This window comes from Stenotrophomonas sp. YJH_SMC_138, assembly GCF_059369855.1.
Map to the genome: position 1 here is coordinate 108192 of NZ_JCAFTB010000002.1, position 56716 is coordinate 164907.

The window sequence follows — 56716 nt, forward strand, 5'->3', positions numbered from 1 at the left end:
ATCGCGCGCGATGTGGTCGATGCCCAGGCGGGTCTCGACGTGGCGGCGGCCATTGCCGAGCAGCACGCCGTTGGCGGTCAGCCGGGCGTTGTCGCCTTCCAGGCGCACGTTCAGTTCGTGGCGGCTGAGCGCGGCGCCCAGTTCCAGGTCCACGCGGTGGTACTGCGCGTCGCGGGCCAGCACCGCGTCGGTACGCAGGAAGCTGGTCTGGCGGGCGCTGCCGGCCTGCACGCGGGCGTGCTTGAGTACGCCATCGCGGGCGACGTGGGCATGCAGCACGGTGTTGTCCAGGTGGGCGGAGTCACCCACGCTGAAGCGGTGCTCGACCACGCCCAGGCTGGCGCCGGCGCGCAGTTCGATCAGGTGGCGATGGTGCCAGGCCAGGTCGGCTTCGCCGGCGACGCTGGCGAATACCAGCTGCAGCGGCGTTTCGACCTGCACGCCTTCATCCACGCGCAGCACGACGCCTTCATCGGCCAGTGCGGCGTTGAGCCGGGCGAAGATCTCTTCGCTGCGCTCGTAGCGACGGCCAAGGAAACGCACGGCGTCTTCGCCAGCGGCCAGCGCGGCCGACAGCGGCTGCAGCTGCACGCCGGACGGCAGGGCCTGCACATCGCTCAGCGTGGCATCCAGGCGGCCGTTGACGAACACCAGGCGCGGCGCCGGGATGTCGTCCAGCAGCGCGGCGTCCAGCGCCGGGCCCTGCAGCGGCGCTGCAGCGAACGCACGGCGTTCCAGCTGGCGCAGCGAGGTGTACTTCCAGGCTTCATTGCGGGCGGCGGGCAGGCCGTCGCGCAGGGCCGCATCCAGCACTTCGCGGCGCGCATCGCTGCCACAGAAGGCCTGGGCCATGGAGTCAAGCAGGGCGCTCATCAGACCGCCGCCTCGGGCACGACCCGGTCCTTCAGGAAATCGTAGCCGTGCGCTTCCAGCTCCAGCGCCAGCTCGGGGCCGCCGCTCTTGACGATGCGACCATCGGCCAGCACGTGCACCACGTCCGGCTTGATGTAGTCCAGCAGGCGCTGGTAGTGGGTGATGACCAGGAACGAACGGTCGGCGCCGCGCAGTGCGTTGACGCCGTCGGCCACGCTCTTCAGCGCGTCGATGTCCAGGCCCGAGTCGGTCTCGTCCAGGATCGCCAGCTTCGGTTCCAGCACGGCCAGCTGGAAGATCTCGTTGCGCTTCTTCTCGCCGCCGGAGAAGCCTTCGTTGACGCCACGGTGCAGCAGTTCGTCCTTCAGGTGCAGCACGGCCAGCTTCTGCCGCACCAGCTTGAGGAACTGCATGGAATCGAGTTCTTCTTCGCCGCGCGCCTTGCGCTGGGCGTTCAGTGCCGCGCGCAGGAAGTAGGTGTTGTTCACGCCCGGGATTTCCACCGGGTACTGGAACGCCAGGAACAGGCCCGCGGCGGCACGTGCTTCCGGGTCCTGCTCCAGCAGGTCGACGCCGTCGAACTGCACGCTGCCTTCGGTCACTTCGTAGCCGTCGCGGCCGGCCAGGACGTTGCCCAGGGTGGACTTGCCGGCGCCGTTCGGGCCCATGATGGCGTGCACCTGGCCGGGCTTCACATCCAGCGACAGGCCCTTGAGGATTTCCTTGTCGCCGATGCGGGCGTGGAGGTTTTCGATCTTCAGCATGGTGGGGGTTTCCGTGGGGCGGGCCAGGGCCCGCCGGTAAAGAGAATGCGTTTGCGAGGGGCAGGGGCGGGCGGTCAGCCCACCGAACCTTCCAGCGAGACTTCCAGCAGCTTCTTGGCTTCCACCGCGAACTCCATCGGCAGTTCGCGGAACACCTGCTTGCAGAAGCCGTCGACGATCATCGACACCGCGTCTTCCTGGCTGATGCCACGGGCGCGGCAGTAGAACAGCTGGTCATCGGAGATCTTGGAGGTGGTGGCCTCGTGCTCGACGGTGGCGCCCGGGTTCTTCACCTCGATGTAGGGGAAGGTGTGGGCGCCGCACTGCTTGCCGATCAGCAGCGAATCGCACTGGGTGTAGTTGCGCGCGCCATCAGCATTGCGGTCCACGCGCACCAGGCCGCGGTAGGTGTTCTGACCGCGGCCGGCGCTGATGCCCTTGCTGACGATCTTGCTCTTGGTGCGCTTGCCGACATGGATCATCTTGGTGCCGGTGTCGGCCTGCTGGCGGTGATGGGTCAGCGCGACGGAGTGGAATTCACCGACCGAATCGTCACCCAGCAGCACGCACGAGGGGTACTTCCAGGTGATCGCCGAGCCGGTCTCGACCTGGGTCCAGGTGACCTTGCTGCGCGCGCCACGGCATTCGGCACGCTTGGTCACGAAGTTGTAGATGCCACCGACGCCGTTCTCGTCGCCCGGGTACCAGTTCTGCACCGTGGAGTACTTGATCTCCGCATCTTCCAGCGCGACCAGCTCGACCACCGCGGCGTGCAGCTGGTTCTCATCGCGCATCGGCGCGGTGCAGCCTTCCAGGTAGGAAACATAGGCCTTGTCCTCGCACACGATCAGGGTGCGCTCGAACTGGCCGGTGTGGCCGGCGTTGATGCGGAAATAGGTGCTCAGTTCCATCGGGCAGCGCACGCCCTTGGGAATGAACACGAAGCTGCCGTCGGAGAACACCGCCGAGTTGAGCGCGGCGAAGTAGTTGTCACCGACCGGCACCACGGTGCCCAGGTACTGGCGCACCAGCGCCGGGTGTTCCTTGATGGCCTCGGACATCGAGCAGAAGATCACGCCCTTCTCGGCCAGTTCCTTGCGGAAGGTGGTGCCCACGGATACCGAGTCGAACACCGCATCCACCGCCACGCCGGCCAGCTTGGCGCGCTCGTGCAGCGGCACGCCCAGCTTGTCGTAGGTGTCGAGCAGTTCCTTCGGCACATCATCCAGCGAGGCGTACTTCGGGCCCTTCGGCGCGGAGTAGTAGCTGAGCGCCTGCAGGTCGATCGGCGCGATCTCCAGCTTGGCCCAGTCCGGCATCGGCAGGGTCAGGAAGTGGCGGTAGGCATCCAGGCGCCACTGCGTCATCCACTCCGGCTCGTCCTTCTTGGCCGACAGGGCACGGATGGTGTCCTCGTCCAGGCCCGGCGGCAGGGAGTCCGACTCGATCTCGGTGATGAAGCCGGCCGAATACTTGCGGCCGAGCTGCTCGTGGATCTCGCGGTTGGGGGTGTCGCCGTGGGCGACGTTTTCGATGGTTTCGGTGGCCATGGGGGGCTGCCTACGGATCAGGAGACGACGTCGACAGCGATGGTGCGGCGCTGTTCGTCATCGGCAAGGGGGAGAGGGGGCAGGATCTGCGCGAGGGTGACATCGCGCAGGGCCTCGGAGACCACGTCGTTGATCAGCCGCCAGCTGCTGCGCGCGCCGCACTTGGGCGCCATGCCGCACTGGTGGTGGTCGTGGCTGCATTCGGTCAGGGCCAGTGGCCCTTCCATCGCTTCGACCACTTCGAACAGCGAGATCTCGATGGCCGGGCGGGTCAGGCGGTAGCCGCCACGGACGCCACGCAGGCCTTCGACCAGGCCGGCCTGGGCCAGTGGCTTGAGCACCTTGCTGACGGTGGGCGGCTCCAGACCGGTGAATTCGGCCAGCTCGGTGGCACTGAGCACTTCGCCCGGACGGGCGGCGAGCACGGTCAGCACGACGGTGGCGTAATCGGTGAGTTTGGTGACGCGCAACATGGGGATGCGAGTGGCTCTTAAAGCGGACTGAAATTGTACGCTTTTATTCGCCACCATCCAAGCCGGGCATTCAGCCGGCGCTTGGGCCAGGCCGGGAGGACACACCGCGGCCGTTGCCGGGGCGCAATGCTGCGCCAACGGGGTGATTTTCGCAATCACCCGGAATGGGCGAGAATCCCCATTCCATTCGCTGCAAACAGCCCGCGCCGATGCCGAAGAAGATCCAAGCCCGCAAGTCCGCCATCCATGGCAACGGCGTGTTCGCCGTGGCCCCGATCAAGCAGGGCGAGCGCGTGATCCAGTACAAGGGCCTGCTGCGCAGCCACGGTGATGTCGATGCCGATGACAGCGGCGACGTCGAAAGTGGCCATACCTTCCTGTTCACCCTCAACGATGACTGGGTGATCGACGCCAACTACAAGGGCAACGACGCGCGCTGGATAAACCACAGCTGCGACCCGAACTGCGAGGCGGTGATCGAGGAGGACGAGGACGGCGACAGCCGGGGCGACAAGGTGTTCATCGAGGCACTGCGTGATATCAAGGCCGGCGAGGAGCTGACCTACAACTACGGCATCACCCTGGCCGAGCGCCACACCGCCAAGCTGAAGAAGATCTGGGAGTGCCGTTGCGGCTCGCCCAAGTGCACCGGCACGATGCTGCAGCCCAAGCGCTGATCGGTACCGGGTAGTGCCGGCCGCTGGCCGGCAAGGCGCAATCCAGGTGCCGGCCAGCGGCCGGCACCACCCGGCGGCTCTCCACCTGCCGTGCACGACAGGGTCACCGCCGCGCAAGGGCCGTTCTTCCATTCTGTGGGCTCCCCCAACCGGAGTGCCTCCATGGCAGAGCGATTGAAGGGCAAGCAGATTGCCATCCTTGCCACCCACGGCTTCGAACAGTCTGAACTGATCGAACCCAAGCGTTTGCTGGAAGCGGAAGGGGCGCGCGTCAGCGTGGTCTCGCCCGCAAAGGAAGCGACGATCAAGGGCTGGAAGGAGAAGAACTGGGGCGACGCCGTCGCGGTGGATATCCCGTTGGATGAGGCCGATCCTGCACGCTTCGATGCGGTGGTTCTGCCCGGCGGGGTCATCAATCCGGACACACTGCGCACCGATGATGCCGTACTGGCCTTCATCCGTTCAGTGGATGAAGCCGGCAAGCCCGTGGCGGCGATCTGCCATGGCCCGTGGCTGCTGATCAACAGCGGCCTGGCCGATGGCCGCGAGCTGACCTCCTGGCCTTCCCTGCAGCAGGATCTGGCGAACGCGGGTGCGACATGGCGCGATGCCGAGGTGGTGGTCGACGGCAACGTCATCACCAGCCGCAAGCCGGATGACATTCCGGCTTTCAGCGAGGCGGTGGTAAAAGCGCTTGCCGCCTGATGCGCTACCGGTAGTGCCGGCCGCTGGCCGGCAGATGCAGTGACGTGCTGCCGGCCAGCGGTCGGCACCACCTCATTTGCCCAGCAGGCCTGCCGGTACCAGGTTGCCCAGGTTCTGGTTGAAAGTGACCACCAGCTTGCCGTTCTTCACCTGTGCCGACTGCACCTGCAGGGCGCCGAGCACCCCGGCCACGGCCGGGTCCAGCTTGTAGATCGGTTCGCGCTGGGCGTAGTCGCTCAGCCACGCATTGAGCAGGCCACGGGTGCGCGAGTCGAGGCGGCCGCCCTGGTTGGCCGGGGTGAAGTCATCCACGCTCGGCTGCTGCAGGTGAAAGCCCTGGGTCTGCGCGTCGTAGCGCAGGCCGCTGCTGAGCTTCACCGTGCCCAGTCGGGCCGGGTTGCCGCCGGCGGTGGCCAGCGCGACGTCCATGCCCAGGTTCAACCGTTCGCCGGCCGGAAGGCTCAGCTGCGGATGGCTCATGGTCAGGGCGATCAGGCCGCCGAGGGCGTCCTGGGTGCGCGGGAAGCTGCCATCGAGGTACTGCTGCACGTCGCTGGCGCCCACCGACAGTTCGCGGCCGGAAATGGAGGGAGCCGCCTGTGCACCGATCGCAGCGGCGATCAGCACGGTGGAGGCCGCGAGGCGGGTCATCAGGGAACGCAGGCGCATGTCGGTGACCGGTGGGAAGCAGATGGATGGATCAAAGAGTAGCCGCGCAGGCTGAATCGCGCGTGCATGCCGCTGCAACGGTTCAGTCCAGCGTTGGACGCAGCTGTGCCGACTGGATCTGCCAGGCGCTGCCGTCGCTGCTGGGCTGCACGCGGTACCAGCCGCCGAAGCGGAACGTGCCATTGGCGGTGACCGCACGGATCTGCACAGGGACTTCAAGCAGCCGCGGTGGCTGCCGGTCATCTCGGGCGATCGGGGTATCGCTGTGCAGGCGCAGCGTGCGCAGGTCCTGCAGCTGCCGCAGCGCGGCGTCGTCTGCATGCCGCGGGTCGCCGGGTGGGATCGTCCAGGCAGCATCGCTGGCGGCGCGGTCGCGGTTGAGCAGTGCGGCGACGTAGCGGTTGAGCATCGTCGACGGCGGCTCTGCGCCGTCGTCGACGGCGGACAGCAGCGTCATATCGCTCGCCTGCAATGCTGCGGGACCGGGACCGGGACCGGGGCCGGTACCGGTGTCCGCTGCTGCGGCGACGGGAGCGGACGCTGCCGTGATGTGATCATTCGTCTGTGCCGCCGGGCGTGAACAACCCAGCAGCACCAGTGGTGCGATCAGGAACAGGATCCTGCGCATGCCCGCCTCCTCCCCGAGGCAACCTGGAGGGCGGCAGTGTATCGGTTGCGCCGCTATCAGCGGGAGGAGGGCAGCTGCTCCAGCGCGTCCAGCGCCGGCAGGACCTGGCCGGCGATGGCGGCCAGTGCGTGGCCGTCGGTCTCGGCGTGGCGCTGTACGATGTCGCGCAGCAGCTGGGTGGCGATCACCAGGGTCGCGCGCTCGTCGCCACTGATGCCGGCGGTACGCGGGGCCGCTTCCAGCAGGCGCATCAGGTCGCGGCCGGCGCGGTGTTCCAGTTCGATGGTGCAGCGCCCGGTGCACTGCAGCCCGTCCTTTTCGATCGGGGTTACCGAGATCCGGTAGCGGGTGGAGGGGCTGGCCATGAGGGTGTGCTCGCCGTAGCTGTGGAGGATGTGCCCACCATAGGCAAGGCCACGGCTGGCGGCGACGGCCGGCGCTGCACGCAGTGTTCCACCCGGTACGTTCCGCGCCCTTTGCGGAGCACCGGCAGCCAATGCTGGCGGGCCTGTACGGGGATTGCCGGGGCCGCGGCAACGCTGTGTTGCGGGGTGTGGTGCGGACAAAAAAAAAACGGGACGGCCAGAGCCGTCCCGTCGGAATCCGCGTTGGGGCGCGCCCTTACAGCGCGGCGTCCTTCAGCTTCTTCAGCGGACGCACCTTCAGCTTGGTGGTGGCCGGCTTGGCAGCGAACCACTGCTCTTCCTTGGTGAACGGGTTGATGCCCTTGCGCTTCGGCTTGGCCGGCACATTGACGGTGGTGATCTTCAGCAGGCCCGGCAGGGTGAACGAGCCAGCGCCCTTCTTGTGCACCGAGGAGGCGACGGCGCTTTCCAGCGAGGCCAGCACAGCGCGGACGTCCTTGGCGATGACGCCGGAGGCTTCAGCGATGTGTGCAACCAGGCCGGACTTGGTCAGCACTTCCTTGATCGGCTTCGGAGCGGCCGGCTTGGCGGCTGCCTTCGTCGCGACTTTCTTCACTGCCTTCTTCGGGGCAGCCTTCTTAGCGGTCTTTGCCATGGTTTCCTGTTCCGTGAACGGTTGGTTGTGTGGTCGGCGCCGAACCCCGTCGGCAAGCGCAATGTAGGGCAACTCTCGGGCGCCGCCAATAGCCCGAAGCGCGGAAAGTGCATGTTTTTTCATATCCAGGCCGATTCAGTACATGGCCGGCGGTGGGGGACGGGGGCGCTGCAGCGTGCGCGATGGCTGCTGCCTGCCCGTTGCTGGAATGTGCGAAACCACTGAAAACAAGGGAAAAGTCCACGTCGGTCTGGCGAAGAAGTGACCAGCTGTCCGATGTCCGGCGGACGTGCGGCATGCGGCGGAGCGACGCAGGGCTAACGCGTCCCGTGCGAGAGTGGCCGTTCATCACCGCCACGCAGGAGCAGCACATGGGAATCTCGCGACACGCCACCGCGCACTGGGAAGGCGATCTGAAGTCGGGCAAGGGACAGCTGAGCACGCCGCAGAGCGGGCTGCTGGACAAGACCCGCTACGGTTTCAACAGCCGCTTCGGCGACGAGAAGGGCACCAATCCGGAGGAGCTGATCGCCGCCGCGCACGCCGGCTGTTTCACCATGGCGCTGTCGGCCAAGCTTGGTGAGGCCGGCTTCACCCCGACCTCGCTGGACACCGAGGCCAAGGTCGATCTGTCCCTGGAGGGCGGCCCGCAGCTGTCGCAGATCCGGCTGAAGGTGAAGGCCGTGGTGCCGGGCATCGACGCCGCACAGTTCCGTGCCATTGCCGATGACGCCAAGCAGAACTGCCCGGTGTCCAAGGCGCTGAGCGCGGTGCCGATCAGCCTGGAAGCCGAACTGGGCTGAGCCACGGTAGTGCCGGCCGCGGGCCGGCAACCGCATGATGCCGGGGTCCATGTAGCAGCCGGCCAGCGTTATGGCGGCCTTCCTGGTCCCCACCCTCCGGGCCGTCGCGTCCGACGTTGGCAGCGGCTCCTGCCGCTGCCTTCGGCTCTACCACCCGCCAGCGCGATCACCAATCAAGGGTGCCGGTAATCACCGTCTGCACCTGCCCGCCCGACCAGACCTCGCCGTCTTCATCGACGCGCAGGGTCAGGCGCGCGTCATGGCCGACTTCGCGGCCCTGGCTGACTTCGAACGGTGCACGGCCTCGGGGCAGCGCATCGCGCAGGTCCAGCCACGCGGCCAGCACGGCATTAGCCGCGCCGGAGGCGGCGTCCTCGAAGCGGCGGCCATTGCCGACGAAGGCACGTACTGCAAGATCGAAGCCTTCGCCGCCATCGCTGAAGGCGTAGGCAAACACGCCCATGCTGTCGGTGGATTCGGCCAGAGCCGCGACCGCGTCCCAGTCCGGGCGCAGTGCGCGCAGTGCCGCTTCATCGGCCACCTGCACCACCCACCAGCTGCGCCCGCCCTGCATGCGCGCCGGCGGCAGCGAGCCCAGCGGCCAATCCTTCAGCGCCGCCTGCAGGCGCGGGTCGGTGGCCTCGGCGATCTCCGCCAGCTGCGCGCGCGGGGTGCGGATGGCAATGCGCTGCTGCGCGCCCTCGCCGCTCACGCGCAGCGGCAGCGCACCGGCGATGCCGTCCTGCACGAGCACGCCGTCGACTGGCGCGGCCAGGCCCGCCTGCAGCACCGCATGCGCGGTGCCGACGCTGGGATGGCCGGCGAACGGGACCTCCTTCTGCGGGCTGAACATGCGCAGCCGGTAGCTGGCGCCTGCGACCTGCGGCGGGAACACGAAGGTGGTCTCGGGCAGGCGCGTCCAGCGCGCAATGGCCTGCATGCTGGCATCGTCCAGGCCTTCGGCATCAAGCACCACGGCCAGCGGATTGCCGGCACCGGCGCGCGGGGAGAACACATCCAGCTGCAGGAAACGGCGGGTGGACATCAGGCAGGACTCCAGTAAACAGGCGGCATAGCGTAGCGCGGGGCACAAAAAAGGGGACGGAGGGAATTAAGTCGCTTGTGCCCCAAGTGCCATAAGCGACTTAATTCCCTCCGTCCCCTTTTTTCGTGCGCTACCAGCGAAGGTGGCCGTCGATGACCGGCTGCACCTGGCCGCCGATCCAGACCGTGCCCTGCGCATCCACCTCGACGTGTACGCGGCCATCGCGGCCGACTTCGCGGCCCTGGCTGGCCACGTAATGGCCCTCGCGGCCGGGCAGGGCGTTGCGCTGCCGCAGCCAGGCAGCGATCAGGGCATTGGCGCTGCCGGTGACCGGATCTTCCGGCACGCTGGCCGCATCGGCGGGGCAGAATGCGCGCACCACACGGGTGTGGTCGGTACCGGCTTCGTCGGCGAATACGGCCACGCCGGTGGCCTCGGTGGCAAGGCTCCAGTCGCGCAGGGCGGCCATGTCCGGCGCCAGGCCGCGCACAGCGGCGGCATCGCGCAGCGGCAGCAGCCACCAGCGCGCGCCGTTGTCCCAGAGTTCGGGCACGTGCCCGTTGGCGGCGAGGGCCAGCAGTGTTTCGGGTGCCGCATCTGCGCCAGTCGCCAGTTGCCGCGCCGGTGGGCTGGCCAGCTGGATCTGGAGTGCTTCGGCCGGGCCGCTCACCCGCACGGGCAGCACCCCCGCCGCGCACTGCTGCAGCAGGGCGCCGTCGCGAGGCTGGGCCAGGCCGCAGCTCACCGCCGCCCAGGCCGCGCCGACGCTCGGGTGGCCGGCGAAGGCCAGCTCACGGGTCGGGGTGAAGATGCGGATGTGGTAGTCGGCGCCGGGCGCGCTGGGGCGCAGGAAGAACACCGTCTCGGACAGGTTCAGCCAGGCGGCCAGGGCCTGCATCTGCTCGCCGGAGAGCGCATCGGCGTCCAGGAGGGCACCCAGTGGATTCCCGGTTCCGGGGCGGGAGGCGAAGACATCGAGCTGCAGGTAACGGAGGAGGGCCATCTACGGGGATATTGCGCTTAGAATCAAAGGTTCCGCCCCCAAGGGCGGCTTCCCCACATTCTACATAGCCAATCCATGTCAGCTTCCCCCCTTGTCGATCGTTGGATCGTACTGAAGTTCGGCGGCACTTCGGTGTCGCGTCGTCACCGCTGGGACACGATCGGGAAGCTGGCGAAAAAACGCGCGGAAGAGACCGGCTCGCGCGTGCTGGTGGTGGTGTCGGCGCTGTCCGGGGTCACCAACGAACTGACCGCGATCGCCGATGGCGCGCCGGACAGCCGTGATCGCGTGGCCGCGCTGGTCGAACGCCATGAAGGCTTCCTGGCCGAACTGGGCCTGGGCCGCGAAGTACTGGCCGAGCGCCTGGCGGCACTGCAGGGCCTGCTCGACGACCCGCGTGCGGCCACCCGTCCGCTGCAGTGGCAGGCCGAAGTGCTGGGCCAGGGCGAACTGTTGTCGTCCACGCTGGGCGCGGCCTACCTGCACGCCTCGGGACTGGACATGGGCTGGATGGATGCCCGCCAGTGGCTGGACGCGATGCCGCCGCAGCCGAACCAGAGCGACTGGTCACAGCGCCTGTCGGTGAACTGCCAGTGGCGTGCCGACGCGGAGTGGATGCAGCGCTTCCGCGCGCAGCCGACCCGCCTGCTGATCACCCAGGGTTTCATCTCGCGGCATGCCGATGGCGGTACCGCCATCCTCGGCCGTGGTGGCTCGGATACCTCGGCGGCGTACTTCGGCGCGCTGCTCGGCGCCAGCCGCGTGGAAATCTGGACCGATGTGCCGGGCATGTTCAGTGCCAACCCGAAGGATGTGCCGGACGCGCGCCTGCTGACCCGCCTGGACTACTACGAGGCGCAGGAAATCGCCACCACTGGTGCCAAGGTGCTGCATCCGCGCTCGATCAAGCCGTGCCGCGATGCAGGCGTGCCGATGGCCATCCTCGATACCGAGCGTCCGGAACTGCCGGGCACCAGCATTGACGGCAGTGCTGCACCGGTACCAGGCGTCAAGGCGATCAGCCGCCGCAACGGCATCGTGCTGGTGTCGATGGAAGGCATCGGCATGTGGCAGCAGGTCGGCTTCCTGGCCGATGTGTTCAACCTGTTCAAGAAGCATGGCCTGTCGGTGGACCTGATCGGTTCGGCCGAGACCAACGTCACCGTGTCGCTGGACCCGTCCGAGAACCTGGTCAACACCGATGTGCTGGCCGCGCTGTCGGCCGACCTGTCGCAGATCTGCAAGGTGAAGGTGATCGTGCCGTGCGCGGCGATCACCCTGGTCGGCCGTGGCATGCGTTCTCTGCTGCACAAGCTGTCGGACGTGTGGGCCACCTTCGGCCGCGAGCGCGTGCACATGATTTCGCAGTCGTCCAACGACCTGAACCTGACCTTCGTCATCGACGAGGCCGATGCCGATGGCCTGCTGCCGATCCTGCATGCCGAGCTGATCGACAGCGGTGCGATGCCGGTGGAAGAAACCGAAGTGTTCGGCCCGCGCTGGCGCGAGATTGCCGGCACCGTGCGCCCGCGCGGCACGCCGTGGTGGCGCGGCCAGCGTGCGCACCTGCTGCAGCTGGCCGATGCCGGTACGCCGCGCTATGTCTACCACCTGCCGACGGTGCGCGCCCGCGCCCGCGCGCTGGCCGCGATCAAGCCGATCGACCAGCGTTACTACGCGATCAAGGCCAACAGCCACCCGGCCATCCTGCAGCTGCTGGAAGCCGAGGGCTTCGGGCTGGAGTGCGTCTCGTACGGCGAGCTGAAGCATGTGTTCCAGCACCTGCCGGAGCTGTCGCCGCGGCGCGTGCTGTTCACTCCCAGCTTCTGCCCGCGCAGCGAGTACGAGGCGGCGTTCGCCCTTGGCGTGACCGTCACCGTCGACAACGTCGAAGCGCTGCAACGCTGGCCGGACCTGTTCCGCAACCGCGAGCTGTGGCTGCGCGTCGACCTGGGGCGTGGCGAAGGCCACCATGCCAAGGTCCGCACCGGCGGCAAGGAGTCCAAGTTCGGCCTGCCGATCGCCCGCGTGGACGAGTTCGTGCGCGCGGCCTCCGAGCTGGGCAGCCGCGTGGTCGGCCTGCATGCGCACCTGGGCAGTGGCGTGGAAACCGCGCAGCACTGGCGCCTGATGTGCGATGAGCTGGCCGGCTTCGCCCGCCGCATCGGCAGCGTGCACACCATCGACATCGGTGGCGGCCTGCCGATTCCGTACAGCGACGAAGACGAGCCGTTCGACCTGGACGCCTGGGCCGAGGGCCTGGCCGAGGTCAAGGCGCTGCACCCGGCATTCCGCCTGGCGATCGAGCCGGGCCGCTACCTGGTGGCCGAATCGGGCGTGCTGCTGACCCATGCCACCCAGGTGGTGGAAAAGGACGGCGTGCGCCGCGTGGGCCTGGATGCCGGCATGAACACGCTGATGCGCCCGGCCCTGTACGACGCCTGGCACGACATCGAGAACCTCAGCCGCCAGGGTGGTTATGCCGAAGCGGCGTTCGATGTGGTCGGCCCGATCTGCGAATCCAGCGATGTGTTCGGCAAGCGCCGCAAGCTGCCGGTGTCAACTGCGCCGGACGACGTGATGCTGATCGCCGACGCCGGCGCGTACGGCTATGTGATGGCCAACACCTACAACCAGCGGATGCTGCCGCGCGAAGACGTGATCGAATGACCACCGCGCGCGCCCTGCACCCGCCCACCGACACGCCCCGCGCCATCGCGCGGGCCCGTGCCTGACCGGATACACCATGACTGCTTTCGACAAACACCAGGTTTCCCGCTTCCGCTTCGTCCGCTGCGAATTCGCCGCGGATACCGGCGTGGCCAGGCTGGTCTACGCCTTTGATGACGGCCCGGAGATGGTGGAAACCATCACCGTGCCCGGCGCCCCGTTCGTGCTGGACGAAGCGCGTAGCGCCGCCGTGCAGCGCGCGCTGCAGCTGCTGCACCTGATCGCCGGTGTCAGCTACTACAAGGCCGGCGTACCGGATACGGTCAGCATCGACAGCTACAGCATCGATGCCGATACCGCCGCGCTGGTGGAGACCATTTACCTCAACGGCCTGGGCGAATTCGCCTACCGCAACGGCCTGAACCTGCGCGGCCGCTTCCGGTTGCCGGTGCAGGGCGAGGCCGTGCAGGCGCCGGCGCTGGGCCTGCAGCCGCATGCGCTGGTGGCCATCGGCGGCGGCAAGGATTCGCTGGTCAGCATCGAAGCGCTGCGCCGTGCCGGCGTGGACGAGACCGTGACCTGGATCGGTGGCTCGCAGCTGATCCGTGCGTGCGCCGAGCGCACTGGCCTGCCGACCTTGAACCTGGGCCGCACGCTGGCACCGGAACTGTTCGAGTTGAACCGCCAGGGCGCCTGGAACGGCCATATCCCGGTGACGGTGGTGAACTCGGCGATCATGGTGCTGGCCGCGTTGCTGCACGGCGTGGACCAGGTCGTGTTCTCCAACGAGCGCTCGGCCAGCTACGGCAGCCAGATTCCAGGCACCGGCGAAGTGAACCACCAGTGGTCCAAGGGGTGGGCCTGCGAGCAGGCCTTCGGTAGCCATGTGCAGAAGTACGTGGCGGCGGACCTGCAGTACTACTCGCTGCTGCGCCCGATGTCCGAGCTGGCGGTGGCCCGCCAGTTCGCCAAGAGTGACTTCTACGACGCGCATTTCTCCAGTTGCAACCGCAACTTCCACATCCTCGGCGAGCGCCCGGTGAACCGCTGGTGCGGCGTCTGCCCGAAATGCCATTTCGTGTTCCTGGCGCTGGCCCCGTTCATGCCCAAGACGCGCCTGGTGCGCATCTTCGGCCGCAACCTGCTGGACGATGCCGAGCAGGCCGGTGGCTTCGATGCGCTGCTGGAATTCCAGGACCACAAGCCGTTCGAGTGCGTGGGCGAAGGCCGCGAATCGCGTGCGGCGATGGCGACCCTGGCACAGCGCCCGGAGTGGAAGGAAGACGTGCTGGTGAAGCGCTTCTGCAACGAGATCCAGCCGCAGCTGGATGCCGCCGAACTGGAACTGGCACCGCTGCTGCAGCTGCAGGGCGAGCACCGTGTTCCAGCTGCGCTGTGGGAACGGGTGCGTGAAGATTTCGAAGCTTGAAGGAAAGCGCGTCGCGCTGTGGGGCTGGGGCCGTGAGGGCCGCGCCGCGTTTGCGGTGCTGCGCGCGCGCCTGCCCACGCTGGCATTGAGCCTGTTCTGCCCGGTGTCCGAGGTCGAGGCGGCGCGTGCGGAAACGGAGGGCGCGCTGGACGTGCGTGGCGAGCCTTCCGCTGAAGCGCTGGCCGCGTTCGACGTGGTGATCAAATCGCCCGGCATCAGCCCGTACCAGCCGATCGCGCTGGCGGCTGCAGGGCAGGGCACCAGCTTCATCGGTGGCACCGCGCTGTGGTTCGCCGAACACGCGGCCGACGATGGCATCGTGCACGACACCGTGTGCGTGACCGGTACCAAGGGCAAGAGCACCACCACCGCGCTGGTTGCGCACCTGCTGCGTGCCGCCGGCCATCGCACCGGCCTGGTCGGCAACATCGGCCTGCCGCTGCTGGAAGTGCTGGATCCCCAGCCCGCGCCCGAGTACTGGGCGGTGGAACTGTCCAGCTACCAGACCGGTGAGGTGGCACGCAGTGGCGCCCGCCCGCAGGTGGCGGTGGTGCTTAACCTGTTCCCGGAACACCTGGACTGGCACGGCAGCGAACAGCGTTACATCGAAGACAAGCTGCGGCTGGTGACTGAAGCCGCACCGCGCATCGCTGTGCTCAACGCCGCCGATCCGCACCTGGCCGCGCTGTCGCTGCCCGACAGCGAAGTGGTCTGGTTCAACCAGCCGCAGGGCTGGCACATGCGCGGCGACATCGTGCATCGCGGTGAGCAGGCCGTGTTTGATACCTGCAACACGCCGCTGCCAGGCCGCCACAACCGCGGCAACCTGTGCGCGGTGCTGGCCGCGCTGGAAGCGCTGGGGCTGGATGCCGTAGCGCTGGCACCGGCGGTGCAGGACTTCCGTCCGCTGCCGAACCGCCTGCAGCGCATCGGCGTGGCCGATGGCCTGACCTACGTCAACGATTCGATCAGCACCACGCCGCATGCCAGCCTGGCCGCGCTGGAGTGCTTCGCCGGGCAGCGCATCGCGCTGCTGGTGGGGGGGCATGACCGTGGCCTGGACTGGACCGATTTCATGCAGCACATGGCGCACGATGTGCCGCCGGTGGAGATCGTGACCATGGGCAGCAACGGCCCGCGCATCCACGCGATGCTGCAGCCGTTGGCCGACGCCGGTCGCTTCGGCCTGCATGCGGCGGGCGATCTCGCCGAGGCGATGGCCTTGGCGCGCGCCGCGCTGGGCGAACAGGGCGGGGTGGTGCTGCTGTCGCCGGGTGCACCGAGCTTTGGTGCGTACCGCGACTACGTGGCGCGTGGCCGTCATTTCGCCGCGCTGGCCGGGTTCGATCCGGACAGCATCAGCGCGATTCCGGGGTTGGGCATCGGGTAAGGGGTCGGATCCTTTTCCGCAGGAAAGGGCTCTGACCCCATCGTGCATTTATCATGCAGGCATCCCCGGACGGACCCGGATGCCCGCATGTGCACCTTCATCACCGTGTTCCTGCCCACGTCATTGCCGCACGACGCGGCCGCCGCGGCCTTCACCCGTAGCGGCCGGCGCCTGTTCGCGCAGGCATCACCGAGCCTGCAGGCGGCGGTGGGCCCGGATTGGCAGCCGTGGCTGAGTGCCGCGTACTGCGATTGCGGCACCGCGCTGGCCTCGACGAGTGTGCAGCCGGAATGGAAGGGCGATGCCGAACGTTGGCGGAAGAAGGGCTGGAGTGAGGCCAGGATCGCTCGCGCGCTGTCCGAGCAGTTGGCGCGGCATGAACAGGATCAGCAGGTGTGCCGCGATAGAGCTCTTGCCGACGCCGGCCAATGGCTGCAGCGCATTGATGCCCTGCTGGGTGTGGGTGCGGCGCGTATCGGACTTCTGGTGCGTGTTTACGACGGCTCGGTGGGGGCCCGGCAGCCGAAGCCGCCGGAACATCATTGGTCGCGGGATCAGCTCGCCGCGGCGGATCTGTTGGCGTTCGCGCCCGGCACGTTGCACTGGATCGAACGCGGGTGAGAGCGCCATCCACGCATGGCGTGGATCTACTGTAGAGTCGAGCCCATGCTCGGCTGGGTTTCAATCCTCGTCCTGGTCGATGAACGCGTAATCGCGACCAATCATTTGTTGCAGGTAGGCGTCGAAGCTGGGCGCGATCACCGCGTAGCTGTCCGGATCGTGCAGGTAGCGCACCACCTGGCCGACCGTGCCGCCCGACCCCGGGTCGAAATCCAGGTACAGCATCGACGTGCCGCCGTTGTTCATGCAGTGCGAGAAGCACAGGCGGCGGTTCATCGGCAGATCGGCGTCGATGCCCTCACCCAGGATCTCCGGTTCGTCATCCAGCCACTCTTCGTAGATCGAACGGATGCTGTCGTCCCACTGCTGCTGGTCTTCGAAGATCTGTGCGACCGAGCGCAGGTAGTACGGATAGTCGCCGACATCGGAGCCGAGCATCAGCACGCACACCTCGCCGCCTGGATACTCGCGGAAATGGGTGCCATCCACGCGCGACAACAGTTCCATCAGGCTGTCAGGGACCTGTGGCCACTGCGCCCGCAGGCGCTGTAGGTCTTCGACAGTGGCACCCTGTACCCGCGCCCATTGCGGAGCATCCTCGGCGGGCAAGCGCGGAATCAGGCCAGACAGAAAGCGATCAACAAGGGTCATCGGAAGATGCCAAGAGCAGGGCAGGCACAGCCGGCTTCGCGCATCGAGGCCGGCCGTGCGGCGCGGCGTGTCAGCGTACCACCTGGAAATCGATGATGTCGTAGACCGATGAGCCGTACTTGCCATGCGATTCCAGGGAGATCGCGATGCCGAGGTCCTCGATGAAGGCACGAACACTGCGATCGCCGTCGACCTTGCACTCCAGCCGGATCGCATCGCCAGAAAGCGAGGCTGATACATCGCGTGCCGGGAAGCGTTCTCCGATCACGCAGGACAGCGTGGTGGCGAGTGGCTTGGAAGTGCTGCGTTCCGGATAGAAGACCATCGTCGTCTCTGCGCGGAACCGGCTGCCGGGTGTCCACGCTGCGGGAAGATCCTGCTTCAGCGACCGGGTCTGCAGGGTCATCGCAGCGTCGCGCATGGATGCCAGCTGGAAGAGATTTGCCTTTGACAGCCGATGCATGGTGAACGAGGTGTAGTCCTCGGTGATCTTCAACAGGCCGTTGTCGGCCACCATCGTAATGGTGGTCGGAGTAGTGGAGGGGGCCCTTCCCTTGATCCGGTAGCGGTAGGTCAGCGATGTGAACCGGGGGGCCAGCAACGGGTTGTCCACGCCATCAACAACAGCCTTGATAACCGGCACATCTTCCAGTCGCCGGCCGGCCGCCTGCGGCTGCGGGCGATCGGCAGCGGGTACGTCGGGGCGGAGCTGGGCCATGACATCGGCATCTACCGCCCCTTGCAGCGAACATCCCACCATGGTCCTGCCGCCGCTGGATTCCACCATCAGCACCCGTTCCAGAAGCATGCGTCCGGAGGCAATGCCGCCACGATTGGAAGTGGGCAGCCACTGATCGCCTGCGCGGACCTCGCTACGGGCATGCATTCCGCGATCGCCCTGCAGGCGCTCGGCATGTTCGATCAAGGGCGACAGCTGCTTGACAACCGTGTCCAGTGGCGCATCGAAGGTGAACCCCCAGCTCATATAACGACCCAGGACGCCCAGGTCCGACGTGTTGTCGAAGTAGGTGGCGACCGGCAGGCCGCCGATGCGGGGTCCGCCACGGAGCTGGACCTCGTTGGTGGTCTCGGAACGATCCTTGGTCTCGATCCAGTTGATCGTGCCTGTCCCACCCAACGATGCGTGCGCGGCCCATGCATCTGCGTGCGTGTGCAGGCTGGAGAAGAAGCTGGCGTCGCAGCGGCTGAACGCGGTGAAAGTCTCGTCCAGCGGACTGGCGCTCAGCTGGGCAGCAGGCAGCAGAAGGGCAAGCGAGGCAAGCGAAGTGGAACCCAGGTTTTTCACGAAACGGGACATCCTTGTTGGGGAAGGGGGGGGGGCACACAGCTGGACACTAGCTATCGGCCTGTTCGTCTGGATCTGAAGTGGGGGCTGCATTGCGTGCTTCGGCTTCACGCCGGCCCCGTACACTCCGGGTTCCCTCTCGGTGGAGCAGGCGCATGAATCGTTGGCGATGCGGTGTGGCGGTGATCCTGGGGCTGGCGGCGATGCCGGCGTGGGCGGCGATGAAGACCCAGCCGGTGGGATGGAAACACCAGGGCACGACCTTCAGTGGCGTGCTGGTCTATGACGACGGCGACAACGACAAGCGCCCGGGTCTGGTGATGGTGCCGAACTGGAAGGGCGTGAACGAATCGGCGGTCGAAAAGGCCAAGCAGCTGGCCGGCGATGATTACGTGGTGCTGGTGGCCGATGTCTACGGAAAGGGCGTGCGGCCGAAGACCGATGCCGAGGCCGGGCCGGTGGCAACCAAGCTGCGCAATGACAGGCCGCTGCTGCGCGCACGTGCGCTGGAGGCGGTGAACGTGCTCAGGGCGCAGGCGGGCAAGGTGCCGCTCGATGCCGGCCGGATCGGCGCGGTGGGCTTCTGTTTCGGCGGCACCACGGTGCTGGAACTGGCCCGTGCCGGTGCGCCGCTGGCCGGTGTGGTCAGCCTGCACGGTGGGTTGGGTTCACCGCTGTCGGCGCAGGCTGGTGGCGGCCATCCGTCGGTGCTGGTGCTCAACGGCGCAGACGACAGGAGCGTGACTGCCGAGGACATCGCTGGCTTCCAGAAGGAAATGGACGCGGCCAAGGTCGATTGGGAGTTCACCAACTACAGCGGTGCGGTGCACTGCTTCGCCGAGCGCGATGCCAACAGTCCGCCGGGGTGCCAGTACAACGAGCGGGCGGCGAAGCGCGCGTGGAAGGCGCTGGATGAGTTCTTCGAGGAACGCTTCGAGAAACGTTGATTCGTGCAGTGGTAGTGCCGGCCGCTGGCCGGCAACCTCATGATGCTGCGGATGTCATCGGGAATGCCGGCCAGCGGCCGGCACTACCGATGCTTCAGTGCCGACCAACGGTCGGCACCCACCGGAATGCCGGTTTGGTGGGTGCCGACCGTTGGTCGGCACACCTCAGCCGGTCAATGCGAGCGCTGCACCGCGTAGCGGGCCAGGCCGCGCAGGGCGGCCACGGCATCGTTGTCGCCCAGGCCGTCGAGCGCGCGCTCGGCGGCTTCGGCATATTCCTCTGCACGCGCGCGGCTGTACTCCAGGCCGCCGGTGGCACGGATCGCGGCCAGCACTTCCGGCATCGCCGAGGCGTCACCGTCCTGCACGATGGTGCGCAGGCGCTCGCGGGTGATGTCGTCGGAGTGGGCCATCGCGTGGATCAGCGGCAGCGTGGCCTTGCCCTCGGCGAGGTCGTCGCCCAGGTTCTTGCCCAGCTCCTCGGCGTTGGCCGAGTAGTCCAGCACGTCGTCGGCGATCTGGAACGCGTAGCCCAGGTGCATGCCGTAGTCGAACAGGGCCTGCTGGGTCGCTTCATCCACGCCGCTGGCCAGCGCGCCCAGGCGGGTGCCGGCGGCGAACAGCACCGCGGTCTTGCGCTCGATCACGCGCAGGTAGGCGGCTTCGTCGGTGTCCGGGTTGTGTACGTGCAGCAGCTGCAGCACTTCACCCTCGGCGATGCGGTTGGTGGCGTCGGCCAGGATCTGCATCACCGGCATGCGCTCCAGCTCGACCATCAGCTGGAAGCTGCGCGAGTACAGGAAGTCGCCGACCAGCACGCTGGGCGCGTTGCCCCACAGTGCGTTGGCGGTGCTGCGGCCACGGCGCAGGCTGGATTCGTCCACCACGTCGTCGTGCAGCAGGGTGGAGGTGTGGATGAACTCGATGATCGCCGCCAGCTGGTGGTGCTCCGGGCCGGCCTGGCCGACCGCATGGCCGGCCAGCATCACCAGCATCGGGCGCAGGCGTTTGCCGCCGGCGGAAATGATGTGGTCAGCGATCTGGTTGATCAGCACGACGTCCGAGGACAGCCGGCGCCGGATCAGGGCGTCGACGGCGGCCATGTCGGCCGCGGCAAGCGACTGGATCTGGGGCAGGCCCAGGGCGGGACGGGTGTCTTCGGTGATGGTCATGCGATCAGGCTTTCAGGCTCACCACCGATTATAGGCGCTGGCCGTGAATTCGGGCGCAAACCGGCCCGAGCGGCAATTCCAGCCCGGCCTGCGCGGCCCTCCGCGTGAATACGTATGCAGGTTGCGCCATGCCTGGGAGCCCGCCGCTAAGCTTGCCGGATCAGGATTTCGGCCCGCTGCCGGCGGGTCCCGCATGCCCGGAGGGGGGCTGTCGATGTCGCACTATCCATGGTGGCGCGGAGCCGTCATCTACCAGATCTACCCGCGCAGTTACCTCGATGCCAACGGCGATGGCGTGGGCGATCTGCCCGGCATCATCCAGCGCCTGGACCACATTGCCGCGCTGGGCGTGGATGCGATCTGGATCTCGCCGTTCTTCAGGTCGCCGATGGCCGACTTCGGCTACGACATCGCCGATTACCGCGATGTCGACCCGCTGTTCGGCAGCCTGGACGACTTTGACCGCCTGTTGGCCAAGGCCCACGGCCTGGGCCTGAAGGTGATGATCGACCAGGTGCTGAGCCACACTTCGATCGAGCATGCGTGGTTCCGTGAGAGCCGCCAGGACCGCAGCAATCCGAAGGCCGACTGGTACGTCTGGGCCGACCCGCGCGAGGATGGCACCCCGCCCAACAACTGGCTGTCGCTGTTCGGCGGCTGCGCCTGGCAGTGGGAGCCGCGCCGTGAGCAGTACTACCTGCACAACTTCCTGGTCGACCAGCCGGACCTGAATTTCCATCACCCGGACGTGCAGCAGGCGACCCTGGACAACGTGCGCTTCTGGCTCGACCGCGGCGTGGATGGCTTCCGCCTGGATGCGATCAACTTCTGCTTCCACGACGCACAGTTGCGTGACAACCCGGCCAAGCCCGCCGACAAGCGGGTGGGGCGCGGCTTCAGCCCGGACAACCCGTACGCCTACCAGTACCACTACTACAACAACACGCAGCCGGAGAACCTGCCGTTCCTGGAGCGCCTGCGCGCGCTGCTGGACGAATACCCGGGGGCGGTCAGCCTGGGCGAGATTTCTTCGGAAGACTCGCTGGCCACCACGGCCGAGTACACCCGCGATGGCCGCCTGCACATGGGCTACAGCTTCGAGCTGCTGGTGGACGACTACAGTGCGGCCTACATCCGCGATACGGTCTCGCGCCTGGAAGCAGCGATGACCGAAGGCTGGCCGTGCTGGGCGGTGTCCAACCACGATGTGGAGCGCGCGGTCAGCCGCTGGGGCGGCCACCCCGCCGACCCGCGCCTGGCGCGGATGCTGGTGGCGATGCTGTGCTCGCTGCGCGGTTCGGTCTGCCTGTACCAGGGCGAGGAGCTGGGCCTGGCCGAGGCCGAGGTGCCGTTCGAGGCCCTGCAGGACCCCTATGGCATCACCTTCTGGCCGAATTTCAAGGGCCGTGACGGCTGCCGTACCCCGCTGCCGTGGACCGATGCATCGCTGGCCGGCTTCACCACCGGCCAGCCCTGGCTGCCGATCCCGGCCGAACACCGGGCCGCGGCGGTCGCCGTGCAGGAGCGCGACCCGCATTCGGTGCTGGCGGCGTTCCGCGCGTTTCTGGCCTGGCGGCATACCCAGCCGGCCCTCCTGCATGGCAGCATCAGATTTCTTGAAAGCGCCGAGCCCGTGCTGCTGTTCGAGCGTATGCTTGCAGATGAAACCCTCCTGCTGGCCTTCAACCTGTCGGCCGAAGCGGTGAGCCATCCGCTGCCGCCGGGCAACTGGCAGCAGGTGGTGGTACCGGGCCCGGATGCGGGCACGGTGCAGGGCAATGAACTCCAGCTGCCGCCACGCGCGGTGTATTGCGCCCGACGCAGCTGACCGTTTTCTCCGGTGGCGGTACTTGCGGGGACGGGGCCGAAGCGCCCCGTCCCTTTTTTGTGGCTGGGCCTTGCCGACCAGCGGCCGGCATCCGCGCAAAGGAAAACCCGCTGCCTGCGCAGCGGGTTTCCGGTCCTGCTCCCTGTTTCCTGTTGCCGGCCAGCGGCCGGCACTACCGGGTCCGGGCTGCCGGGCAGGGCCCGGCGCTGCCTCAGAACTTGTAGTTCACGCCCAGCATGTAGGTGCGGCCCCATTCGATGTACTCCAGCGGGCGGTCCTTGCTGCCGGCGTAGGTGCGGTACGGCTCGTTGGTCAGGTTGCTGCCCTGCAGCAGCAGGGTCAGGCCACGCAGGGCGCTGCTGTCGCTGAAGGTGTAGCTGACCTGCGCATCGGTCACGTTTTCGCCGACGACATAGCGCAGGCTGCGGTTGCCGTTGAAGTTGCCGATCTCACCGATGAAGTCCGACCGGCGGCGCTGGCTGACGCGTGCTTCAAAACCGCTGCGCTCGTAATAGGCAGTGAAGTTGTACACGCGCTTGGACAGGCCCGGCAGGCTGATCGGGTCACTGCCCACGCTGGAGGCGCTCTCCGGATCCAGGATGGTGATGTCGCTCTTGTTGAAGGTCGCGCTGGCCTGCAGGCCGAAGCCACGCAGGCTGTCGGTCAGCATGTCCAGCGGGAACGATGCGGTCAGTTCCAGGCCCTTCAACGTGCCGCCCTTGCCGTTCTGCGGCGCGGAGAAGGTGCCGGTGGTCAGCACCGGCGCGGTCATGCCCGGCGGCGGCACGTAGCTGCCCAGCAGCGCGGTGAAGTCGTAGTTGTCCACCGATTGGGTATAGACGTAGCTCTTCAGGTCCTTGTAGAAGATCGCGGCAGCCACGTAGGCCTTCTCGCCGAAGTACTTCTCATAGGACAGGTCCAGCGCGGTGGCGCGCCACGGATCCAGCAGCGGATTGCCACCACTGCCGCCCGGCCGGCCGGTGCCGGTATCCACGCCGAACTCCAGGCCGGCGCGCATCTGGTCCACGCGCGGGCGCGCGACCTGCTTGGCGGCGGCGAAGCGCAGCGTCTGCTGGTGGGGGAACATGAAGGCCAGGTTCAAGCTCGGCAGCCAGTCGTTGTAAGTGCGGCCGTTCGAATACGGCTGCACGTTGTTGCCGGCTGACTGCGAGCTGTCCCAGTAGCGCGAATCCGAGCTCTGGTCGGTGTGCTGCATCTGCACGCCGATGTTGCCGCGCACGCCCACTTCACCGATGTCGGTGTTGATGTTCAGGCGCGCCCAGGCGGTGGTGATCTTCTCTTCGACCGTCCACGACTTGGGGATCAGGTAGTCCAGGTTGTCGACCGGGTTGAAGGTCATGTAACGACCCACAGCGGCCGGTACGTTCCAGGCCGGGATGGTGCCGAGGCCGGCGAAGCCCAGGTCCACCGGACGGTACTGCAGGTCCGAGGCGATGTTGGCATCGCCCTGTGCGCCGAGCAGGATGTTGCCTTCGGACTGGGTCTTCACCTTGCGGCGGTCGGCATAGTTCACGCCGATGTCGATATCCGGTGCCCACGAGGCGATGGCATCAGGGAGGGCGATGGTGGCAGCCAGCTTGCCGCCCTTCAGGCGGTCTTCCACCTGCGGCACCTTGCCGTAGCCGGAGCCGTAGATCGTGTTGGTCAGGAACAGCGCATCGGGGTTGGAGTAGTTCAGCTCCGGGGTGATCTGCGAGAAGCCGTCCTGGCGGATCGACACGCCGACCGTATCCAGTTGCGGCATCGGGGTCAGCTGCAGGTTGTTTTCCAGGTTCAGCTCGTCGCGCGTGGCCTTGGAGTAGTTCAGGTCGGCGACCAGCTTGACGCCGCCGAAGTTGAACTCGTTGTTCCAGCCGAACGCATCGATCTTGTCCTTGCGCTTGTTGTACATGCCGCGCACCAGCGGATACACGCCGCTGGCGGTGCCGCCGGTGAACGAGCCGTTGGCGTTGACCTGCGGGTTGCTGACCAGCAGGCCCGGGGTGTAGTTGCCGTTGTAGTTGCTGAGGTTCAGCTCGAACTGGTTGGCGGTGTCGATCTGCTCGGCTTCGGTGTGGAAGGCATCGAAGGTGCTGGTCCAGCTGTTGTTCGGGCGGAACTGGATCGTGGCCATCACGCCGTCGCGCTTGTTGTTGCCGGTGCGGCGCAGCGCCTTGATGCCATCGGAGAAGTAGGTGCCGGCGCCCACGCCCGGGCGGTCGCCCTTGTCGGTGTGCTCGGTGGTCCACGGCTCGTACAGGCCGACCTGGTTCTCCTGGATCGGCATGTCGCTGTGCGCATAGCCGATGGCGATGCCCAGGGTCTTGTCCAGGAACTGGTCGATGTAGCTGGCGCTGAAGCGGTTGCCGTACGGATCGGTGTTGGCGGCGCGGCCCAGCGAGCTCTTCTGGTAGCGGCCACTGACCGCGATCACGCGCTCGCCGAAGCTGAGCGGGCGCGCGGTCTGCATGTCGATGGTGCCTGACAGGCCCTGGCCGACCAGCGCCGCGTCCGGGGTCTTGTACACCGTCACGCCGTTGACCAGCTCGGACGGGTACTGGTCGAACTCGACGCCGCGGTTGTCGCCGGTGCTGACCACTTCGCGACCATTGAGCAGGGTGGTGGCGAAGTCCGGCGACAGGCCGCGCACGCTGATCACCTGCGCACGCCCGGCCACGCGCTGGGCGGCCAGGCCGGGCAGGCGCGAGATGGATTCGGCGATGCTGACGTCGGGCAGCTTGCCGATGTCTTCAGCGGAGATTGCCTCGACCACCGAGGTGGCGTCCTGCTTGACCGCGATCGCGCTCTCGATGCCGCGGCGGATGCCGGTGACCTGCACCGTATCCAGGTTGGTGGCGGCGGTGCCGGCCGGCGTGGTGGTGTTCTGCGTGGACTGTGCCGACGCCAGCGTCGGCGCCAGGACAACGGCCAGCGCGATGCTCAGCGCGCTGCGCTTGTGGTTCAACATTTTCCCCTCCCAGGCAATGTTGCAGATCGATTTGTGAGCGTTCCGGCGGGGCCGTGAACGTGCGACGCGGTGGCCGCTGTCGTCGCCGCTATGGTAGGCAGCGCGTTCTTCGCGGGAATCACCCTGCATACGTATTCAATGGCGTCTGCAGGGTTGTAATCGCTTTCAGGTGCCTTGTTCGGTAGAGCCGGGCCCATGCTCGGCTGCGTTTCGGTGCTACGCACCGCCGCCCGAGCATGGGCTCGGGCGCTACGGGAGCGCAGGTAGGAAAACGTTCAGTGGATGGGCGTGAAGCGAATGGCCTGCCCACCGCCCGGTGCCAGCACCAGCGTCAGTGCATCGGCACTGGTCACCTCGCGGGTTTCGCGTGCGAACGCGAACGGGTTGCTGCGGAAATCAGCGCCTTCACCATCGCGGTAGATCTCGGCGCGATAGCGCAGGCCTGGCTCCAGGAAGCCCAGCGGTACCGGCAGCACGCGGCCGTGTTCGTCGGTGATGCTGCCGAGGAACCAGTCGCGGCTGTTGCGGTCGCGGCGCACGATCGTCACGTAGTCACCCACTTCGCCATCGAGCACGCGGCTCTGCTCCCAGTCCACCGCCACGTCCTCGATGAAACGGAACGCCTCGCGATGCTGCAGGTAGTGTTCGGGCAGGTCCGCGGCCATCTGGATCGGGCTGTACAGCACCACGTACAGGGCAAGCTGGCGGGCCAGCGTGCTGGGAATGGCCTGGCCGTGGCGGCCCTTCAGGCTGAGGATGCCGGGGGTGTAATCCATCGGCCCGGCCAGCATGCGGGTGAACACCAGGTTGACCTCGTGCTCGGGCGGGTTCGGTGGCTGGCCCCAGGCGTTGTACTCCATGCCGCGCGCGCCTTCGCGTGAGATCCAGTTGGGATAGGTGCGGCGCAGGCCGGTATCCTTTATCGGCTCATGCGGGTTGACCGACAGGTGCCGGCGCGCGGCTTCCTGCACCACCTTCAGGTGGTGGCGGGCCATGAACTGCCCGTCGTGCCACTCGCGCCACAGTGGGCCCCCGGCCGGATTGCGGCGGTCGACCTGGCCGTCGTCGCAGACGTAGCCGGTCTTGAACTGGTCCACGCCCAGCCGTGCATACAGGTCCAGCGCGGCACCCAGCTGGTCCTCGTAGTGCTCGATGGCGCAGCCGGTTTCATGATGGCCGATCAGGTGCACGCCCTTCTTCAGGCCATACGCCGTCAGCGCTTCAATGTCGAAATCAGGCGTGGCGCGGGTGAAATCGAAGTCGTAGCCATTGCCCACCCACATGCCATCCCAGCCCGGGTTCCAGCCTTCCACCAGCACGCCGCGGAAGCCGTGCGCGGCCGCGAAGTCGATCACCTTCCTGGTCTTGGCGGTGGTGGCCGCGTGCTTCGGTCCGGTTGCCCAGCTCTCGTTGTCCAGGTGCATCGACCACCACACGCCCAGGTACTTGGCCGGCTTCACCCAGCTCACATCGCCCAGCGCGTTGGGTTCATTGAGGTTGAGGATCAGGTCCGATTCGACCAGGCCACCGGCACGATCGGCGATCTGCAGCGTGCGCCACGGCGTGGCGAAGGGCAGGGTGCGGCGTACCTTCCAGCCTTCGGCCGAGGGCGACAGCTGCGCGCGCAGGCGCTGCCCCTCGGTGCGCCGCAGCCACATGCCGGCATAGTCCACCAGCGCTGCCTCGTGGATCGCCAGATGCAGGCCATCGCGGCTGCGCAGGGTCATCGGCGTATGCACCAGCGGCACTTCGCGCAGCGGCGTGCGCTGATACAGGTATTCGTAGTGGATCGGTTCGCCGGCGGGAATCCACCAGGCGGTTGATTCGGGCGCGATGGCGAACTCGGTCAGTTCGTCATCGATGATGGCTTCGCGCAGGTTCGGTTGTTCAGGGAACACATAGCGGAAGCCAAGGCCATCATCGTAGACGCGGAACACCACATCCAGCCGCCGCTTGCGGCCGGTGGTTTCAGCCAGCTGCACGGTCAGCTCGTTGAAGTGGTCGCGGGTGAGCCGGCGCTCGCCCCACGGCTGCTCCCAGGTGTCGTCGACGCTGCGCCGCTGCTGGCCCAGCAGGGCGAAATCGCGGTCCAGGCGACCGTCGCGCAGGGCAAAGCCAAGCTTCGAATCCTCCACCACGGTGTCGCCCAGGCGCTCGACACGGTAGCGGGCGGTGCCGCCGTCCAGCAGCAGACTGACCTTCAATACCTTGCCCGGCGATTGGACGCTGGCCACCTGTGGCGCGGCCTGTACCAGCGTGGCCCACCCGATCAGGGCCAGGCCGAGCATGTGCGCGAACACCGCGCGTACAGCAGTGGATGACATCGGCAATTCCCCTCCCAAGGCGCCGTTGGCAGACCCGGACCATAAGCCAGCGCGGCGGGCGCGCCACCGCGCGATGCCATGAATACGTATGCAACTGGACGCAGCCGACAGCCCCGCGTCTACCATGGGGCCCAGGCACCTTGAGGGAGGGGCCGCGCCCGCCCGCCGGCAACGACGGTGCGGACCTACAACGCGTGCAGAGAGGGAGGGAGGCCGACGGGCGCAAGCCGGTCCGCCGCTTCGATGCTGAAAATCATTTGCCTGACCGCTGCCCTGGGGGCAGCGCTGGGATCGACCGCGCAGGCGGCCGACCTGCAATTCGACGGTCGCCATGCGCGCGCCGAAGCCGCTGCCAAGGGCAGCTTCGTGCTGCATGCGCCGAAGGGCGCAGTGCAGATCGCAGCCGCACCGATGCGCAGCCAGACCGGCAGCGTGATGTTCGATGCCCTGTTCGCGCTCGCCCAGCAGGAGATGTCCCAGGACCGCGTGGACGCGATCCGCGATCCGGCGTTCGACGAGGGCCGGCCGGTCCCGTGCGAGTGCTTCCAGACCGGTGCACGCTGGCCCTATGTGTGGACCCGTGATGTCAGCTTCGCCGCCGACCTGGCGCTGGCGCGGCTGGACCCGCAGCGCACCCGGCAGTCGCTGCAGTTCAAGCTGTCGGCAGCCCGTGACGGGCGTACGCCCGGCCTGTTCGTGGCGCAGGACACCGGTTCCGGCGGCAGCTGGCCGATCAGCAGTGATCGCGTGGTGTGGTTCCTGGCGGCACGCCATCTGCTGGAGGACCGAGCGTTTGCCGATCAGGTCTGGCAGGCGCTGCAGGGCACGCTGGCGCAGGACCGCGCGATGGTGTTCGACGCGCAGATGGGCCTGTACCGCGGCGAGACCTCCTTCCTGGACTGGCGCGAGCAGACCTATCCGGGCTGGACCCGCGAGGACGTGCGCTTCATCGGTGATTCCTACGCATTGTCCACCAACGTGCTGCACTACCAGGCACTGCGCCTGGCCGAACGCCTGGCCGGGCAGCACGGCGATGCCCGCGCGGCCGACTACAAGGCATGGGCCGATGCGTTGGCGCAGCAGATCGACGCACGCTTCTGGCGCGAGGATATCGGCCAGTACATGAGCTACATCGGCGAGGCCGCGCACCCGGTGCCGTACGCCAAGGTCGATCTGCTTGGCCTGTCGCTGGGCATCCTGGCCGAAGTGCTGCCACCCGAGCGGGCGCGCCGTGCATTGGCCGCCTATCCGATGGGGCCGGCCGGCAGCCCGGTGGTGTGGCCGCAGGAGGCGCAGCAGCCGATCTACCACAACCGCGCGATCTGGCCGTTCGTCAGTGCCTATTCGCTGCGCGCGGCGCGCCAGCTGGACGATGCACCGCGCATCGCCGCCGAGATCCGCTCGCTGATGCAGGGCGCCGCGCTGGCCGGTTCCAACATGGAGAACTACGAGCTGGTCAGCCAGGCGGTGCATGTTGACGAGGGCGTGCTGAGCGGCCCGGTGGTCAACTCCGAACGCCAGCTGTGGTCGGTGGCCGGCTATCTGTCGATGGTGGTCGAGGGCGTGTTCGGCGTGCAGGACGATGGCCGCGTGCAGCCCAAGCTGCCGGCCGTGCTGGTGCCCGAACTGTTCGGCAATCAGCGCCGCATCTCCCTGGAGGCCGATGGCAGGCGTTATGTGCTGGAGCGACCGAAGCAGGTGGGTGATGGCCTGCTGGTGGCGGGCAAGGTGAAGACCCGTGGCGCCACCACCACCGTGCAGCTGGTGCCCGCCGCAGCGGCGCCACGCAGCACGGCGACGACGGCCGCCGCAGATGCGCGCGCACCGGCCACGCCGGCCGCACCGCAGGTGCAACGCAAGGGCAGGGGCTGGAATGTCGTGGTCGCTGCAGGCCAGGTGCTGTGGCAGGACGGCCGGGCGCTCGCCGCCAGCAATGGCCTGGCACGCATCGGTGCCGATGGCCTGCAGCATTGCCTCAGCCTGACCCGGCGCGACGGTGCAATTGAATCGCTGCACAGCCCGATGGTCTGCGTCGGTCCGCAGCAGCGACTGAAGGGTACGCAGCGCTGGCAGTTCACCTCCGCCAGGGCCGGGCAGGTGCGCCTGCGCCTGCAGTACCGCAATCCGAACGGGCCGATCAACACCGGCGTCACCGCTGCGGTGAAACAGCTGGTGCTGCAGTGCCCGGGCCAGCCGTTGCAGCGGCACACCGTCACCCTGCCGCACAGCGTGGCCATGCAGGACTCGACCTCGGCGACATTCACGGTGCCCAAGGGCCGATGCACGGTCACGCTTGAAGAAGGCTTCAACATGAGCGCGCTGCAGCACTTCGCGCACTACACCGGGGGCAAGGGCGGGCACGATGGCGTGCTCAACCAGGCCCAGGTGCAGGCGCTGATGGTGGCGCCGGTGGCCGCGGCAGAGGGCGCACGATGAATCGTTCCGCCAAGCCGCAGCTGTCGTTCTGGCAGATCTGGAACATGTGTTTCGGCTTCCTGGGCATCCAGTTCGGCTTCGCCCTGCAGAACGCCAATGCCAGCCGCATCTTCGAGACGCTGGGCGCGGACATCGACGCGGTGCCCGGGCTGTGGATCGCCGCGCCGCTGACCGGCCTGCTGGTGCAGCCGGTGATCGGTTACCTGTCCGACCGCACCTGGACGCGCTGGGGGCGCCGCCGTCCCTATTTCATGATCGGAGCGGTGCTGACCACGCTGGCGCTGCTGGTGATGCCGAACTCGCCGACGTTGTGGATCGCGGCGGGCACGTTGTGGGTGCTGGATGCTTCGATCAACGTATCAATGGAGCCGTTCCGCGCCTTCGTCGGCGACCAGCTGGCACCGCGCCAGCGCCCGACCGGCTACGCCATGCAGAGCTTCTTCATCGGCGTGGGCGCCATCGTCGCCAGCTTCCTGCCGTTCATCCTGGCCCACTTCGGCGTCGCCAATACCGCGCCCGCCGGTGAAGTGCCGGACACGGTGCGCTATGCGTTCTACTTCGGTGCGGCGGTGCTGCTGGCGGCGATCACCTGGACCGTGGTCAGCACCCGCGAATACTCACCGGCGGAGCTGGCCGGTTTCGATGACGCCGAACCTCCGGCACATCACGCAGCGGCGCCGATCAGCGGCCCGGCGCCCTGGGTGCAGGTGGCTGCATGGCTGGGGCTGGGCGTACTGCTGGCGCTGCTGATCACCTGGCGGCAGGGCGACCGGATGCTGTACGTGCTGGCCGGCCTGTGTGCCGGCTATGGCCTGCTGCTGGCGCTCGCGCGTACGCTGCCGGCCACGCACATGCTGGCCGCCATCGTCGGCGACCTGCGCGCGATGCCGGTCACCATGCGTCGCCTGGCGTGGGTACAGTTCTTCTCGTGGTTCGCGCTGTTTGCGATGTGGATCTACACCACCGCCGCGGTGGCTGGCGCCCATTTCGGTTCGACTGAACCAGAGTCGGCGGCCTACAACGAGGGCGCCAACTGGGTGGGCGTGCTGTTTGGCGCCTACAACGGGTTCGCCGCGTTGGCGGCGGTGCTGATTCCACTCATGGTGCGCGCGATCGGCCTGCGCTGGAGCCATCTGGTCAACCTGTGGCTGGGCGGTGCCGGCCTGGTCTCGCTGATGTTCATCCGCGATCCGCACTGGTTGCTGCTGTCGATGGTCGGCGTCGGTTTCGCCTGGGCGTCCATCCTCTCGCTGCCGTATGCACTGCTGTCCGACAGCGTGCCGGCATCGAAGATGGGCGTGTACATGGGCATCTTCAATTTCTTCATCGTGATCCCGCAGCTGGTGGCGGCCAGTGCACTCGGCTTCGCCCTGCGCACGTTGCTGGGCGGCCAGCCGATGCATGTGCTGGTGCTGGGCGGCTGCAGCCTGTTCATTGCCGGCCTGTGCGTGTTGTGGGTTCCGTCCCGTCCGGAGGTGGTGTGATGCGTGCTGCGTTGTCTGTTGCTGTTTCCTTGATGCTGCTGGCCGGCCATGCGGCGGCCGCGCCGCGCCCGGACTATGTGGGCACCACCGAACCGTTCGCCAGCGATGCGGTGTACTTCGTGGTCACCGACCGCTTCGTCAACGGTGATCCGTCCAACGATCACCGTGACCAGGGCGGCGTGCACCGCACCTTCGATATTCCGGTGCCATGCCCGGACAAGGTGGACGGCAACATCGGCTATCTCGGCGGCGACTTCCGCGGCGTGCTCGACAATGCGCAGTACATCCGCAACCTCGGCTTCGGCGCGGTGTGGATCACGCCCATCGTCGACAATCCGGACGAGGCCTTCACCGGCAGCAAGCCGATCAGCTGCACCAGCACGCTGACCGACCGCGGCAAGACCGGCTACCACGGGTACTGGGGCATCAACTTCTACAAGCTCGATGAGCACCTGCCCAGCAAAGACCTGGATTTCGCCGGGCTGACCAAGGGCCTGCACGGTGCCGGCTTGAAGGTGGTGCTGGACATCGTAGGCAACCACGGTTCGCCGGCCTGGACCATGCCGACACGGCAGCCGCAGTTCGGGCAGATCTTCGACAAGGACGGAAAACTGATCGCCGACCACCAGAACCTGCCGCCGCAGGAACTGGATCCGAAGCACAACCCGCTGCACGCGTTCTACAACAGCATTGGACCGGTCGACAGCAAGGACGGCTCGATCTTCGATGGCAACCTTGCCGAGCTGTCCGACTTCAACCAGGACAATCCGGCGGTGATGGACTACCTGGTCGGTGCTTACCTGCAATGGGCCGCTCAGGGCGTGGATGCGCTGCGCATCGACACCATCGGCTGGTTGCCGCACCCGTGGTGGCATGCCTTCGTCAAGCGTATCCGCGCCGAGCACCCGGGCATGTTCATGTTCGGCGAAGCGTTCGATTACGATGCCGCGCGCATTGCAGAGCACACCTGGCCGGCCAACGCAAACGTCAGCGTGCTCGACTTCCCGTTGCGCGGTGCACTGGAGCAGACCTTCGGCACCGCCGGCAAGGGTTTCGAGACCCTGGCCGAGCCGCTGCATCTGAGCGGTGGGCCGTATGCCAACCCGTATGAGCTGATGAGCTTCTACGACAACCACGACATGCCACGACTGCAGGCCAGCGACAGTGGCTTCATCGATGCACACAACTGGCTGTTCACCGCGCGCGGCATTCCGGTGGTCTATTACGGCTCGGAGACGGGCTTCATGCGTGGCCGTGCCGAGCATGCCGGCAATCGCGCTTACTTCGGCCAGCCGCGTGTGGATGCTGCGCCGAAGAGTCCGATCTTCGCGCCGCTGCAGCGTATCGCCCGGCTGCGCGCAGCCACTCCGGCGCTGCAGCGCGGCCTGCAGGTGAACGAGCGCCTGCAGGGTGATGAGGCGGTGTTCTTCCGCGTGCTGCAGCATGGCGAGGTGGCGCAGACCGCGCTGGTGCTGCTGAACAAGGGCGACAGTGCGAAGACCTTCACCGTGGCGCGGTACGTCCAGGCGGGCCGCTGGCGTGATGCGCTGGACGGCGGTTCGTTGCAGGTGGATGCTTCCCTGAAGGCCGAAGTGCCGGCGCACGGGGTGAAGGTGTACGTGCTCGATGCCACCGTGCAGCACCCGGCGCTGCAGGCCGAGCTGGACAAAGCGATGGCCGACCAGCGGGCGCGGGACGTGCGGCTGGGGCGGTAGTGCCGGCCGCTGGCCGGCAACCCATGAATCCATGGCACCTTCAGATGCCGGCCAGCGGCCGGCACTACCGGGGTGACCATATCCGGCACAATAGGCCCCCCTCACGCCCCGCCGTATCGCCATGACCGACCTCGCCCCGCAGACCCCGATCGAAACCCTGCTGAAGGCGGCGATGGACGGGTCGGTGCCGATCCGCGCCTTCATGGAGGCCTTCGTCGCCTCCGAGGTGGTACTGCTGACCGGCAGCCTGGTGACCCCCGATGGCAGCGGCTTCGACCCGCTGCTGTTCGACAAGCAGGGCACCCTGCACGTGGCCGTGTTCACCGATCCGTCGCGGGTGGGCATCTACAGCCAGCAGGCCGAACACCAGATCCGCTGGCAGATGCTGGACGTGCTGCGCCGGGTGCCGGGTGGCTACGGCGTGGTGATCAACCCGGGCACTTCGCTGGGCTTCGAGATCTCGCCCAGCGGCGTCGGCGAGATCCTGAAGGACTTCGCCCAGGGTTGATTGTCATGTAGAGCCAAGCCCATGCTCGGCTGCCGTTCGCGCAATGCCGGATCAGTCGAGCACGGCTCGATACTACAGAGAGCTTCCCTTCGGGCACCGTACGTGATCCCCTTTGGACAACATCGGGATCGAGGCTCTCTCCATGGAATTCAGCGAATCACCCGCCGACGCACCGGCACGATCACGCCATTCCCGCTCCGCACTGGTCTTCCTGTTCGCGGCCATCGTCGCCGCACTGGTGTCCATGCCTGTTCTGCGTGCGGTGGGCATGGTGCTGTGGCCGGTGTTCGCCATTGCCTGGCTGATCAACCTGGGGGCCGCCTGGCATCTGGGCCAGTGGGCGCGCCAGCAGGGCCGTCCGGCGTGGGCATTCGGGTTGCCGGCGGTGCTTGGCACCGTCGCCTCGATCGTGGTCTTCGTGCTGCTGGCGCTGCTGGGGCCGAAGGCCCCGGTGCGCTGAACCTTCGCGGTTGTCGTGGACGGTGTGCGGGGCAGGGCTCGGCACTACAGCAAGGCCAAGCCAAGCCCGCACGCGTCGCGCGGAGCACCGGCACATCGGCCGGCGCCCCGTTGCTTCACATCGTCACCTTGCGCCGGTTGTCATCGCTCACCCGGTCGATCAGCTTGTTGTAGGGATCGAAGCCTGCCTCGTCCGGCTTTTCATCCACCGTCACCGTGATCTTCGGCGCGGCGCTGGTGATGTGGTGGCGCTGCAGGTACAGCACCTTCTGGTCGCGTTCCTTGCCCGACGGCCCGGTGGCGAACACGCCGATCTCGACCCAGTCATCCATCTTCGCGTCGCTCTCCCTGCCCTTGCCATCGGCGTACTGCTTGGCGGCATGCAGGTCCAGGGTCACGTCGTAGCGGCCGTCAGCACGTTTGCGGGCGCTGGCGGCCATCACCCGGTTGTCGTAGAAGCTGATTTTCTCGAACAGGTCGGTGACCAGCTGCTGGCGGTCGGCCGGGGTCTCGGCGCGGATGTAGCCCAGCAGCTCGCGTGAGGTGGTGTACGGCGGCTGCTGGTAGCCCTTGTCCTGCAGGAAGCGCTTCAACGCACGGTTCAGCGCCTGCTCGCCGATTTCCTCGCGCAGGCGGTAGAACACCAGCGAACCCTTCTGGTAGTGGATGTACTGCTGGTTTTCCACGCGTTCCAGCGGCTGTTCCTCGATGGCTTCGCCACCGCGGCCGGACAGGTAGCCGTCCAGTTCGCGCTTGAGGAACTGGCGCATGTGCTGGCGGCCGTATTCCTGCTCCATCACCATCAAGGCCGAGTACTGCGACAGCGATTCGGACAGCACGGTCGCGCCCTGCACGTTGGCGCCGATCACCTGGTGCGCCCACCACTGGTGCGCGATCTCGTGCGCGGTCACGTAGAACACGTAGTCCACCTTGTCCGGGTCGCGCAGGTCGGCGATGAAACCGATGGCCTCGGAATAGGGGATGGTGTTGGCGAAGGACTGCGCGAAGCGGGCATAGCCCGGGAATTCGATGATGCGTACCTGGCGGTGCTGGTACGGGGTGAAGTTCGCCTCGTAATAGGCCAGCGACTTCTGCACCGCCTCGATCATCCGGTCCACGTTGTAGCCGTGCGCCGGGTCGAAGTAGACCTCGATCGGGATGTCCTTGTACTTCGCCTTGCGCACCTCCCAGCGTGCCGATAGATAGGCATAGAAGTTCAGCATCGGCCGGTCCATGGCGTAGCTGAAGCAGCGCCGGCCGTTGACCGTGGTCTCGCGCTGCAGGTAGCCCGGGGCCAGCGCCACCTGGTCTGGTGCGGTGCAGACCGTGGTGCGGAAGTCGAGCCAGTCGGCATCGTTGGCAATGTACGTGTTGGCGCGCGCCGCTTCGTCCTCCAGCCTGGGCATGCGCCGCGGCTCACCCAGGCCGCGCTTGCGCCGCTCGTTGCGGTCGCTGATCTCGGCGCCCTCGTTGTAGCCGAACGAGGGCAGCACGCGGCTGTTGAAGAAGGTGCCGTTGTCCACGATGTTGCTCGGCGCCAGCCCGGCGGTGATGCCGTTGGGTTTCTGCACCACCCGGAAATGCACGCTGCGGGTTTCGCCCGGCTGCAGCGGCTTCTGCAGGCGGTAGATGCGGTAGCCGAGATCGGCATCGTGCAACGACAGCGTCTGCCCACCCAGGTCGACGTCGACCAGCTGCTTGTCATCGCCCATCGAGACATGCACGTCCTGGATCGGCGTGGCATGGGTATTGCGCACCGTCCAGTTCGCATCGATCACCATCGACTGCGATTCCGGGAACAGGTCCACGCGGTTGTCCACCGCCACGATGCGCGGCTGCGGCAGGGTGCGGTACTTCGACAGCTCGCGCTCGTAGCGGGCCTGCAGGTCCAGCTGCTGGTCGGGCGAGATGAACTCGTTGCGGATATTGGTGCTCCAGTACAGCCAGCTGCCCACGCCGGCGAAGGCCAATGCCGCAAGTCCGGCGAAGACGCCGGTCGGGCCGCGCAGGCGGCGGCCGGCCAGGGCCAGGCGCTGGCGCAGGCCCTGGCTGACACCGCGCACCCAGAGCGCCGATGCCAGGCACATCAGGGTCAGCAGGAACAGCGCCCAGTAGCCCTGGAACGCCAGCTGCCCCGGCAGGAAGTGGCCGTAGCCGTTCATGTCCGAATAGGGAGCGTTGGGCCAGCCACCGAAGGTGTACAGGTTCTGCGTGTAGTCCAGCATGCCGAGCACGCCCTGGCCGATCATCACCACGATCAGCAGCGCGTAACCGACGAACTTGTTGTTGGTGAGCACCTGCAGCACCAGTGCCAGGCCCCCCATCAGGATGTAGATCACCGAATCCAGCGCCAGGCTGCGCAGGTACAGCAGCGGCTCCAGGTGGGTGTAGCCCTTGACCAGCTGCACGCCCATCGCCGCCAGTGCACCGGCGGCCTGGAAGCAGATGATCACTGCCAGCAGTGCGGTGAACTTGGCCAGCAGCGGTACCCAGTTCGGCACCGGCATGGCATCGGTCACTTCGTTGATGCGCGCGCTGCGTTCCTTCCACACCAGCTCACCGGCGAAGAACAGCACGATGATCACCAGCAGCCAGCTGAAGGCCCCCTGCAGGCCCATGATCATCTGCGAGGTGACCGGCCAGATCGAGGTGCCGTACAGGGTCTGCCGGAACAGCGCGTTGGGCAGGAAATTGGCCAGGCCCAGCACCAGCAGCACGATGAACGGCACGCTGCGCAGGACGCCGCGCGTGTCGAAGCGCACCTGGCGCAGGAACTGTTGCCACGCGGTGGTCGCGCTGAATGCCGGTACCACGCGCGGCAACGGGTTGCGGTTGGGCCGGAGGGCGGCGGCGTCGGCAACCGGCTGCGCCTGCCGGCGGCCCCAGCGACGACGGCCGCTGCCGCTGCGCTCGGTGCGGAACAGGGCGAACGTGGCGGCGAACAGCAGCGCCGTCACGCCCAGCCACAGGGCACGGTTGGCCAGCAGGTAGCCCGCCAGGCCGGGAACGCCGCTGTTGTGCTCGGCGGTGGACCAGTAGCGGATCGTGCGTGACAGGGCGCGCATGCCCAAAGGCTCGCTGAGCACCGCCAGCCAAGTGTTGTCGATGTCGCGCAGCACCGCCGCGCTGGCGCCGAACAGGACCAGGTAGGCCACCAGCCCGATGTAGACCCACAGGATCGAACGCGTGACCGCTGCCAGCAATGACAGCAGCGCGGTGGTGAACAACAGGTTGGGAATGACGATGACCGCAAAACTCCAGGCATAGCCCTGCCAGCTGATCGGCCCCATGCGCTCGGCGTCCACCCAGGGCATGAACGGTGCCAGCCAGAGCCCGAAAGCGACCAGCAGGTAGAACAGCAGGCCGGTAGCCAGGGCGGCGGCGATGCGGCCGGCCAGGTAATCGCGGCGTTTCACCGGGCTGGCGAAGATCAGCTCGGCGGTGCCCAGTTCGAAGTCACGCAGCAGCGCATTGCTGACGAACAGGGCGGTGACCAGCATGCCGAGCAGGGTGAAGATGCCCAGCATCTGCGCGATCACGGTGGGCGCGTTGCTGTGCACGTTGCCGCTGCCACCACCGATCTGTACGGCGTCGCTGGACGCAGCGGCGAAGGCGAGCAGGGCGAACAGCCCGGCCAGCAGCCACAGCAGCGGGGAACGCAGCTGCTCGCGCAGCTCGAAACGGAAGAAATCGAGGATCATGGCGTGCTCCGCTCAGGCTGCCGCGCGAGCACGGGCCTGCAGGCGCAGGCGCTGGAAGTACACGTCTTCGAGGTCGGGAGCCACGGCCGCAAAGCCGTCGCCGGGGTCGTTGGCGCTGTGCACATGGATCACCGGGCGGCCACCGACCAGACGGGTCGACAGCACCACGTAGCGCGCTTCATGGTCGGCCAGCTCCGAAGGATCGACCTGCTTGCGCCAGACCTGGTGCTGCAGGGCGTCGATCGCTTCGCTGGGGCGGCCGGTCAGCAGCACCTGGCCCTTGTTCATGATCGCCATCGTCGGGCACAGGTCGGTCACGTCCTCGACGATGTGGGTGGACAGGATCACCGCTACGTTCTCGCCGATCGCCGCCAGCAGGTTGAGGAAGCGGTTGCGTTCCTCCGGGTCGAGGCCGGCGGTGGGCTCGTCGACGATCACCAGCCGCGGGTCGCCCAGCAGCGCCTGGGCAATGCCGAAGCGCTGGCGCATGCCGCCGGAGTAGGTGCCCAGCTTGCGCTTGCGGGCATCCCACAGGTTCACCTGCTGCAGCAGCCCATCGACCACCTCGCGGCGCTGCGCGCGTTGGGTCAGGCCCTTGAGCACTGCGAAATGCTCCAGCAGGTCCAGCGCGCTGACTTTCGGGTACACGCCGAAATCCTGCGGCAGGTAGCCCAGCCGACGGCGCACGGCGTCCTTGTCGCGCAGCACGTCGATCGGCGCCTCGCCCGGAATGCTGAGCGTCACCGTGCCGCTGTCGGCCTCCTGCAGGGTGGACAGCGTGCGCATCAGCGAGGACTTGCCGGCGCCGTTCGGGCCGAGCAGGCCGAACATGCCCCGCGGGATGTCCAGGGTGACGTTGTTGAGGGCATGCACGCCGTTGGCGTACGTCTTGGACAGCGAATCGATCTTCAGCATGCGACGTACACCTTTCCCTGGGCAATGTCTGCGCGTTATCCGCGCAACCGCCTCCGTGCGCATCCGCCGTTGGTCATGGGGGGAGAATCCCGCCGTCGTGCGTTGGCCAGCGCGCCGGCCCAGCGGCGCCTTACCCGCGCAGGGATGATTCGCGCACCACCAGCTTCACCGGGATGCTCTGGCTGTCCACCGGCTGCCGGCCGATCAGCGCCAGCAGGCGCTCGACCAGCAGCTGGCCGGCCTGCTTGGTGTCCTGCTGCACCGTGGTCAGCGCGGGGGACACCGAAGCGGCTAGCGGGATGTCGTCGAAGCCGGTCACCGCCACGTCCTGCGGCACCCGCAGCCCGGCCTCGCGTAGGGCGCGCATCGCACCGATGGCGATCAGGTCGCTGGCCGCGCAGATCGCATCGATCGGCTCGCCGCGCGCCAACAGGGCCTGGCAGGCTTCCTGGCCGGAGGCTTCAGTGGTGATCGCATCGTGCTGCAGCGCCGGTTCGGCGGCCAGGCCGTGGTCCTGCAGGGCCGCGACGTGGCCGCGGTAGCGCTCCTGGAATTCGGGGTAGTGGCTGGAGGCATGGCCGAGGAAGGCGATGCGGCGGCAGCCCTGCTGCAGCAGGTGGGTGGTGATGTCATGCCCGCCCTGGAAGTTGTCGCTGCCGATCGAGACACCGGGCTGGCCGGGCAGGGCGGCGCCCCAGCGCACGAAGTGCGTGCCCTGTTCGACCAGCCGCTGCAGGCGGTCGCGCGATTCGTGATAGTCGCCGTAGCCGAGCAGGATGATGCCGTCGGCCTTGTTGCTGTCCTCGTAATCGGCCTGCCAGTCGGTGGACAGCTGCTGGAACGAGACCAGCAGGTCCTGCCCGTGCAGGGCGCAGGCGCGGGTGATCGAGCCCAGCATCGAGTGGAAGAACGGGTTGATCAGCGAGTCGTCGTTGGTCGGGTCCTCGAAGAACAGCAGGGCCAGCGTGCCGGCGTTGCGCAGGCGCAGGCTGGAGGCGTTCTTGTCGACCTTGTAGTTCAGCTCGCGGGCGATGCGCAGGATGCGCTCGCGGGTCTCGGCGTTGACCATCGGGCTGCCACGCAGGGCCCGCGACACGGTCGGCTGGGAGACCCCGGCCAGGTGGGCGATGTCCAGGGAGGTGGCTTTGCCTTTGATCGTCATGTGTGGGCGGAGCGGGCAGGTGGGAGGTGCCCGGGCATGATGCCATGCGCAGACGCGAATGCCCCTCTTAACGTCGGCCTGGGCACAGGTAAGTCATTGCCGGACAAGGAAATCAGCGTGATCCTTCGTTGCGGTCGGGGTCTCCTGACCGGGCGGAAGGCGGCGGCAATGGTAAGATGCGTCGTTCTCGCATTCCCCCAAATTTCACCAGGGGCGGCTCAGCGTACTGCACCCCGCCCGGGGCTGTGCTATCACTGGCGGTCTGCCCCTGGACAACGGACGAAGGTACCTATGGCGCGCGGCATCAACAAAGTCATCCTGGTCGGCAATCTCGGCAACGACCCGGACGTGAAGTACACCCAGGGCGGCATGGCGATCACCCGCATCAGCCTGGCCACCACCAGCGTCCGCAAGGACAAGGATGGCAACCAGCAGGAGCGCACCGAATGGCACCGCGTGGTGTTCTTCGGCAAGCTCGGCGAGATCGCCGGCGAGTACCTGCGCAAGGGCAGCTCGGTCTACGTCGAAGGCAGCCTGCGCTACGACAAGTACACCGGCCAGGACGGCGTGGAGAAGTACTCCACCGACATCATCGCCGATGAAATGCAGATGCTGGGCGGCCGCGGTGAAGGCGGTGGCGGTGGTGGTGGCAACTACGGCGGCGATCGTCCGCAGCGCCAGCAGGCGCCGCGCCAGGAGTATGGCGGTGGCGGCGGTGGCCAGCGTGGCGGCCAGGGCGGTGGCTATGGCAACCAGGGCGGCAACCAGGGCGGGGGTTACGGCAACCAGGGCGGCAACCAGCGCCCGCAGCCGCAGCAGGCGCCGCCGATGGACGACTTCGCTGACGACGATATTCCGTTCTAAGCGTATCTTCCGTTTATCCCGACAAGGGCTCCTGGCACGCGTGCCCGGGGCCCTTCTCGTTACAGGCGACGTGGCAGGATCCCATTGCCCGGCGGCAGGATGCGGACGTTCGTCGACCTCGTCACCGATTGCCGAACATTCCCTGGTCCAGCAGGCAGTCAATGAACGCACCCAGCAGGGCGGGGCGATGCCGCCTGTTCGGGTAGTAGAGAAAAAGCCCGGGCCGCGAGACCGACCAATCCGCCAGTACCCGCACCAGCAGTCCCTGTGCCAACAGTTCGCCCACACCATCCTGTTCGAAGTGATAGGCGATTCCAAGGCCGGCCAGGGCCGACGCAATCCCGATGTCAGCGTGATTGGTGACGACAGGACCGTCCACGGCGACCTCGAGGTGGCGACCTCGCTTCTTGAACTCCCATCGGTACTGCCTGCCATCGCTCTGCAGCCGCCAGTTGATGCAGGCGTGATCCTGCAGTTCCGCCGGAGTTCGCGGTGTTCCGCGGCGTGCCAGGTAATCCGGTGACGCCACGGCCACCATGTTCAGGTCCGGGGTGAGGCGGATGGCCACCATGTCCTTCTCGAGCTGACCACCCACGCGGATGCCCGCATCAAACCGGCCACTGACGATGTCGCTGAGCGCGTCGTCGACCACGATGTCGACAACGACATCAGGGTAGGCCTGGTGGAAGCGGGCAAGCCGCGGGGCAATCAGTGTTCTCGCGGCGATGCCCAGCGTATTGATTCGCAGGGTCCCGTTGATCCGTCCGCTGGCTTCGCTGGTTTCAGCGACCGCGACGGCCAACTCCTGGAACAGCGGCGCGATGCGCGCGTACAGTCGCCCGCCGCTTGCCGAGGGCGCCACGCTTCGTGTCGTGCGATTGAGAAGGCGGGTGCCGAGACGGCCTTCCAGTTGGCGGATGGTCTGGCTCAGGGCCGAGGGCGATACCCCCAGATGTTCCGCCGCCCGCGCGAAGCTCTGACGTTCCACTACCGCCACGAAGGCCTTCAGTTCAGCGAACTCGGATCCGCGCATTATGTGAGATTCTTGACATAACCCATTCGGATTATAGGGCATTCACTTAACCGACCTGCGTGCACATCCTGAGCGCCTGACCACTGCAGGAGCCAGGAATGAATGCGTTGACCCTCCCAGAACCCATTGCCGCGTACTTCGCGGCCGAACATGACCCTGAACTGCTGGCGCGTTGTTTTGCCGCCCAGGCTGTGCTGAAGGACGACGGGCACACCCTCGTCGGCGTCGACGCCATCAAAGCCTTCCTGGCCGAGGCATCGGCCAAATACAGCGCCACCAGCGTGCCGAGCGCCATCGAACGGCAGGAGAAACACCACGTTGTCCGTGCCATCGTGAGCGGCAACTTCCCCGGCAGTCCGATTCTGCTGAGCTACCGTTTCGAACTGGAACGGGGCCTGATCGCATCGCTGGAGATCACGGCATGAGCCTCGATCTTCAACTCGGTGGCCTGCGGGCCGTGGTGACCGGCGGCACGGCCGGTGTGGGGGCGGCCGTGGTCAGGACCCTCGCCGAGGCCGGGGCCAGGGTAATGACGTCGGCGCGCAGCCTGCCGGCACGCCCGGTGGAAGGAGTCGCCTACGTAGCCGCCGATCTGTCGACGGCCGAGGGCACCGGCATTTTCGCCCACGCCGTGCTGCAGGCATGGGGCGGCGCAGACATCCTGGTCAATGTGCTGGGGGGATCAAAGACACCAGCCGGTGGCTTCGCAGCGATCAGTGATGCGCACTGGCTTGCCGAGCTGAACCTGAATCTGATGCCGGCGGTCCGCCTGGATCGTGCCTTGCTGCCATCCATGCTCGCGCAGAGCGCTGGCGTGATCATCCACGTCAGTTCGATCCAGCGCATGCTGCCTCTGCCGGAGTCCACCACCGCCTACGCCGCCGCCAAAGCGGCACTCACGACCTACAGCAAGTCGCTTTCACGAGAGGTCACCCCCAAGGGCGTGCGGGTGCTGAGCGTAGCGCCGGGCTGGATCGAGACAGAAGCATCCAGGGAATTTGCAGAACGGATCGCTGCGGAAGCGGGAACCGACTATGAAGGAGGCAAGAAGGTGGTCATGGACTGGCTCGGCGGGATCCCGGTGGGACGGCCCGCGGCACCGCAGGAGGTGGCCGATCTGATTGTGTTCCTGGCGTCTCCCCGGTCGGCGTCGATTGCCGGAACGGAGTATCGGATCGACGGCGGCACGGTTTCGACCCTGTAGCCAACAGGCGTCGTCCTGCTCCCACCGCCAGAAGGAAAGCCCCGCTCACGCGGGGCTTTTGTTTTCCAGGTCGGTTGCGGAGTTGTGCCTCGCAGCATTGATTTTCGTGCACTGCGACTTGCAAACACACAAATTCCTCCCCTATGGTGCAATCGATTGCATTGCAGTGAATCCTCAGTGTTTGATGTCGGTTGGGAGGCCGGCAGGTGGATGTCCATCCATTCGATCAGACCGGCTCCGGCGACGGGCCTCACGCGGCGCGATGCGTTGCGCATGGCGGTTGCTGGAGGCGTAGCGCTGGGTACTGCGGGAGCGTTGCCTGCATTCGCCGCCACCGCAGCGCTCAAGGGCAACCTGAAGCACTCCGTGGCGCGTTGGACCTTCCCGCAGCTGTCGGTCGCCCAGCTCTGCACGACGGTGAAAGACATCGGCTTCGCCGCCATCGACCTGGTCGGCCCGGAAGACTGGCCCACGCTGAAGGCGAACGGCGTCTACAGCTCGATGTGCAATGGCGCGGAGCTGGGCCTGACCAAGGGCTTTGCCGGCCGCGAATTCCACGACCCGCTGGTGGAGCGCTACACGCGGCACATCGACCTGGTCGCCGATGCCGGTTACCGCAACCTCATCTGCTTCTCCGGCAATCGCAATGGCATGGACCCCCATGACGGCATGGCCAATGCCGAAGCCGGCCTCAAGCGCATCCTCGGGCATGCCGAGAAGCGCGGCGTGGTGCTGGTGATGGAGCTGCTGAACTCCAGGGTCGATCACCACGACTACCTGTGCGATCACTCCGCCTGGGGCGTGGAGCTGTGCCAGCGGCTCGGCTCGGACAATTTCGGCCTGCTCTACGACATCTACCACATGCAGATCATGGAGGGCGACATCATCGCCACCATCGGCAAGCATCACGCCTGCTTCAAGCATTACCACACTGCAGGCGTGCCGGGCCGGAACGAGATTGGAGACCAGCAGGAGCTCCACTATCCGGCCATCTGTCGCGCGATCCGCGACACCGGTTTCAAGGGGTATCTGGCGCAGGAATTCACGCCTGCAGCGCCCGATCCCGTTGCCTCATTGCGCGAGGCGATCCGCCTCTGCGACGTCTGAAACGATATCCACCCAGGTGAGAGACCATGGCAGATAATCACTACGACGCCATTGTTGTTGGCTCGGGAATCAGTGGCGGTTGGGCAGCGAAGGAGCTGACCGAGAAGGGCCTGAAGGTCCTGATGCTGGAACGCGGGCGCAACATCGAGCACGTCAAGGACTACGTCAATGCGATGAAGGAAGCGTGGGACTTCCCGCATCGCAACCGGCCGACGCAGGCGATGAAGGCCGCCTTCCCGGTGCTGATGCGCGACTACGGCCTGGCCGAGAACCTGGAAGGAATGTGGGCCAACGAGCAGGACTCACCCTACATCGAAACCAAGCGCTTCGACTGGTTCCGTGGCTACCACGTAGGCGGGCGCTCGCTGATGTGGGGCCGGCAGAGCTATCGGTTTTCCGACCTGGACTTCGAAGCGAACCTCAAGGATGGCATCGCCACCGACTGGCCGATCCGCTATGCCGACATCGCGCCGTGGTACGACCATGTAGAGAAGTTCGCCGGCATCGCCGGCACGCGCGAAGGACTGGACGTGCTGCCGGACGGCGAGTTCCTGCCGCCGATCCCGTTGAACATCGTCGAGAAGGACGTGGCCGCGCGGATCAAGAAGGCCTTTGGCGGAACGCGGCACATGATCCACTCGCGCACCGCCAACATCACCCAGCCGATGCCCGAGCAGGGGCGCGTGAACTGCCAGTACCGCAACAAGTGCATCCTGGGCTGTCCCTTCGGTGCCTATTTCTCGACCCAGGCGGCGACGCTGCCAGCGGCGACGAAGACCGGCAACCTGACCTTGCGGCCGTTCTCGATCGTCAAGGAAGTGCTCTACGACAAGGATCGCAAGCGTGCGCGCGGCGTGGAGGTGATCGATGCCGAGACCGGGCAGACCTACCAGTACACCGCCAAGGTCATCTTCCTCAATGCATCGTCGTTCAATTCGACCTGGCTGCTGATGAACTCGGCGACCGATGTGTGGGAGGGGGGACTGGGTTCTTCGTCGGGCGAGCTGGGGCACAACGTGATGGACCATCATTTCGGTGCGGGCGCCTCGGGCCGGGTCGAGGGCTACGAAGACAAGTACTACTTCGGCCGCCGTCCGTGCGGTTTCTACATTCCGCGCTTCCGCAACGTCGCGGCCGACAAGCGCGGCTACCTGCGCGGGTTCGGTTACCAGGGCGGTGCCAGCCGCACCGGCTGGTCGCGCGAGATCGCCGAGCTGAACATCGGTGCCGACCTGAAGGAGGCGCTGACCGTACCGGGCGACTGGCGCATCGGCATGACCGGGTTCGGTGAAATGCTGCCGCACCACGACAATACGATCCGCCTGGACCACGACCGCAAGGACAAATGGGGGCTGCCGGTGCTGGCGATGGACGTGTCCATGCGCGCCAACGAACTGGCGATGCGCAAGGACATGGCCGCCGATGCTGCCGAGATGCTGGAGGCGGCTGGCGTCAAGGACGTGAAGATGCACGACCACGACTATGCCCCGGGCAAGGGCATCCACGAGATGGGGACCGCACGCATGGGACGTGACCGGAAGAGCTCGGTATTGAACGCGCACAACCAGGTCTGGGATGCGCCCAACGTCTATGTGACCGACGGTGCCTGCATGACCTCCAGCGCCTGCGTGAATCCTTCGCTGACCTATATGGCGCTGACCGCGCGCGCGGCCGACCACGCGGTACGCGAACTGAAAGCGGGGAACCTCTGATGGATCGCCGCGAACTGTTGAAGATGATCGTTGCCGCCACCGGCGCGGCCATGGTCGGCCTGCCTGCGCTCGCGCAGGGAAACGCCGCCGCGGCACCGGTGAAGGCCCTGTTCTCCGATGCCGACATCGGCACGCTGGACGAGATCGCCGAGACCATCCTGCCGCGGACCCGGACGCCAGGGGCGAAGGATGCCGGCGCTGGCCTGTTCATGGCGACCTTCGTCAGCGATTGCTACACCGCCCGGCAGCAGGCAACGTTCCGGGCAGGCCTGGTCGATATCGACAAGCGCGCCGGCGGCCGGTTTGTGGCGCTTGCGCCGGAAGCCCGCACCCAGTTGCTGCGAACGCTGGACGCCGAAGCCAAGGCGCGCTCTGCCGACGTGACCGAGACCGGTACGCCTGAAGAGGGCGAGGCGATGCCGCATTACTTCACGATGATCAAGCAGCTGGCCATCTTCGGCTTCTTCACCTCCAAGGTCGGGGCGACCGGCGTGCTGCAGTACGTCGCGGTGCCCGGCCGCTACGACGGCGACCTCGCCTATGTCCCCGGTACGCCCGCGTGGGGGACCAGCTGATGGACACCACCCTGATGATCCGCCCTGCGTTGATCACTGTGGGCCTGCTGGCCGCTGCATCTGCATTCGCGCAGGACAGTGCCGACGCTGCGCGCGACCCGAAGAAGACCGAAGTGTGGACCCCCGTGCCCGCTGTCGTGGCCACGCCGCCAGGCAAGGCCCCCTCCGACGCGATCGTGCTGTTCGATGGCAAGGATGTCTCCGCGTGGGAATCGGAGCAGGGCGGACGCGTGCCCTGGAAGGTTGCCGGGGGCGCCATGACCGTCGTTCCGGGCAGCAAGGGCATCCGCACCCGGCAACGCTTCTGCGATGTCCAGCTGCATGTGGAGTGGCGCACGCCCACTGACACGAAGGGCTTCGACGGCCAGAACCGGGGCAACAGCGGGATCTTCCTGCAGGAACTGTATGAACTGCAGGTGCTCGACAGCTACAACAACCCGACCTATGCCAATGGCCAGGCGGGCTCCATCTACAAGCAGGCCACGCCGCGGGTGAATGCCTCGCGCGCGCCGGGCCAGTGGCAGGCCTACGACATCATCTGGAAGGCACCGCGCTTCTCGGTGGGCGGTGGGCTTGTGTCGCCCGCGCGCATCACGGTGCTGCACAACGGCGTGCTGGTGCAGGATGACACCGTGCTGGCAGGCAAGACCGAGTACATCGGGGCGCCCTCGTATTCGCCCCATGCGTGTGCGCCGCTCTATCTGCAGGAGCATGACTCCAGGGTCAGTTACCGCAACATCTGGGCGCGCGAGCTGTAGCCGCACACGGCCGGCGTGGTCGCCGGCCGCTTACTTCGCCAGGTAGCTGGCGATATCGTCGATCTCCTGCTGTGACAGCTGGGAGAAGGGCGGCATCAGGCCGCCGCCCTTGCTGATCTTTTCCTTGATCTGTGCAGGTGCCATGCGCTTGCCGATGTCGGTGAGTGCCGGGAACGCGCCCGGCATGCCCGCGCGATCGGCGCCGTGGCAGGCCACGCAGTTCGCGGTGTAGAGCTTTGCTCCCGCAGCCGGGTCGCCCTTGCACCAGGCGGCTGTCGCAACACTCATGCCGCCCAGGGCCACCGCCATTGCCAGGATCATTTTCATGTGGGGCTCCTTGATGCGTCAGCGCCGCGCACGGGCAGGCATATTGGTGGTCAGGTGTTCACGCAGATAGTCGGCGCCGGCCTGGACGACCTTGGCCGGCTCGCGTGGCTGGTCGTGCTCGATGATGTACCAATGCACGCCGGCGCCCCTCGCAGCAGGCAGGATCGTGTTCCAGTCCAGTACGCCCTGGCCGACCGCAGCGAATCCGCCTTCGTCTTCGGCCTGGCCCTTGAGCGCATTGTCCTTGGCGTGTACCGCGAATACGTGGCCGCGGAACTTTCCCAGCATCACCGCCGGGTCCAGGCCCGCACGCGCGACCCAGGCCAGGTCCAGCTCGGTCTGCAGGTCGGGGCCGGCAGCGGCGAACAGCAGTTCCAGCCCGGTCCTGCCATCGAAGTCGACCAGCTCGAAGTCGTGGTTGTGATAGGCCAGGCGCATGCCCTTGCCGCGCACCTGTTTCGCGATCCGGCCCAGTTCCTGTCCCAGGGCGGTCCAGCCGGCGGCATCGCTCGGGCGTTCCTTCCTGTCCAGGTACGGCACCACCAGCGTGGTGTTGCCGATCGACCGGTTGAAGGTCACCACCCCATCCAGGTTGCTGCGCAGCTCGGCCAGCGGCACATGCGATGAAATGGCCTTGATCGAATACCGGTCCAGCAGCTGCTTCAGTTCCGCGGCACTGACGTTCTGCGTGCCGACGGTTTCCACCGCGCGCACACCGGCATCGTGGACGATCTTCAACTGTTGCTCGAGCGAGCCGGCATTGCGCAGGGTGTACATCTGCACCGCGATCGGCTTCTGCGCGCTGGCGGCTTCGACTGCGAAGGCGGGCAGCGCCGCGAGCAGCAGGACGAGGCTTGCACTTCGACGGACAAGGGCTTTCATCAACAGATCCTCCCGGGATTCAACCGATGGTGGTCCAGGCGCGTGACCTGGCCGATGCAATGACACGATCAACGATCCGCGCCGAACGCATGCCGTCCTCGAAGGTGGGCAGGCCGTCCGGTTGCTCGCCGTCGATAGCGCGATAGGTGTCGGCGACAAACGCCTCGAAGCACTGGGCGTAGCCCTGCGCGTGCCCGGCCGGCAGCACCGACAGCCGGCGCTGTTCGGCAGTGCCCGCGCCGGGCCCGCGCACGAAGATTTCCTCGCGCTGGTCGGGCAGGCCGATCCACAGCCGCTCGGCGTCCTCCTGGTCGAAGGCGATGCTGGCGTTGGCGCCGTCGATCTCGAACCAGAGGCGGTTGCGGCGTCCGGCCGAAACCTGGCTCACCGTCAACGACGCCAGCGTACCGGCGCCGGTCCTGAACATCGCCGTTGCCACGTCCTCGCTCGCGACCGCCTGCGTCGCGCCGTTCGCTGCCGGTGTGCTGAAGCTCTGGCCGGTGACGGCGCTGCGTTCGGCGATCACCGTGGCAAACGCCGCGTTCACTTCGGTGAAGCGCTCGCCACTGACCCATTCGACCAGGTCGCACCAGTGCGAACCAATGTCGGCGAACACGCGCGAGGTGCCGCCCAGCGCCGGGTCCACGCGCCAGTTGTTGCTGGCCGGGTCCAGCAGCCAATCCTGCAGGTAACTGCCATGGATCAGGTGCAGCGGCCCCAGGTCACCCTGGGCGATGCGTGCACGCGCCTCGCGCACCACCGGGTGGTAGCGGTAGACGAAGGGGACGGTGGCAACCAATCCGGTCGAGGCGGCCAGTACCGCCAGCGCCTGCGCATCGTCCAGCGTCGTCGCCAGCGGCTTCTCGCAGATCACGTGCTTGCCGGCTTCCAGCGCAGCCTGTGCCATGGCGCGGTGCAGATGGTTGGGCGTGCACACGTGCACCACCTGTACCTGCGGATCGGCGATCACCTCCTCGATATTCAGGTAGGCGCGCGGGACATTCCAGGAGTGCGCTGCCTCATGCGCGCGCTGCGGTGACGAGGCGGCCACGCCGCGTACCTCGGCGCCGGCGAGCAAGGCCGCGCGGCGGTGCACGGCGCCGATCATGCCGGTGCCGACGATGGCGATTCCAAGCTTGGGCATCGACGGGGATCCTCAGGGTGTGGAGGGCGCGGCCGCAGCCGCCGGCCGGTCGCGGAACAGCAGCAGGAAGGCGACCAGCACCACCAGCGCAACAGCGGCCGGGAACAGCCAGATCTGCTGCCAGTCGGGACCGGCCTCGGTGGTGAAGTGCTCCACCACCGCGCCGGACAGGAAGGTGCCGATCAACATGCCCACGCCATAGGTGGCCAGGGTGATGAACCCCTGTGCGCTGCTGCGCACGGCGGGGCCGGCATGTGCATCGGTGTAGATCTGGCCGGTGACGAAGAAGAAGTCGTAGCAGATGCCGTGCAGCACGATGCCGATCACCAGCAGCGGGAAACCGCCACCTGCATCGCCGAAGGCGAACAGCGCGTAGCGCACCACCCAGGCGGCCATGCCCACCGCCAGCATGGTCTTCACCCCCAGCCGCACGAACAGGAACGGCATGGCCAGCATCAGCAGCACTTCGGAAACCTGGCCCAGCGACTGCAGGCCTGCCGCGCCGCGCACGCCGAGGTCGTTGAGATAGGGATTGGTGAAGTTGTAGTAGAACGACAGCGGGATGCAGATGGCTATGGAGGCCAGGAAGAACACCAGGTAGGCGCGCGACTTCAGCAGCCGCAGCGAATCCAGCCCCAGGATCTGCCCCAGCCCGGCATCGCGCTGCTGCGCCAGTGGCGGTGTGTGCGGCAGGGTGAACGCATACAGCCCGAGCACCAGCGACGCCGCCGCCGCCATCCGGAACGTCAGCTCAAGCCGATGCGCCTGTTCCCAGCCCAGCCAGCCGATCAGCACGCCCGCCACGATCCAGCCGATGCTGCCGGCCACGCGGACCAGCGGGAACTGCTTCTCGGGTGATTGCATGTGCCGCATGGCCACGCTGTTGGCCAGTGCCAGGGTCGGCATGAACAGCAACATGTAGCCCATGACGCACGCAGAGAACATGCTGAAGCTGGTTGCCGTGGACGCCAGCCACATCAGCGCGGCACCGGCCAGATGCAGTACCGCAAGGATGCGCTGCGCCGCGAAGTAGCGATCCGCGATCAGCCCGACCAGGAACGGCGCCACGATGGCACCGATCGACTGGCTGAGGAACGCGGTCGCCACCTGGCTCGCGCTGGCCTGCAGCGGGCCCTGCACCAGGTAGGTGCCCAGGGTGACGAACCACGCCCCCCAGATGAAGAACTGCAGAAACATCATCGCGCCCAGGCGCGACATGGCGTGCGTCATGGCTTGCCCTCCCGGGGCGGTCTTGGCTCAGATTCCCAGCATGCGGTGCAGTGATGCGGCGTCGGTGCCACTGTCGGCGAAGTCATCGAAGGCGCGTTCGGTCACGCGGATGAGGTGGTCGCGGATGAAGGCGGCACCCTCGCGCGCGCCGTCTTCCGGGTGCTTCAGGCAGCACTCCCATTCCAGTACCGCCCAGCCGGGGAAGTCGTACTGCGCGAACTTCGAGAAGATCGCCTTGAAGTCGATCTGGCCGTCACCGGGTGAACGGAACCGGCCCGGACGGTCGATCCAGTCCTGATAGCCGCCGTACACGCCGCTGCTTGCGCTGGGGCGATGTTCCGCGTCCTTGACGTGGAAGATGCCGATGCGCGCGTGGTAGCGGTCGATGAAACCGAGGTAATCCATCTGCTGCAGCAGCAGGTGGCTGGGGTCGTACAGGATCTTCGCGCGGGGATGGTGGTCGACCTCATCGAGGAAGCGCTCGAAGGTCGCACCATCGTGCAGGTCCTCGCCCGGGTGGATCTCGAAGCACAGGTCAACGCCGCAGGCATCGAACGCATCCAGGATCGGGCGCCAGCGACGGCCGAGTTCGGCGAAGGCTTCTTCCACCAGTCCCGGCGGGCGCTGCGGCCAGGGGTAGAAGTAGGGCCAGGCCAATGCACCGGAGAACGTGGCATGCGCGGTCAGCCCCAGGCGCTGGCTGGCCTGCGCCGCCAGCCGCAGCTGCTCCACCGCCCAGGCCTGGCGGGCGGCCGGGTTGCCGCGCTTGTCCGGTGGCGCGAATCCGTCGAACAGGCTGTCGTAGGCAGGATGGACGGCAACCAACTGCCCCTGCAGGTGGGTCGACAGTTCGGTGATCTGCAGGCCGTGCCCGGCCAGCATGCCGGCAATGTCGTCGCAGTACGCCTGGCTGCGCGCCGCCTCCGCCAGGTCGAACAGGTGGGGCGCGGAGGTGGGGACTTGTACGCCAGAATAGCCCAGACCCGCGGCCCATCCGGCCAGCGTGTCCAGCCGATCAAAAGGAGCTGTGTCGCCGATGAACTGCGCCAGGAACAGCGCTGGACCCTTGAGCGTCTTCAACGTGATTCGCCCTCGATGCAATCGATTGCATTATCCTAGCAGGGGCTTACGCAGGACCTGTTGTGCAGTGCACAGCGGGCAGGAGGACTGACGCCATGGCCACCATCTACGACATCGCAAAACACGTCGGCGTGTCCGCCGGTACGGTGTCGCGCGCGCTTTCCCGGCCGGACAAGGTGCTGCCGGCCACCCGCGCGCGCATCGAGCAGGCCGCCGCCGCACTGGGCTATGTGCCCAACACGGTGGCGCGCACGCTCAAGACCCAGCGCAGCGGCAAGATCCTGGTCACCGTCCCGGACATCGCCAATCCGTTCTTCGCGCAGATCCTGCAGGGGGCGGAGGAGGCCGCGCAGGCGGTGGGCTATGCGGTCCTGCTGGGCGATACCCAGCATCAACCCGATCGTGAGGAGCGCTACGCGCAGATGCTCCGGCGCAACGAGGCCGACGGCATGATCGTGCTGGGCCATCGCCTGCCACCGACCGCGCGCGAGATCGTCGAGCAGCGCGGCGCCGCCGCACCGGTGGTCAACGGCTGCGAGTTCGACCCCGCGCTGGGCATCCCCAGCGTCCACATCGACAACGCCGCCGCCGCACGCGCGGTGATGGAGCATCTGTACGGGCTGGGACACGAACGGATTGCGGTGGTCGGCGGGCCGCCTGACAATCCCCTGCACCAGCAACGGCTGGAAGGGGTCCGCGCGGCCGGCAAGGCGCGTGGCCGCCTGCGCCAGCTGAGCATCGTGCCGGGTGACTTTTCCGTGGAATCCGGCCATGCAGCGGCGATGGCGCTGCTGGATGGCACGGCCGCGCCGACCGCGGTGTTCTGCTTCAGTGACCAGATGGCACTGGGTACCCTGGCCGCTTGCCGGGACCTGGGCATCCGCGTGCCGGACGAGCTGTCCGTGGTCGGCTTCGATGATCTGGCGTCCTCCCGCTACCTCACGCCCCCGCTGACGACCATCCGGCAGCCGATGCGGGAGATTGGCGAGCGTGCGGTCAACCTGCTGCTCGCCATCATCGAGCACGTCGATGTGCCGCTTCAGCAGACGCTGGAGTTCAGCTTCAAGCTGCGTGGCTCGACGGCTGCGCCCCGCCCCGGGTAACCACGGGGAGCGGGAGGGGCAGCGGCAGCGGCCCGCGCGATATCGCGCAACCTTGATCCCGAATTGACGCAAAGCTGTCAGACTCATCGCAGGCAGCCCGGCAAGGGCCGTAGCACCAGGTGCGATCGCGCAAGGGGGTCGGCAATGCCATTCTTCACCGATTCGGCGGAAGGCGCGGTCGAAGGCATTGGCGCGGCACGTCGCATTGGCTGGATGCGTTTCGTCGGCAATGGGCTGGGGGCGATCCCCATCGCTTCGATCATGCTTGAACGCCAGGACGGCGGGCTGGCCTGGCTCCTGCTGCTGCTCAACGCGCTGGCGTGGCCGGCACTGGCACTGCGGCTGACCCAGCGCTCCCGCCAGCCGGCGGTCGTCCAGTTCCGTTGCATGGTGGCCGACTCCTTCTTCGGCGGTGGCTGGATCGCCTTCATGGCGTTGAGCGCGGTGCCCAGCGCACTGTTCGCCGCGCTGCTGGTGGCCGACAAGATCGCCGCCGGTGGCGTGCGCCTGGCGATGCGCGCCACGCTGGCCCTGCTGCTGGGCTTCGCACTCACCTGGTGGTTGCTCGGCTTCCCTTACCAGCCGGTCACCTCGCAGCGCACGATCGTGCTGAGTGTCCCGTTCCTGTTCGTGTATGGCATCGGCCTCAGCATTCTCAGCTGGCAGCTGGCGCGCCGGGTCAAATCGCAGAACCGTCAGCTGCAGCGGCTCAGCCGGATGGACCCGCTGGTCGAGCTGGCCAACCGTGGCTTCCTGATCCTGCGTGCGCAGCAGGCGCTGGACCGGGCACAGGGCCAGGGCGGTTTTGCCTGCCTGCTGATGCTCGATGTGGATGATTTCAAGCGCATCAATGACTCGCATGGCCACCGCGCCGGTGACGAGGTACTGCGGCATATCGCGGCGACATTGCGCACCTTTGCCCGGCCCGGTGATACGCCCGCGCGGCTGGGGGGCGATGAGTTCGTGGTGCTGCTGCGCGACTGCGCACCCGTCGATGCGATGCACGTGGCCGAGCGGGTGCGCCTGCACCTGCTGGAGGCCGCGCAGCAGGCCACGCCGGGTGTGGAGTTCAGCGTCAGTATCGGCATTGCCGCCACACCGCGTGGCGGCAGTGTCGAGGACTGGTTGGCACTGGCCGACCGCGCGCTGTACCACGCCAAGCGGCAGGGCAAGAACACGGCCAGCTACGGCGAGTGAGTGCGGCACGGCCGCCGCCGAACGAGGGTGAAATGCCGGTTCATCCTGCACGCGGAATCGGCACGCCAATCCTCTACCATGGGCCACCCCGCCCGGACGCGCTCCCATGCAAGACGCTCTCGTTGCCCAGCCCAAGCCCCCCATTCCAAGGATCGCGGCGTGGCTGATGATGCTGCTGGGCATGTGGCTGGCGCTGAAGCTGGGCCTGGTGGTGACCCTGCTGTCCGGCCTGCTGGTGTTCCAGCTGACGCACGTGCTGGCCTCCACCGTGGAGGGCAAGCTGCCGCCGGGGCGGGCACGGGCGATCGCAGTGATCGTGCTGTCGGCGATCATCATCAGCGGGCTGGTACTGGCCGGCATCGGCGTGGCCTCGTTCTTCCGCAACGAGACCGGCGGCCCGGACGCATTGCTGGCGCGCCTGATGGAGATCCTCAACACTTCGCGGCACCAGGTGCCGGCGCTGCTGCAACCCTACATTCCCGAAGACATGCCGGCGTTGCGCGCGGCGCTGAACGACTGGGCCGCCGAGCACCAGCGGCAGCTGGGCGTGGCCGGTACCTCGGTGGTACAGGTCGGCGTGCGCGTACTGATCGGCATGGTGCTGGGCGCGATGATCGCGCTGTATGACGAACTGCCGCTGCCGAAGATGGGCCCGCTGGCGCAGGAGCTGGTCGGGCGCACCAGCCGCCTGGCCACCGCGTTCCGCCAGGTGGTGTTCGCGCAGGTGAAGATCTCGCTGCTGAACACCGTGTTCACCGCCATCTTCCTGCTGGGCGTGCTGCCGTTGTTCGGCGTGCACCTGCCGCTGTCCAAGACCCTGGTGCTGATCACCTTCCTGGCCGGCCTGCTGCCGGTGGTGGGCAACATCATTTCCAACACGATCATCGCCATCGTCGCGCTGTCGGTCTCGTTCTATGTGGCGGTGGCGGCGCTGCTGTACCTGATCGTGATCCACAAGCTGGAGTACTTCCTCAACGCGCGCATCGTCGGTGGCGAGATCCAGGCGCGTGCCTGGGAGCTGCTGCTGGCCATGCTGGTGATGGAGGCGGCCTTCGGCCTGCCGGGCCTGGTCGCCGCACCGGTGTTCTATGCCTACGTGAAGCGCGAACTGGTCGACCAGCGCTGGATCTGACGCGGCGGGGCATGACGTAATTTGCCCCGATTCGACAACCCGTGCGGCCTTTGTCGGTGCGCTCGCGGCGGGCGCGGTATACCCATGGCAACGATTGATCCGGTAGCGGCTTGGCGCCTGTGCAGGCGGCCGCTACAGTGTTGTGCACTACAGGGGAAATGTGCATGGCCCGCAAGGCGTCGCCCATCGGATTGCGGACCTGGGTCTGGATCCTGGCCGGGCTGTTCGTAGTCTGTACGCTGCCATTGATGGCCATCGCGCTGGTGCAGGGCACGCTGCGCTTCACTGCCGCCGAGGACAACCTGGTCAGCCTGCGCCAGCTGCGGCAGACCTTCGACCTGGCCAACCTGGTGTCGGCCGAGCGCGGCCCCGCCAACAGCCTGCTCGGGGCCAACACGGCCGATGCGGGCGAACAGGCCCGGCTGGCGGCGGAGCTGGCAGTCGCGCGCAAGCGGGTCGATACCGCCCTGCAACGCCTGGACACCGTGTTCAACGCTGACCCGGGCGTGGTCGACGAACACGGGCTGCTGGCCGATGCGCAACGTCGCCTGCAATCGGCGCGGGCCGCGGTGGACCGGGTGGCGGCACAGCCGCATGGCGCGCGCCAGGTGGAGGACGTGGAGCGCGCGATCAGCAGCATGTTCGCCGTGGTTGATCGCCTGCACGTGCTGACCTCGGCGCAGATCAACGTGCTGGTCAGCGCCGACCGCGAAGCGGCGATTCCGGCGATGCAGGGCCAGGTGCTGATCGACCTGCGCGAGCATGGCGGCCGCCTGGCCTCGAACGTGATGGCGCCGGTGGCGGTACCGGGGGCCTGGCGTGACGAACAGGTGCGGGCGGCATTGCAGACCGAAGGCCGCCTGCTGGAGCTGTGGCGGCTGGCAGGCAGCCATGAAGCGGTGTTCCGCAGTGATCCGGCGCTGTCCTGGCATTGGGACATGGCGCGCCGGCAGTTCTTCGGCGAATCGCTGCCGATGATCGAACAGTTGATCGAGGATGGCCGGCGCGGCGTGCCGCCGCCGTGGACCACCGCCGAATTCACCACCCGCTACGTGCCGACCCTGCGGTCGCTGGAAGCGCTGCGGGACGGCTACCTGAGCGTGTCCATCGCCCGTTTCGAACGCACCCGCAATCGCGAAGCGACGCGCCTGGTGGTGCTGGTGGCGACGGTGCTGGGCACGCTGGTGGTGCTGGGCGTGGCGCTGCGCATCGCGCATCTTCAGATCCTGCGGCCGCTGCTGCAGGCGCAGAAGCAGGTCATCCAGATCGCCTCGGAAGCGCCCGGCCCGGAGCAGCATGTGACCCACCCGCTGGCCGAGATGCAGCGCCTGTTCGATGCCATCGAAGTGCTGCGCGAGAAGTCGCGCGAGCGCTCGGCATTGACCAGCGAGCTGCGCCAGCTGGCCGGCACCGATGAGCTGACCGGGCTGTTGAACCGGCGCGCGCTGGACGAGTTGGTGCAGCAGCGTCAT

At 67.1% G+C, this 56716-nt stretch carries 49 protein-coding genes (2 of these 49 only partly in view); 25 read left to right on the forward strand and 24 right to left on the reverse strand.

The window, feature by feature from the left end; translation table 11 throughout:
- From sufD to AC5P7I_RS05675, 4 genes are all read right to left on the reverse strand, one after another.
- Window positions 1-873, reverse strand: partial view of a Fe-S cluster assembly protein SufD gene (gene sufD / locus AC5P7I_RS05660; protein ID WP_049441083.1) — the 5' portion only. The gene continues 390 nt to the left of window position 1, outside the view; only the first 873 of its 1263 coding nucleotides appear in the window; it begins with the start codon at window positions 871-873; its stop codon lies beyond the left edge, outside the window.
- Window positions 873-1637: a Fe-S cluster assembly ATPase SufC gene (gene sufC / locus AC5P7I_RS05665; RefSeq protein ID WP_032957818.1), complete on the reverse strand. Its 765-nt coding sequence runs from the start codon at window positions 1635-1637 to the stop codon at window positions 873-875. The genes sufD and sufC overlap by 1 nt, the downstream gene beginning before the upstream one ends.
- Window positions 1638-1711: 74 nt before the next feature.
- A complete protein-coding gene (gene sufB / locus AC5P7I_RS05670) occupies window positions 1712-3187 on the reverse strand; it encodes a Fe-S cluster assembly protein SufB (protein ID WP_134808589.1) in 1476 nt (491 codons plus the stop codon).
- Window positions 3188-3204: 17 nt separating this feature from the next.
- On the reverse strand, window positions 3205-3660 hold the full coding sequence (locus AC5P7I_RS05675) for an SUF system Fe-S cluster assembly regulator (RefSeq protein ID WP_005408436.1): 456 nt from the start codon (window positions 3658-3660) through the stop codon (window positions 3205-3207).
- Window positions 3661-3869: 209 nt separating this feature from the next.
- Here AC5P7I_RS05675 and AC5P7I_RS05680 point away from each other — a divergent pair, with 209 nt between their 5' ends.
- Together AC5P7I_RS05680 and AC5P7I_RS05685 are read left to right on the forward strand one after the other, a co-directional pair.
- The gene (locus AC5P7I_RS05680; protein ID WP_012479369.1) at window positions 3870-4337 is read left to right on the forward strand and encodes an SET domain-containing protein; all 468 of its coding nucleotides are present in this window, start codon (window positions 3870-3872) and stop codon (window positions 4335-4337) included.
- Between the two features lie 162 nt (window positions 4338-4499).
- Window positions 4500-5042 (forward strand): type 1 glutamine amidotransferase domain-containing protein, encoded by a 543-nt coding sequence (locus AC5P7I_RS05685; RefSeq protein WP_032957815.1) that lies wholly within the window; start codon window positions 4500-4502, stop codon window positions 5040-5042.
- A gap of 72 nt (window positions 5043-5114) precedes the next feature.
- Here the strand turns inward: AC5P7I_RS05685 and AC5P7I_RS05690 are convergent, their stop codons facing one another.
- From AC5P7I_RS05690 to AC5P7I_RS05705, 4 genes are all read right to left on the reverse strand, one after another.
- Window positions 5115-5711 (reverse strand): YceB family lipoprotein, encoded by a 597-nt coding sequence (locus tag AC5P7I_RS05690; protein ID WP_014646273.1) that lies wholly within the window; start codon window positions 5709-5711, stop codon window positions 5115-5117.
- Between the two features lie 82 nt (window positions 5712-5793).
- Entirely contained in the window at window positions 5794-6339 is a 546-nt protein-coding gene (locus tag AC5P7I_RS05695) for a hypothetical protein (protein ID WP_014646274.1), read from the reverse strand.
- A 56-nt stretch (window positions 6340-6395) separates the two neighbouring features.
- Entirely contained in the window at window positions 6396-6704 is a 309-nt protein-coding gene (locus AC5P7I_RS05700; RefSeq protein ID WP_014646275.1) for a DUF3861 family protein, read from the reverse strand.
- Between the two features lie 256 nt (window positions 6705-6960).
- A complete protein-coding gene (locus tag AC5P7I_RS05705) occupies window positions 6961-7359 on the reverse strand; it encodes an HU family DNA-binding protein (RefSeq protein ID WP_010483539.1) in 399 nt (132 codons plus the stop codon).
- A 371-nt stretch (window positions 7360-7730) separates the two neighbouring features.
- Between AC5P7I_RS05705 and AC5P7I_RS05710 the strand changes: the two genes are divergently transcribed.
- On the forward strand, window positions 7731-8162 hold the full coding sequence (locus tag AC5P7I_RS05710) for an OsmC family protein (protein ID WP_014646276.1): 432 nt from the start codon (window positions 7731-7733) through the stop codon (window positions 8160-8162).
- Between the two features lie 166 nt (window positions 8163-8328).
- On the opposite strand, the gene AC5P7I_RS05715 is transcribed toward AC5P7I_RS05710, so the two are convergent.
- A complete protein-coding gene (locus AC5P7I_RS05715) occupies window positions 8329-9207 on the reverse strand; it encodes a PhzF family phenazine biosynthesis protein (protein WP_053496181.1) in 879 nt (292 codons plus the stop codon).
- 130 nt (window positions 9208-9337) lie between these two features.
- Entirely contained in the window at window positions 9338-10210 is an 873-nt protein-coding gene (locus AC5P7I_RS05720; protein WP_164077020.1) for a PhzF family phenazine biosynthesis isomerase, read from the reverse strand.
- A 75-nt stretch (window positions 10211-10285) separates the two neighbouring features.
- On the opposite strand from AC5P7I_RS05720, the gene AC5P7I_RS05725 reads away from it, so the two are divergent.
- The 4 genes from AC5P7I_RS05725 (at window position 10286) to AC5P7I_RS05740 (ending at window position 16320) form a co-directional block, all read left to right on the forward strand.
- Window positions 10286-12880: a bifunctional aspartate kinase/diaminopimelate decarboxylase gene (locus AC5P7I_RS05725; protein WP_164077021.1), complete on the forward strand. Its 2595-nt coding sequence runs from the start codon at window positions 10286-10288 to the stop codon at window positions 12878-12880.
- A 76-nt stretch (window positions 12881-12956) separates the two neighbouring features.
- Window positions 12957-14309 carry a UDP-N-acetyl-alpha-D-muramoyl-L-alanyl-L-glutamate epimerase gene (gene murL, locus AC5P7I_RS05730; RefSeq protein ID WP_049441093.1) on the forward strand — a complete coding sequence of 451 codons (1353 nt, stop codon included), beginning with the start codon at window positions 12957-12959 and terminating at the stop codon, window positions 14307-14309.
- Window positions 14290-15699, forward strand: a complete 1410-nt coding sequence (gene murD / locus AC5P7I_RS05735) for a UDP-N-acetylmuramoyl-L-alanine--D-glutamate ligase (RefSeq protein ID WP_014646281.1) — start codon at window positions 14290-14292, stop codon at window positions 15697-15699. The genes murL and murD overlap by 20 nt, the downstream gene beginning before the upstream one ends.
- Before the next feature lie 87 nt (window positions 15700-15786).
- The gene (locus tag AC5P7I_RS05740; RefSeq protein ID WP_164077023.1) at window positions 15787-16320 is read left to right on the forward strand and encodes a hypothetical protein; all 534 of its coding nucleotides are present in this window, start codon (window positions 15787-15789) and stop codon (window positions 16318-16320) included.
- Between the two features lie 60 nt (window positions 16321-16380).
- On the opposite strand, the gene AC5P7I_RS05745 is transcribed toward AC5P7I_RS05740, so the two are convergent.
- Complete coding sequence (locus tag AC5P7I_RS05745) at window positions 16381-16971, reverse strand: SMI1/KNR4 family protein (RefSeq protein WP_164077024.1); 591 nt, start codon at window positions 16969-16971, stop codon at window positions 16381-16383.
- 70 nt (window positions 16972-17041) lie between these two features.
- Entirely contained in the window at window positions 17042-18277 is a 1236-nt protein-coding gene (locus tag AC5P7I_RS05750) for a hypothetical protein (RefSeq protein WP_239510474.1), read from the reverse strand.
- 155 nt (window positions 18278-18432) lie between these two features.
- Between AC5P7I_RS05750 and AC5P7I_RS05755 the strand changes: the two genes are divergently transcribed.
- Window positions 18433-19224 (forward strand): dienelactone hydrolase family protein, encoded by a 792-nt coding sequence (locus AC5P7I_RS05755; RefSeq protein ID WP_495222145.1) that lies wholly within the window; start codon window positions 18433-18435, stop codon window positions 19222-19224.
- Between the two features lie 173 nt (window positions 19225-19397).
- Here AC5P7I_RS05755 and AC5P7I_RS05760 read toward each other — a convergent pair whose 3' ends face one another.
- Window positions 19398-20396, reverse strand: a complete 999-nt coding sequence (locus AC5P7I_RS05760) for a polyprenyl synthetase family protein (RefSeq protein WP_126411812.1) — start codon at window positions 20394-20396, stop codon at window positions 19398-19400.
- Window positions 20397-20610: 214 nt separating this feature from the next.
- Between AC5P7I_RS05760 and AC5P7I_RS05765 the strand changes: the two genes are divergently transcribed.
- Window positions 20611-22224: an alpha-glucosidase family protein gene (locus AC5P7I_RS05765; RefSeq protein WP_262088359.1), complete on the forward strand. Its 1614-nt coding sequence runs from the start codon at window positions 20611-20613 to the stop codon at window positions 22222-22224.
- A gap of 211 nt (window positions 22225-22435) precedes the next feature.
- Here the strand turns inward: AC5P7I_RS05765 and AC5P7I_RS05770 are convergent, their stop codons facing one another.
- Together AC5P7I_RS05770 and AC5P7I_RS05775 are read right to left on the reverse strand one after the other, a co-directional pair.
- Window positions 22436-25192: a TonB-dependent receptor gene (locus tag AC5P7I_RS05770; protein ID WP_262088360.1), complete on the reverse strand. Its 2757-nt coding sequence runs from the start codon at window positions 25190-25192 to the stop codon at window positions 22436-22438.
- 275 nt (window positions 25193-25467) lie between these two features.
- Window positions 25468-27522: a glycoside hydrolase family 97 protein gene (locus AC5P7I_RS05775; RefSeq protein WP_262088361.1), complete on the reverse strand. Its 2055-nt coding sequence runs from the start codon at window positions 27520-27522 to the stop codon at window positions 25468-25470.
- A gap of 237 nt (window positions 27523-27759) precedes the next feature.
- On the opposite strand from AC5P7I_RS05775, the gene AC5P7I_RS05780 reads away from it, so the two are divergent.
- The 5 genes from AC5P7I_RS05780 to AC5P7I_RS05800 all read left to right on the forward strand — a co-directional run bounded on the left by AC5P7I_RS05780 (window position 27760) and on the right by AC5P7I_RS05800 (window position 34119).
- A complete protein-coding gene (locus AC5P7I_RS05780; protein ID WP_053494595.1) occupies window positions 27760-29952 on the forward strand; it encodes a glucosidase family protein in 2193 nt (730 codons plus the stop codon).
- A complete protein-coding gene (locus AC5P7I_RS05785; protein WP_053494596.1) occupies window positions 29949-31436 on the forward strand; it encodes an MFS transporter in 1488 nt (495 codons plus the stop codon). Before AC5P7I_RS05780 ends, AC5P7I_RS05785 begins: the two co-directional genes overlap by 4 nt.
- Window positions 31436-33151 (forward strand): alpha-amylase family glycosyl hydrolase, encoded by a 1716-nt coding sequence (locus AC5P7I_RS05790; RefSeq protein WP_032957794.1) that lies wholly within the window; start codon window positions 31436-31438, stop codon window positions 33149-33151. Before AC5P7I_RS05785 ends, AC5P7I_RS05790 begins: the two co-directional genes overlap by 1 nt.
- Window positions 33152-33272: 121 nt before the next feature.
- Complete coding sequence (locus AC5P7I_RS05795; protein WP_053494597.1) at window positions 33273-33659, forward strand: SseB family protein; 387 nt, start codon at window positions 33273-33275, stop codon at window positions 33657-33659.
- A 142-nt stretch (window positions 33660-33801) separates the two neighbouring features.
- On the forward strand, window positions 33802-34119 hold the full coding sequence (locus AC5P7I_RS05800) for a hypothetical protein (RefSeq protein WP_032960678.1): 318 nt from the start codon (window positions 33802-33804) through the stop codon (window positions 34117-34119).
- 115 nt (window positions 34120-34234) lie between these two features.
- On the opposite strand, the gene AC5P7I_RS05805 is transcribed toward AC5P7I_RS05800, so the two are convergent.
- From AC5P7I_RS05805 to AC5P7I_RS05815, 3 genes are all read right to left on the reverse strand, one after another.
- The gene (locus AC5P7I_RS05805; protein WP_262088363.1) at window positions 34235-37819 is read right to left on the reverse strand and encodes a M1 family aminopeptidase; all 3585 of its coding nucleotides are present in this window, start codon (window positions 37817-37819) and stop codon (window positions 34235-34237) included.
- A 12-nt stretch (window positions 37820-37831) separates the two neighbouring features.
- The gene (locus AC5P7I_RS05810; protein ID WP_069117470.1) at window positions 37832-38734 is read right to left on the reverse strand and encodes an ABC transporter ATP-binding protein; all 903 of its coding nucleotides are present in this window, start codon (window positions 38732-38734) and stop codon (window positions 37832-37834) included.
- 130 nt (window positions 38735-38864) lie between these two features.
- A complete protein-coding gene (locus tag AC5P7I_RS05815) occupies window positions 38865-39896 on the reverse strand; it encodes a LacI family DNA-binding transcriptional regulator (RefSeq protein WP_014646297.1) in 1032 nt (343 codons plus the stop codon).
- A gap of 291 nt (window positions 39897-40187) precedes the next feature.
- Between AC5P7I_RS05815 and AC5P7I_RS05820 the strand changes: the two genes are divergently transcribed.
- Entirely contained in the window at window positions 40188-40760 is a 573-nt protein-coding gene (locus AC5P7I_RS05820) for a single-stranded DNA-binding protein (protein WP_043034165.1), read from the forward strand.
- Between the two features lie 121 nt (window positions 40761-40881).
- Here AC5P7I_RS05820 and AC5P7I_RS05825 read toward each other — a convergent pair whose 3' ends face one another.
- Window positions 40882-41793 (reverse strand): LysR family transcriptional regulator, encoded by a 912-nt coding sequence (locus tag AC5P7I_RS05825; protein ID WP_049404958.1) that lies wholly within the window; start codon window positions 41791-41793, stop codon window positions 40882-40884.
- A gap of 98 nt (window positions 41794-41891) precedes the next feature.
- On the opposite strand from AC5P7I_RS05825, the gene AC5P7I_RS05830 reads away from it, so the two are divergent.
- The 6 genes from AC5P7I_RS05830 (at window position 41892) to AC5P7I_RS05855 (ending at window position 47149) form a co-directional block, all read left to right on the forward strand.
- On the forward strand, window positions 41892-42218 hold the full coding sequence (locus AC5P7I_RS05830) for a nuclear transport factor 2 family protein (RefSeq protein WP_069117468.1): 327 nt from the start codon (window positions 41892-41894) through the stop codon (window positions 42216-42218).
- Window positions 42215-42997, forward strand: a complete 783-nt coding sequence (locus AC5P7I_RS05835; RefSeq protein WP_069117465.1) for an SDR family oxidoreductase — start codon at window positions 42215-42217, stop codon at window positions 42995-42997. Before AC5P7I_RS05830 ends, AC5P7I_RS05835 begins: the two co-directional genes overlap by 4 nt.
- 210 nt (window positions 42998-43207) lie before the next feature.
- On the forward strand, window positions 43208-44104 hold the full coding sequence (locus AC5P7I_RS05840; RefSeq protein ID WP_069117463.1) for a hydroxypyruvate isomerase family protein: 897 nt from the start codon (window positions 43208-43210) through the stop codon (window positions 44102-44104).
- Window positions 44105-44130: 26 nt separating this feature from the next.
- Window positions 44131-45816: a GMC oxidoreductase gene (locus AC5P7I_RS05845; protein ID WP_069117461.1), complete on the forward strand. Its 1686-nt coding sequence runs from the start codon at window positions 44131-44133 to the stop codon at window positions 45814-45816.
- Window positions 45816-46391 carry a gluconate 2-dehydrogenase subunit 3 family protein gene (locus tag AC5P7I_RS05850; protein WP_046429410.1) on the forward strand — a complete coding sequence of 192 codons (576 nt, stop codon included), beginning with the start codon at window positions 45816-45818 and terminating at the stop codon, window positions 46389-46391. Before AC5P7I_RS05845 ends, AC5P7I_RS05850 begins: the two co-directional genes overlap by 1 nt.
- Complete coding sequence (locus AC5P7I_RS05855; RefSeq protein WP_262088364.1) at window positions 46391-47149, forward strand: 3-keto-disaccharide hydrolase; 759 nt, start codon at window positions 46391-46393, stop codon at window positions 47147-47149. Before AC5P7I_RS05850 ends, AC5P7I_RS05855 begins: the two co-directional genes overlap by 1 nt.
- A 30-nt stretch (window positions 47150-47179) precedes the next feature.
- On the opposite strand, the gene AC5P7I_RS05860 is transcribed toward AC5P7I_RS05855, so the two are convergent.
- The 5 genes from AC5P7I_RS05860 to AC5P7I_RS05880 are packed head-to-tail and all read right to left on the reverse strand — an operon-like array spanning window position 47180 to window position 51812.
- Window positions 47180-47476, reverse strand: a complete 297-nt coding sequence (locus tag AC5P7I_RS05860) for a c-type cytochrome (RefSeq protein ID WP_032961525.1) — start codon at window positions 47474-47476, stop codon at window positions 47180-47182.
- 18 nt (window positions 47477-47494) lie between these two features.
- Entirely contained in the window at window positions 47495-48358 is an 864-nt protein-coding gene (locus AC5P7I_RS05865; protein WP_262088365.1) for a sugar phosphate isomerase/epimerase family protein, read from the reverse strand.
- A 19-nt stretch (window positions 48359-48377) separates the two neighbouring features.
- Window positions 48378-49502, reverse strand: coding sequence for a Gfo/Idh/MocA family protein (locus AC5P7I_RS05870; protein ID WP_262088366.1), 1125 nt, complete (start codon window positions 49500-49502; stop codon window positions 48378-48380).
- 12 nt (window positions 49503-49514) lie between these two features.
- Window positions 49515-50732, reverse strand: a complete 1218-nt coding sequence (locus tag AC5P7I_RS05875) for a nucleoside permease (protein WP_262088367.1) — start codon at window positions 50730-50732, stop codon at window positions 49515-49517.
- A gap of 27 nt (window positions 50733-50759) precedes the next feature.
- On the reverse strand, window positions 50760-51812 hold the full coding sequence (locus AC5P7I_RS05880) for a sugar phosphate isomerase/epimerase family protein (protein ID WP_049441133.1): 1053 nt from the start codon (window positions 51810-51812) through the stop codon (window positions 50760-50762).
- A 95-nt stretch (window positions 51813-51907) separates the two neighbouring features.
- On the opposite strand from AC5P7I_RS05880, the gene AC5P7I_RS05885 reads away from it, so the two are divergent.
- The 4 genes from AC5P7I_RS05885 to AC5P7I_RS05900 form a co-directional block, all read left to right on the forward strand.
- Window positions 51908-52915: a LacI family DNA-binding transcriptional regulator gene (locus AC5P7I_RS05885; protein ID WP_046429416.1), complete on the forward strand. Its 1008-nt coding sequence runs from the start codon at window positions 51908-51910 to the stop codon at window positions 52913-52915.
- Window positions 52916-53059: 144 nt separating this feature from the next.
- The gene (locus tag AC5P7I_RS05890) at window positions 53060-54112 is read left to right on the forward strand and encodes a sensor domain-containing diguanylate cyclase (protein ID WP_262088368.1); all 1053 of its coding nucleotides are present in this window, start codon (window positions 53060-53062) and stop codon (window positions 54110-54112) included.
- Window positions 54113-54218: 106 nt separating this feature from the next.
- Complete coding sequence (locus AC5P7I_RS05895) at window positions 54219-55244, forward strand: AI-2E family transporter (RefSeq protein ID WP_032961540.1); 1026 nt, start codon at window positions 54219-54221, stop codon at window positions 55242-55244.
- A gap of 164 nt (window positions 55245-55408) precedes the next feature.
- A protein-coding gene (locus AC5P7I_RS05900) for a GGDEF domain-containing protein (protein ID WP_262088369.1) crosses the window boundary here: on the forward strand, window positions 55409-56716 show its 5' portion. The gene runs 435 nt beyond the window's last position; only the first 1308 of its 1743 coding nucleotides appear in the window; the start codon lies at window positions 55409-55411; the stop codon falls past the right edge of the window.

Bases quoted from the DNA above. Each gene is read 5' to 3' on its own strand.
- sufC (WP_032957818.1), bottom strand. From the start codon at position 1,637: ATGCTGAAGATCGAAAACCTCCACGCCCGCATCGGCGACAAGGAAATC.
- sufB (WP_134808589.1), bottom strand. From the start codon at position 3,187: ATGGCCACCGAAACCATCGAAAACGTCGCCCACGGCGACACCCCCAAC.
- AC5P7I_RS05675 (WP_005408436.1), bottom strand. From the start codon at position 3,660: ATGTTGCGCGTCACCAAACTCACCGATTACGCCACCGTCGTGCTGACC.
- AC5P7I_RS05680 (WP_012479369.1), top strand. From the start codon at position 3,870: ATGCCGAAGAAGATCCAAGCCCGCAAGTCCGCCATCCATGGCAACGGC.
- AC5P7I_RS05685 (WP_032957815.1), top strand. From the start codon at position 4,500: ATGGCAGAGCGATTGAAGGGCAAGCAGATTGCCATCCTTGCCACCCAC.
- AC5P7I_RS05690 (WP_014646273.1), bottom strand. From the start codon at position 5,711: ATGCGCCTGCGTTCCCTGATGACCCGCCTCGCGGCCTCCACCGTGCTG.
- AC5P7I_RS05695 (WP_014646274.1), bottom strand. From the start codon at position 6,339: ATGCGCAGGATCCTGTTCCTGATCGCACCACTGGTGCTGCTGGGTTGT.
- AC5P7I_RS05700 (WP_014646275.1), bottom strand. From the start codon at position 6,704: ATGGCCAGCCCCTCCACCCGCTACCGGATCTCGGTAACCCCGATCGAA.
- AC5P7I_RS05705 (WP_010483539.1), bottom strand. From the start codon at position 7,359: ATGGCAAAGACCGCTAAGAAGGCTGCCCCGAAGAAGGCAGTGAAGAAA.
- AC5P7I_RS05710 (WP_014646276.1), top strand. From the start codon at position 7,731: ATGGGAATCTCGCGACACGCCACCGCGCACTGGGAAGGCGATCTGAAG.
- AC5P7I_RS05715 (WP_053496181.1), bottom strand. From the start codon at position 9,207: ATGTCCACCCGCCGTTTCCTGCAGCTGGATGTGTTCTCCCCGCGCGCC.
- AC5P7I_RS05720 (WP_164077020.1), bottom strand. From the start codon at position 10,210: ATGGCCCTCCTCCGTTACCTGCAGCTCGATGTCTTCGCCTCCCGCCCC.
- AC5P7I_RS05725 (WP_164077021.1), top strand. From the start codon at position 10,286: ATGTCAGCTTCCCCCCTTGTCGATCGTTGGATCGTACTGAAGTTCGGC.
- murL (WP_049441093.1), top strand. From the start codon at position 12,957: ATGACTGCTTTCGACAAACACCAGGTTTCCCGCTTCCGCTTCGTCCGC.
- AC5P7I_RS05740 (WP_164077023.1), top strand. From the start codon at position 15,787: ATGTGCACCTTCATCACCGTGTTCCTGCCCACGTCATTGCCGCACGAC.
- AC5P7I_RS05745 (WP_164077024.1), bottom strand. From the start codon at position 16,971: ATGACCCTTGTTGATCGCTTTCTGTCTGGCCTGATTCCGCGCTTGCCC.
- AC5P7I_RS05755 (WP_495222145.1), top strand. From the start codon at position 18,433: ATGAATCGTTGGCGATGCGGTGTGGCGGTGATCCTGGGGCTGGCGGCG.
- AC5P7I_RS05760 (WP_126411812.1), bottom strand. From the start codon at position 20,396: ATGACCATCACCGAAGACACCCGTCCCGCCCTGGGCCTGCCCCAGATC.
- AC5P7I_RS05765 (WP_262088359.1), top strand. From the start codon at position 20,611: ATGTCGCACTATCCATGGTGGCGCGGAGCCGTCATCTACCAGATCTAC.
- AC5P7I_RS05770 (WP_262088360.1), bottom strand. From the start codon at position 25,192: ATGTTGAACCACAAGCGCAGCGCGCTGAGCATCGCGCTGGCCGTTGTC.
- AC5P7I_RS05780 (WP_053494595.1), top strand. From the start codon at position 27,760: ATGCTGAAAATCATTTGCCTGACCGCTGCCCTGGGGGCAGCGCTGGGA.
- AC5P7I_RS05785 (WP_053494596.1), top strand. From the start codon at position 29,949: ATGAATCGTTCCGCCAAGCCGCAGCTGTCGTTCTGGCAGATCTGGAAC.
- AC5P7I_RS05790 (WP_032957794.1), top strand. From the start codon at position 31,436: ATGCGTGCTGCGTTGTCTGTTGCTGTTTCCTTGATGCTGCTGGCCGGC.
- AC5P7I_RS05795 (WP_053494597.1), top strand. From the start codon at position 33,273: ATGACCGACCTCGCCCCGCAGACCCCGATCGAAACCCTGCTGAAGGCG.
- AC5P7I_RS05800 (WP_032960678.1), top strand. From the start codon at position 33,802: ATGGAATTCAGCGAATCACCCGCCGACGCACCGGCACGATCACGCCAT.
- AC5P7I_RS05805 (WP_262088363.1), bottom strand. From the start codon at position 37,819: ATGATCCTCGATTTCTTCCGTTTCGAGCTGCGCGAGCAGCTGCGTTCC.
- AC5P7I_RS05810 (WP_069117470.1), bottom strand. From the start codon at position 38,734: ATGCTGAAGATCGATTCGCTGTCCAAGACGTACGCCAACGGCGTGCAT.
- AC5P7I_RS05815 (WP_014646297.1), bottom strand. From the start codon at position 39,896: ATGACGATCAAAGGCAAAGCCACCTCCCTGGACATCGCCCACCTGGCC.
- AC5P7I_RS05820 (WP_043034165.1), top strand. From the start codon at position 40,188: ATGGCGCGCGGCATCAACAAAGTCATCCTGGTCGGCAATCTCGGCAAC.
- AC5P7I_RS05825 (WP_049404958.1), bottom strand. From the start codon at position 41,793: ATGCGCGGATCCGAGTTCGCTGAACTGAAGGCCTTCGTGGCGGTAGTG.
- AC5P7I_RS05830 (WP_069117468.1), top strand. From the start codon at position 41,892: ATGAATGCGTTGACCCTCCCAGAACCCATTGCCGCGTACTTCGCGGCC.
- AC5P7I_RS05835 (WP_069117465.1), top strand. From the start codon at position 42,215: ATGAGCCTCGATCTTCAACTCGGTGGCCTGCGGGCCGTGGTGACCGGC.
- AC5P7I_RS05840 (WP_069117463.1), top strand. From the start codon at position 43,208: ATGTCCATCCATTCGATCAGACCGGCTCCGGCGACGGGCCTCACGCGG.
- AC5P7I_RS05845 (WP_069117461.1), top strand. From the start codon at position 44,131: ATGGCAGATAATCACTACGACGCCATTGTTGTTGGCTCGGGAATCAGT.
- AC5P7I_RS05850 (WP_046429410.1), top strand. From the start codon at position 45,816: ATGGATCGCCGCGAACTGTTGAAGATGATCGTTGCCGCCACCGGCGCG.
- AC5P7I_RS05855 (WP_262088364.1), top strand. From the start codon at position 46,391: ATGGACACCACCCTGATGATCCGCCCTGCGTTGATCACTGTGGGCCTG.
- AC5P7I_RS05860 (WP_032961525.1), bottom strand. From the start codon at position 47,476: ATGAAAATGATCCTGGCAATGGCGGTGGCCCTGGGCGGCATGAGTGTT.
- AC5P7I_RS05865 (WP_262088365.1), bottom strand. From the start codon at position 48,358: ATGAAAGCCCTTGTCCGTCGAAGTGCAAGCCTCGTCCTGCTGCTCGCG.
- AC5P7I_RS05870 (WP_262088366.1), bottom strand. From the start codon at position 49,502: ATGCCCAAGCTTGGAATCGCCATCGTCGGCACCGGCATGATCGGCGCC.
- AC5P7I_RS05875 (WP_262088367.1), bottom strand. From the start codon at position 50,732: ATGACGCACGCCATGTCGCGCCTGGGCGCGATGATGTTTCTGCAGTTC.
- AC5P7I_RS05885 (WP_046429416.1), top strand. From the start codon at position 51,908: ATGGCCACCATCTACGACATCGCAAAACACGTCGGCGTGTCCGCCGGT.
- AC5P7I_RS05890 (WP_262088368.1), top strand. From the start codon at position 53,060: ATGCCATTCTTCACCGATTCGGCGGAAGGCGCGGTCGAAGGCATTGGC.
- AC5P7I_RS05895 (WP_032961540.1), top strand. From the start codon at position 54,219: ATGCAAGACGCTCTCGTTGCCCAGCCCAAGCCCCCCATTCCAAGGATC.